The sequence below is a fragment of the Pseudomonas sp. NPDC077649 genome, from assembly GCF_044542855.1.
GTDB lineage: Bacteria > Pseudomonadota > Gammaproteobacteria > Pseudomonadales > Pseudomonadaceae > Aquipseudomonas.
In genome coordinates this window covers 223186-279007 of sequence record NZ_JBITVF010000002.1, presented here as the reverse complement: position 1 = coordinate 279007, position 55822 = coordinate 223186, and the positions used below count along the sequence as shown (strand labels likewise).

Genomic DNA, 55822 nt, shown 5'->3' with positions numbered 1-55822 from the left:
TAGCGCGGCCCCGAAGGGGTGAGCGAAGCGAATAACCTGGGACGCAGTCCCTGGTGAGAGTCCGCCGAAAACGAAAAAGCCCCGGTATGAACCGAGGCTTTAAATTTGGCTCCGCGACCTGGACTCGAACCAGGGACCCAATGATTAACAGTCATTTGCTCTACCGACTGAGCTATCGCGGAACAACGGCGCGTATGTTACTGATTAAAAAAGAGAAGTCAACACTTTGCAGTGACTTCTAGGTGGCCAGGATTCGGGGCGTTCAGCGTTGGTGTCGTGGGAAGGGGCTTTAGTCGCGACAGATCGCGGCTACGACTGCATGGATGCAGGAGGTAGAGTGACGCAGGACGCCAAAGCCGAAAGCCGCTCCTACGGTTGCGTTGTTGTGCGGCGCATAAAAAACGCCGGCTTCGAGCCGGCGTTTATGTTTATCGCAGAGGCTTACAGCACGGCATGAATCGCGCGGGTGACGCTGTCCAGGTTGCCTTTGTTCAGCGCGGCGACGCAGATGCGGCCGGTGCCGACGGCGTAGATGCCGAACTCGTTCTTCAGCCGCTCGACCTGCTCCACGGTGAGGCCGGAGTAGGAGAACATGCCGCGTTGCTCGGCGACGAAGCCGAAGTCGCGCTTGGCGCCCAGGGCGGCCAGTTGCTCGACCATGGCCAGGCGCATGCCGCGGATGCGCTCACGCATTTCGCCCAGCTCGGCCTCCCACATGGCGCGCAGCTCGGGGCTGTTGAGCACGCTGGCGACCACGGTGGCGCCGTGGGTCGGCGGGTTGGAGTAGTTGGTGCGGATCACGCGCTTGAGCTGCGACAGTACGCGCCCGGCTTCTTCCTGGCTGCTGGTGACGATGGACAGCGCGCCGACGCGCTCGCCGTACAGCGAGAAGGACTTGGAGAAGGAGCTGGAAACGAAGAACTCCAGGCCGGATTCGGCGAACAGGCGTACCGCTTCGGCGTCCTGTTCGATGCCGTCGCCGAAGCCCTGGTAGGCGATGTCGAGGAAGGGCACGTGCTCGCGCTCGCGCAGCACTTCCAGCACGGCCTTCCAGTCGTCCAGCTGCAGGTCGACGCCGGTGGGGTTGTGGCAGCAGGCGTGCAGCACGACGATGGAGCGCGCCGGCAGGTTGCGCAGGTCTTCGAGCAGGCCGCCGCGGTTGACGCCGTTGCTGAAGGCGTCGTAGTAGCGGTAGTTCTGCACCGGGAAGCCGGCGGATTCGAACAGCGCGCGGTGGTTTTCCCAGCTCGGGTCGCTGATGGCTACGACCGAGTCGGGCAGCAGGCGCTTGAGGAAGTCGGCGCCGATCTTCAGCGCGCCGGTGCCGCCGAGGGCCTGGGTGGTGATCACGCGGCCGCCTTCGACCAGGGCGGAATTGGCGCCGAACAGCAGTTTCTGCACCGCCTGGTCGTAGGCGGCGATGCCTTCGATCGGCAGGTAGCCGCGCGGTGCGTGGGCCTCGATGCGCGCCTTCTCGGCCTCGGCTACGGCGCGAAGCAGCGGAATTCGCCCCTCCTCGTTGTAGTAGACGCCCACGCCGAGGTTGACCTTGGTGGTGCGGGTGTCAGCGTTGAACGCTTCGTTGAGGCCCAGGATGGGATCGCGCGGAGCCATTTCGACGGCGGAGAAGAGACTCATGATGGATGCGGCAGCTCGAAGGTGAGGGTGGGAGGCCAGGCGACCCCGAAAACTCGCGCTAGGGGGTCGCGTAAACGGGGCGCTAGTATAGCGACCCTGAGTCTAGGGGGCGACAGCGCAAACGCCTGAATTAAGGGCTTTCGCCAGGTAATTCGAGCGGGTTTGTCCATCGCCCGCAGTTAGCAGCTTTGACGTAGTCTGTCAGGGCGCGTCACAGCCGTTTGTCGAGGTCAGTCATGACGGAATTTCAACTGGTAACCCGTTTCAAGCCGGCCGGCGATCAGCCGGAGGCGATCCGGCAGATGGTCGAAGGCCTGGAGGCGGGCCTGTCGCACCAGACCCTGCTCGGCGTGACCGGTTCGGGCAAGACCTTTTCCATCGCCAACGTGATCGCTCAGGTGCAGCGCCCGACCCTGGTGCTGGCGCCGAACAAGACCCTGGCCGCGCAGCTGTACGGCGAGTTCAAGGCGTTCTTCCCGCACAATGCGGTGGAGTATTTCGTCTCCTATTACGACTACTACCAGCCGGAAGCCTATGTGCCGTCGTCCGACACCTTCATCGAGAAGGATGCCTCGATCAACGACCATATCGAGCAGATGCGCCTGTCGGCGACCAAGGCGCTGATCGAGCGGCCGGACGTGATAGTGGTCTGCACCGTCTCCTCGATCTACGGCCTGGGCAGCCCCGAGGAGTACCTGAAGATGGTGCTGCACCTCGACCGCGGCGACAAAATGGATCAGCGCGACCTGCTGCGCCGCCTGGCTGAGCTGCAGTACACGCGCAACGACCTGGATTTCGCCCGTGCCAGTTTCCGCGTGCGTGGCGACGTGATCGATGTGTTCCCCGCCGAATCCGAGCTGGAGGCGATCCGCGTCGAGCTGTTCGACGACGAGGTGGAAAGCATCAGCGCCTTCGACCCGCTGACCGGCGAGGTGATCAAGAAGCTGCCGCGCTTCACCTTCTACCCCAAGAGCCACTACGTCACCCCGCGCGAGACGCTGCTCGGCGCGGTGGAGAATATCAAGGTCGAGCTCAAGCAGCGCCTCGACTACCTGCGCGGTGCGGGCAAGCTGGTGGAGGCGCAGCGCCTGGAGCAGCGTACCCGCTTCGACCTGGAGATGATCCTCGAGCTGGGCTACTGCAACGGCATCGAGAACTACTCGCGCTACCTCTCCGGGCGCGGTCCCGGCGAGCCGCCGCCGACCCTGTACGACTACCTGCCGGACGAGGCGCTGCTGGTGATCGACGAGTCCCACGTCTCGGTGCCGCAAGTCGGCGCCATGTACAAGGGCGACCGTTCGCGCAAGGAAACCCTGGTGGAGTACGGCTTCCGCCTGCCGTCGGCGCTGGACAACCGGCCGATGCGCTTCGAGGAGTGGGAGGCCGCCAGCCCGCAGACCATCTTCGTCTCGGCCACGCCAGGGCCCTACGAGGCCGAGCATGCTGGGCGCGTGGTCGAGCAGGTGGTGCGCCCCACCGGTCTGGTCGACCCCGAGGTGGAGGTGCGCCCGGCGCGCACCCAGGTCGACGACCTGCTGTCGGAGATCCGCCTGCGCGTGGCGGTCGAGGAGCGGGTGCTGGTCACCACCCTGACCAAGCGCATGGCCGAGGACCTCACCGACTACCTGGGCGATCACGACGTCAAGGTGCGCTACCTGCACTCGGACATCGATACCGTGGAGCGGGTGGAGATCATCCGCGACCTGCGTCTCGGCGCCTTCGACGTGCTGGTCGGCATCAACCTGCTGCGCGAGGGCCTGGACATGCCCGAGGTGGCGCTGGTGGCGATTCTCGATGCGGACAAGGAGGGCTTCCTGCGCAGCGAGCGTTCGCTGATCCAGACCATCGGCCGCGCCGCGCGCAACCTCAACGGCAAGGCGATCCTCTATGCCGATCGCATCACCGGCTCGATGGAGCGTGCCATCGGTGAGACCGAGCGGCGCCGCGACAAGCAGATCGCCTTCAACGCCGCCCATGGCATCGTGCCCAAGGGGGTGAAGAAGGACGTCCAGGACATTCTCGAAGGCGCCACCGTGCCCGGCGCGCGCAGCAACAAGCGCAAGGGCATGGCCAAGGCGGCGGAGGAGAGCGCTCGTTACGAGAGCGAACTGCGTTCGCCGAGCGAGATCGCCAAGCGCATCCGCCAGCTGGAGGAGAAGATGTACCAGCTGGCCCGCGACCTGGAATTCGAGGCCGCGGCGCAGCTGCGCGACGAGATCCACAAGCTGCGCGAGCGCCTGTTGCAGGTGTAGCCCGGATGCAATCCGGGGCGGATGTTAAGGCGGGAGATTTCCCCGGATTGCATCCGGGCTACGTGAGCCGTTAGCGCCGGCCAAAGATGATCAGCATCACCCCGCCCAGGGTGATCGCGCAGGCCAGCAGCGCCAGCAGGCTCAACTGTTCGCCCAGCAACAGGTAACCCAGCAGCAGCGCCACCACCGGGTTGACGAAGGCGAAGGTGGCCACCAGGCTCGGGCGCACCTCGCGCAGCAGCCAGAAGTAGGCCGGGTACACGCCCAGGCTCACCGGCAGCACCAGGTAGGCCAGCCACAGCCAGGCCTGGCTAGAGGTGGCGGCCAGCTGCAGGCCTCGCCAGTCGCCGTGCCAGAGGCCGAACAGGCCGAGCAGCAGGGCGCCGATCAGCATCTGCAGGCTCAGCCCCAGCCAGCTGGAGCGAAACGCCGGGCGGCCGCGCAGCAGCCACACGCCGCAGGCCCAGATCAGCGTCGCCGCCACCACCAGGGCGCCGGCCAGCCATTGTTCGGCGCTGGCCGCGCTGCCCAGGGCGTTGTTCATCAGCAGCACGATGCCGCCGCAGGCCAGCGCCAGGCCGGCCAGCACCCAGAGCGGCGGGCGTTCGCCGAGCAGCCATTCCAGCGCCACGCTCCACAGCGGCAGGGTAGTGTAGAGCATCGCCAGCATGCCGGTGGGCAGGTACTGGTTGGCGTAGATCAGCGCGCCCTGGCCGACCGCGATCAGCGACAGGCCGCCGATCAGCACGCCGCCCCAGTCGCTGCGCTGCAGGCGCAGTTGCCCGCTCAGCGCCACCCACAGCAGCGCCAGGCCGCCGGCCAGGGCGAAGCGCAGGCAGCCGATGACGAAGGGCGGCAGCTCGCGCAGGAGGAAATGGTTGGCCAGGTAGGTGGTGCCCCAGCCGATGTAGATGGTGGCGAAGGCACCGATCAGCAGCAGGGCGCGGGAGGTTCTGAGCATGCAATACCGCAACGAAAAAACGCGCCGCAGTGGGCGCGTATGGTCAGTGGGCGGCGCCACCTGTGGCGCCGGCCGGCAGGCGGCGGGTCAGCAGCATGGCGAGCATGCTCAGGCCCAGGGCGATGCCGATGAAATGAAAGGCGTCATTGTAGGCCATGATCGCCGCCTGCTGGTGGGCGATTTCGCTGAGCTTGGCCAGCGCCGCCTGCTCGCTGCCGAGCGTCTGGGTCAGCAGTTGCAGGCGTTCGTCCAGCTGCGTATTGGTCGGCACCAGGGCTTCGCGCAGGTAGTCGAAATAGACCTTGGCGCGGGCATCCAGCAGGGTCGCGAGCAGGGCGATGCCGATGGCGCCGCCGAGGTTGCGCAGGATGTTGAACAGGCTCGAGGCCGAGCCGGCGTCCTGTGGCAGCACGTAGGCGGTGGCGATCAGCGACAGGGTCACCATCACCAGCGGCTGGCCGAGCGCGCGGATGAGCTGGATGTGCTGGAACTGTTCGCCGGCGAAGTTCGGCTCGAGCACGCCCGAGGCGAAACTGGCCGCACCGAACAGGGCGAAGCCCAGGGCGCACAGCCATTTCGGCGAGATGAATGTCATCAGCTTGGGCACCAGCGGAATCAGCAGCAGCTGCGGCAGGCCCATCCACATGATCACCTCGCCGATCTGCAGCGCGTTGTAGCCCTGGATCTGCGCCAGGTACAGCGGCAGCACGTAGATCGAACCGTACAGGCCCACGCCCAGGCCGAGACTGGCGATGCTGGCCAGGGCGAAGTTGCGCTCGCGCAGCACGCCGAGGTTGATCAGCGGGTTGGGTTTCGACAACTGCAGGATGACGAACAGCGCCAGGCTGATCAGGGCGATGCTGCCCAGGCCCTGGATCAGGCTCGACTCCAGCCAGTCCTTGCGGTGGCCTTCCTCGAGAAACACCTGCAGGCAGCCCAGGCCCAGGCCGAGGGTGAGGATCCCGGCGTAGTCGGTGGTGCGCAGCAGCGGCCAGTGCGGCGCCTTCTTCTCCAGGCCGTAGAGCAGCCCGGCGATCATCAGCAGGCCCGGCGGCACGTTGATGTAGAAGATGTACTGCCAGCCCCAGTTCTCGGTCAGCCAGCCGCCCAGTGTGGGGCCGATGGACGGGGCGAAGGTGGCGGTGATGGCGAACAGCGCCATGCCCTTGGCGCGGTGGTGCTCCGGCAGCTTGATCAGGGTCAGGGTGAAGGCCAGCGGGATCAGTGCGCCGCCGGTGAAGCCCTGCAGGGCGCGGAAGACGATCATGCTCTCCAGGTTCCAGGCCATCGAGCACAGCAGCGAGGAGGCGAGAAAGCCGAGCGACACCCACAGCGCCAGGCGCCGCGCCGAGAGCAGCTGCACCAGCCAGGCGGTCAGCGGAATCATGATGATCTCGGCGACCAGGTAGGAGGTGGAGATCCACGAGCCTTCCTCGAGGGTGGCAGCCAGCGCGCCCTGGATGTCCTTGAGCGAGGCGTTGGTGATCTGGATATCCAGCACCGCCATGAAGGCGCCGAGCATGGCGCTCATCACCGCGATCCAGTCGCGCCGGCTGGGCTCCGCCGTCGGGCGCAGCAGGGCATCAGCCGCCATGCTGGGCGTCGTCGCGGATGTCGACATGCACCTCGACCGACATGCCGGGGCGGATCAGCCCCTGCAGCGGGTGGTCGGCGGCGAAGGTCAGCTTGACCGGGATGCGCTGCACCACCTTGGTGAAGTTGCCGGTGGCGTTGTCCGGCGGCAGCAGGCTGAACTGCGCGCCGGAGGCGGCGAACAGGCTGTCGATGCGGCCCTCGATGGGGGTGTCGGGGTAGCTGTCGAACACCAGCTCGGCGCGCTGGCCGGGGCGCATGCGGCCGATCTGGGTTTCCTTGAAGTTGGCCTGCACCCAGATGTCGCGATCCGGCACCAGCGACAGCAGGTAGCTGCCGCTCTGCACCACCTGGCCTTCGCGCGCCGCACGCTGGCCGACGAAGCCGCCGATGGGCGCGTGGATCCGGGTGCGGGCGAGATCCAGCTCGGCCTGCTCCAGGTCGGCGCGGGCGGCGAGGATCAGCGCGTCGAGGCGTTTCACCTCGGCCTCCAGCGCCGCGGTCTGCTGGCGCTGCGCCTGCAGGTCGGCGGTGGCCTTGGCCCGCTGCGAGCGCGCCACGCGCTGGTCGGCGGCCAGGGTGGTGACCCGCTCCTCGGAGACGTAGCCGGGCTTGCGCAGGGCCTGGGCACGGCCGAGATCGAGCTGGGCGCGTTCCAGGGTGGCCTGGCTGGCGGCCACTTCAGCCTGGCTGGCGGCGATCAGGCTGCTCTGCTGCGCCAGCTTGCTGCGTGCCTGGTCGAGTTGCGCCTGGTAGTTGGCCAGGGCGGCGCGGGCGCGCTGGCGGGCCAGGCGGAAATCGCTGTCCTCCAGCACCGCCAGCAGCGCGCCGGCCTCGACGTGCTGGTTGTCGCGCACCAGCACCCGCTCGATGCGCGCGTTCAGCTGGCTCGATACCCGGGTGATCTCGCCCTGCACGTAGGCGTTGTCGGTGCTCTGCAGGTGGCGGCCGACCAGCAGCCAGTGGCCGAACAGGGCGGCGGCCAACAGGCCGAGCAGGGTGGTGAAGAGCAGGAGGCGGCGTTGCAGGGGAGCGGGCATGCGAGGCTCGGCTTGGCTGAAAAGTGTAAGCAAATTTAACGATGTTCAGTTTTCGCTAGTAGCCGGTAGACTTGGCAAACTTTGTTGCTTGTGGGGAACAATCATGGGGCTGGACGACGCGCTGATCTTCACCCGCGTGGTGGAGTGCCACAGCTTCACCCAGGCGGCCAGCAGCCTGGGCATGCAGAAATCCACGGTGAGTCGGCGCATCGCCCTGCTTGAGGAGCGCCTCGGCGTGCGCCTGCTCAACCGCACCACGCGCAAGCTGCGCCTGACCGAGGTGGGCCAGGCCTACTACGAGCGTTGCCGGCAGATCATGCTCGACTTCGCCGAGGCCGAGCAGGCGGTGATGCAGCTGCAGCGCGAGCCCTCGGGGCTGCTGCGGATCAGCGCGCCGATCGAGTTCGGCCAGCTGTTTCTCGGCCGCGTGCTCGGCGAGTTCATGCGCCAGTACCCGCAGATCAGCGCCGAGGTGGAACTCAGCTCGCGCCTGGTCGATCCGCTGGAGGAGGGCGTGGACATCGCCATCCAGGTCGGCCAGCCGCAGGACTCCACGCTGATCGCGCGCAAGCTGTTCGAGAGCGGCCGGCGCCTGTGCGCCAGCCCGGCCTACCTGGCGGCGCACGGCACACCGCGCAGCGTCGCCGAGCTGGAGGGTCATCGCGCCATCCTCCTGCAGCACGACGCGCCGCGTTACTGGCCGCTGCTCGGCGAGAGCGTGCCCTGCCAGCGGGTGCTGACCTGCAACAACATCACCTTCGCCCGCGAGGCGGCGCTGGCCGGCGCCGGCATCGCCGGCCTGCCGCTGATGATCAGCGACGAGGCGGTGCGCGCCGGTCGTCTGGTCGAGCTGCTGAGCCAGGCGCGCCTGCCGCTGGGCGAGGTCTATGCGGTCTATCCTTCGCGGCGGTTCCAGGCGATGAAGGTCAAGGCCTTCCTCGATTTCCTCATGGCCAGCCTGCCGCTCAGCGGCGGTGGCCTGCTGGAGCCCGGCGCCCCCGGCCTGTTAACATCGCCGGCTTGATTGAACCCACGCTTCGACTGTCCGAGAGCCTTCATGACCACCGTTCGTACCCGTATCGCGCCATCGCCGACCGGCGATCCCCACGTCGGCACCGCCTATATCGCGCTGTTCAACCTGTGCTTCGCCCGTCAGCACGGCGGTCAGTTCATCCTGCGCATCGAGGACACCGATCAGCTGCGCTCGACCCGCGAGTCCGAACAGCAGATCTTCGACGCCCTGCGCTGGCTGGGCATCGAGTGGGACGAGGGCCCGGACGTCGGCGGCCCGCACGGCCCGTACCGGCAGAGCGAGCGCGGCGCGATCTACAAGCAGTACTCGGACGAGCTGGTCGGCAAAGGCCATGCCTTCCCCTGCTTCTGCAGCGCCGAGCGCCTCGACGAGGTACGCGCGCAGCAGATGGCCAACAAGGAAACCCCGCGCTACGACGGTCACTGCATGCACCTCGATCCGGCCGAGGCGCAGCGCCGCATCGCCGCCGGCGAGTCGCACGTGGTGCGCATGAAGGTGCCGAGCGAGGGCGTCTGCGTGGTGCCGGACATGCTGCGTGGCGACGTCGAGATTCCCTGGGATCGCATGGACATGCAGGTGCTGATGAAGGCCGATGGCCTGCCCACCTACTTCCTGGCCAACGTGGTCGACGACCACCTGATGGGCATCACCCACGTGTTGCGCGGCGAGGAATGGCTGCCGTCGGCGCCCAAGCTGATCAAGCTCTACGAATACTTCGGCTGGGAGCAACCGGCGCTGTGCTATATGCCGCTGCTCAGAAATCCCGACAAGAGCAAGCTGTCCAAGCGCAAGAACCCCACCAGCATCACCTTCTACGAACGCATGGGCTACCTGCCGCAGGCCATGCTCAACTACCTCGGCCGCATGGGCTGGTCGATGCCGGACGAGCGCGAGAAGTTCTCCCTGAACGAGATGATCGAGCACTTCGACATCAACCGCGTGTCGCTGGGCGGGCCGATCTTCGACCTGGAAAAACTCTCCTGGCTCAACGGCCAGTGGCTGCGCGAGCTGCCGGTGGAGACCTTCGCCGCCGAAGTGCAGAAGTGGGCGCTCAATCCCGAGTACCTGATGCAGATTGCGCCGCACGTGCAGGGCAGGGTGGAAACCTTCAGCCAGATCGCGCCCTTGGCCGGCTTCTTCTTCTCCGGCGGCCTGAACCTGGACGCCAAGCTGTTCGAGCACAAGAAGCTCTCGCCCGACCAGGTGCGCCAGCTGATGCAGCTGATCCTGTGGAAGCTCGAAGCCCTGCGCCAGTGGGAGAAGGAGCGCATCACCGGCTGCATCCAGGCGGTGGTCGAGCACCTGGAGCTGAAGCTGCGCGACGCCATGCCGCTGATGTTCGCCGCCATCACCGGCCAGGCCAGCTCGGTGTCGGTGCTCGATGCCATGGAAATCCTCGGTCCGGACCTGACCCGCTTCCGTCTGCGCCAGGCGCTGGAGCTGCTCGGCGGTACTTCGAAGAAGGAAGCCAAGGAGTGGGAGAAGCTGCTGGCGAGCATCGCCTGAGCTGGGGTGTGCCGCGCGCACCGCGGCACTCTCGGTTGTGGTGGTGCGCACGGCGCACCCTACGGGACGTCGCGCGACCCTAAGTAGTTGTTCTATTGGCAAAAACTTTTGGCTGGCAGGAAAAATGTTGTTGACAGCCATTCGGGGCGCTCTTAACATGCGCCCCGTCCTCGAGATGGGGCTATAGCTCAGCTGGGAGAGCGCTTGCATGGCATGCAAGAGGTCAACGGTTCGATCCCGTTTAGCTCCACCAATCTCGACTCCTCCGGGAGTGCCAGAATCGGTGTAGATCGATTCACGATCAGGGTCTTGCGTCCCCTTCGTCTAGTGGCCTAGGACACCGCCCTTTCACGGCGGTAACAGGGGTTCGAGTCCCCTAGGGGACGCCACTTATTCCAGCCGCAACGCTCAGGCGTTGCAGCCAGACCGCAAGGTTTCGGGGCTATAGCTCAGCTGGGAGAGCGCTTGCATGGCATGCAAGAGGTCAACGGTTCGATCCCGTTTAGCTCCACCAAACACCGACAAGGCCAGCCAGGTGCTGGCCTTGTCGTTCGAAGGTTACGTCCCCTTCGTCTAGTGGCCTAGGACACCGCCCTTTCACGGCGGTAACAGGGGTTCGAGTCCCCTAGGGGACGCCATTTTCCAGTCGCAGCGCGCAAGCGTTGCGAGCCGACCGCAAGGTTTCGGGGCTATAGCTCAGCTGGGAGAGCGCTTGCATGGCATGCAAGAGGTCAACGGTTCGATCCCGTTTAGCTCCACCAATCACACGCAAGGCCAGCCTAGTGCTGGCCTTGTCGTTCGAAGGTTCCGTCCCCTTCGTCTAGTGGCCTAGGACACCGCCCTTTCACGGCGGTAACAGGGGTTCGAGTCCCCTAGGGGACGCCATTTTCCTTTCCGCATTTGCGGGTTTCGAGGGTTGCTTCTCCGGAGGCAGCCCTTTTTTGTGTTCGCCCTCCCTGGTGGCCGCCCTGCGGGCCGCCACTCCTCTGGGCCGCCCTGCGGGCCGTGCTTGCGGTGCTGGAACTCCCAGGCTTTTCCCGTTCCCGACTGTTTTCGCGCGTTTTGCCGACCAATGGCATGTCCCCAGGCTTGCGCTTGAATATGATGGTCGTAATATTGTGTCCATCATGTCAAGGGGCCATCATGAGCGAGCGCAAGAGCAGAACCCGTGAACGCATTCTCGCCGCCGCCGGGCGCGTGCTGGCCGAGCGCGGCCCGGGCGATCCGGCGGTGGCCGAAGTGATGGCCGCGGCGGGGCTGACGGTGGGCGGTTTCTATGCCCATTTCGCCAGCAAGGAGGCGCTGATGCTGGAGGCTTTCCGTCAGTTGCTCGGGCGGCGCCGGGCGCGCCTCGCCGAGATCGACGCCAGCCTCGGCGGGCGCGAGCGGCGCGTGCTGTTAGCGGCCTTCTACTTGTCGCGCAAGCACCGCGATGCGCAGGACGAGCGTTGCCCCTTGCCCAGTTCGCTGGGCGAGATCGAGCGCTTGCCCGAGGGCTTTCGGCAGGCGCTGGCCGAGCATGTCGAGCTGATGACGGCCTTGATGAGCGAGACGCCGGAGGAGGCCGACGCAGCGTTGGCCGATCTGGCGCTGATGGTGGGCGGTCTGGCGGTGGCGCGGGCATTGGGCCCGGGCGAGTTGTCCGACCGGGTGTTGCGGGCCGCCAAGGCGGCGGTGAACTGAGGAGAAGCCAGATGAAACAGATGACCTGGGTACGTGGCGTCAATGCGACGCTGGGATGGGTGGCTCCGCAATTGCTGGCGAGCCGCCTGCGCGAACGCTTCATGACCCCGCGCAACCTGCCGCCGCGCGACTGGGAGTTGCCGCTGCTGGCCAGCGCCGAGCGCATCACCCTGCGTTTCGGCCTGTCGGCGTTGCGCTGGGGTAGCGGGCCGGCGGTGCTGCTGATGCACGGCTGGGAAGGGCGGCCGACCCAGTTCGCCGTGCTGATCCGCGGTCTGGTCGACGCCGGCTATGCCGTGGTGGCGCTGGATGGCCCGGCCCATGGCCATTCGCCGGGGCAGGAGGCCAACGTGGTGCTGTTCGCCCGCGCGCTGTTGGAGGCGGCCAGCGAACTGCCGCCGCTGCACGCGGTGATCGGTCATTCCATGGGCGGTGCCAGCGCCCTGCTGGCGACGCAGATGGGCCTGCGCAGCGCGGCGCTGGTCAGCATCGCCGCGCCGAGCCGGATTCTCACCGTGCTGCGCGGTTTCGCCCGGTACATGGGGCTGCCGGCGGTGGCGCGCTCGCGCTTTATCCGTCTGGTGGAGGAGAAGGCCGGCATGCCGGCGGCGCATCTCGATGTGCAGCGCTATCAACTGGAGCTGCCGGGGCTGATCGTGCATGCCGAGGACGATCCGCTGGTGCCGGTGAGCGAGGCCGAGCTGATCCACCGGGCCTGGTTCGACAGTCAGCTATTGCGCCTGCCAGCGGGCGGTCATCAGCGACTGCTTGGCGATCCGCGGCTGCTGCAGGCGGTGCTCGCGCTGCTGAGCGAGGTGCGTCAGGCGCCGTCGAGGGCGCTGGCCTCGTAGCCGACCACGCGGTTGCGCCCGCCGGCCTTGGCCCGGTACAGCGCACGGTCGGCCAGGTCCAGCCAGCGTTCGCCGCAGCCGGTGTCGTCGGGGATGCCGGCGTGCAGGCCGATGCTCAGGCTCAGGGCAATGGACTGGTCCTGGTACGGGCAGGGCTGGCGGGCCAGGTCGTCGCGCAGTTGCTCGGCCAGGTCGAGGGCGCCGGCCAGGTCGGTGTTGTCGAGCAGGGCGACGAACTCCTCGCCGCCGAAGCGCGCCAGCAGGTCGCTGCTGCGCAGGCGCTGCTGAATGCGCTGGGCCGCATGGCGCAGGCAGGCGTCGCCGGCGAGGTGGCCATGGCGGTCGTTGACCTGCTTGAAGTGATCCAAGTCGAGCATGAGGATGGCCAGCGGCTGCCGGCTGCGTTCGGCGCGGGCGCAGGCGCGTTCCAGTTCCTCGCTCAGGGTCTGGCGGTTGAACAGCCCGGTCAGGCCGTCGCGGCGATTCAGCTCGGCCAGGCGCAGGTTGGCGTTGGACAGCTGTTGCAGGGTTTCCTGCAGCGCCGCGGTGCGCTCCTGCACGCGCTGCTCCAGGCCGTCGCTGATCTGCGTCTGCAGCTGCAGACGAGTGGCCTGTTCGTGGCGCAGCTGGCGCTCCTGGGCGATCAGCCGGGCCTGGGCCTGGCGTTCGGCGTTCTGCGCCTGGCGGATGCGCGCGGCCAGAGCCACGGAGAACACCGTCATCTCGATCAGGCCGCCGATCTGCTGGGCGTGCAGGGTCAGCAGCGAGTAGGGCAACAGGCCGGTGCCGGTGAGGATGCTGGCCAGGCTGGCGGCGATCAGCACGCACCAGCCCAGGGCGAACAGGCGGGCGGCGGCGTAGCCGGCGCGCCAGCGCAGCAGGGTGATGACGAAGGCGATCGGGGCGCAGGCCGCCACCAGGGCGAAGCTGCCGATCAGCGCGACCTGGTAGGGGCCGACCAGAGCCAGGCCGATCACTGCCAGGCAGCAGGCCAGTAGCGCGGCGACCACCCAGCGGTACAGCGGCGAGCCGTTGTTCAGCTCGAGCACGCTGTAGGTGAAGAAGATGCCGAACAGGGTGGCCAGCGCCGAGCTGAGCGGGAAGCTCAGCTGGTGCCAGGCCAGGGCCTGGGGCCACAGCCACTGCAGGGCGAAGCCGAGCTGGATGAACTGGTAGAGGCTGAAGCTGGCGACGAACAGGCTGTACCAGAGGTAGCTGCGGTCGCGGGTGATGCAGAAGATCGACAGGTTGTAGATCAGCATCGCCGTCAGGGCGCCGAAGAACAGTCCCTGCAGCAGCAGGCTGCGTTGCTCCAGGTGGTCGAAGGCTTCGCGGGTCATCAGGCTGGCGCTGAGGTTGGCCGAGCCGTCGGTCTGCATGCGCAGCCACAGCCGGCGCGTTTCGCCGGGCGCCAGGTCCAGCGGCAGGGCCAGCTGGCGGTGTTCGATCCAGCGCCAGGCGAAGGGGCGCTGGTCGCCGGCGCGGTACACCCGGTCTTCATCCAGGCCGTAGGCGTCCAGTTGGTCCAGCAGCGGGTTGCCCACCAGCAGTATCCAGCCGAGCGAGCGCGCATGCGGGTTGTGCAGATCCAGACGCAGCCAGTAGGCGCTGCCGCCGTAGCCGAAGCTGGCGTCGCGGCGGCCGACCACCTGCCACGCCGAGTCGGGCAGGGCGCGCACCTGGGTGAAGTCGGCCAGGCCCTGCGGGTCTTGCCAGACCTGCATGTACGGGCCGGGCAGCACGCGGGCCTGGCCGCTCGGCAGCGGCAGGCTGTCCGCCCAGCCCAGGGCGGGTAGCAGGAGCAGCATCAGCAGGCGCAGGACGGCAGTCAATTGCTCGATTCTCGGGCTCGCGGGCGAGGTTGACGCATTATGGCGTGCTGGCATGACGCTATGAAAGCTCGGCGCTGCAGCGAGCGGGTAGGCGGCGTATCATTCGGGGCTTGGATGGCGTGACGGCGGGTGGCGATGCCGCTGCCCAGCGCGACAGGATTCGGGAGAGCAACGATGAAACTGTGGATGGACGAGATGCCGTGTCTGGCCGCTGCCGGCGGCCCCTGCGGCCCGATCGGCGGCGCGGAGGTACGAGCATGAGCTGGGACCTGCCCACCCCCTTCGTCATCGACCTGCAGGTGGCGGCCGAGGACATCGACGGCCTCGGCCATGCCAACAATGCGGTCTACGTCAGCTGGCTGGAGCGCTGCGCCTGGCGTCATTCGCAGTTCCTCGGCCTGGATCTGGCCGAGTATCGCCGGCTGGATCGCGCCATGGCGGTGCTGCGTCACGAGATCGACTACCTGGCCAGCGCCTACGAAGGCCAGCAGCTGCAGATGGCCACCTGGATCGTCGAGTCCGACCAGCGCCTGAAGATGGATCGGCGTTTCCAGCTGCTGCGCCCCGAGGATGGCGTGACTCTGCTGCGGGCCAAGACCACCTTCGTCTGCATCGAGCTGTCCAGCGGGCGGCCCAAGCGCATGCCGGCGGAGTTCGTCGAGGGCTACGGCCAGGCGCTGCTGGAGCGCTATCCGCTGGAGCTGTAGCACCGCGCTAGTTGAGCAGCGGGGCGAGGAACGCCTGGCCCGGCTCGACTATCACGGCGAATTGGCGGGTCTCGCCCGAGCCGAGCAGCACCGACTGCGCCGGCCCCGGCCCGCGCCCGGCGCAGTAGCCGGCCGGGGAAATGGCCACGGCGAGGCTCAGCTCGCCGCTGGGCAGATCGAGGCTGGTGCGCTCGCCCGGGCCCAGTTTCGCCACCACCTGCCGATTGACGTAGAGCTCCACGTCGCAGGCATTCGGCGCGTTGTTGTCGCGGCTGAAGATCAGCCGCCCCGGGCCGTCTGGCGCCGGGTTCGGCGGTACCACCTGCACGCCCCGCGGCAGGGCGTCGGCAGCCTGGGCGAGGCTGCCGACCAGGCACAAGGCCAGTAGCGAGTGACGTAGCATGCTGGATCTCCTTTGCGTTTCCTGCAGTGTGGACCATCTTGCGCCGCGCGCGCGGCGCCTTAAACTGTGCGCCCGTTTTCTCCGGACACTCCCATGCAAATCGCCCTGGCACCCATGGAGGGGCTGGTCGACGAGATCCTGCGCGACGTGCTGACCCGTATCGGCGGCATCGACTGGTGCGTCACCGAGTTCATTCGCGTCAGCGAGCGCCTGCTGCCGGCTGCCACCTACCGCAAGCTCGCCCCCGAGCTGTTCGCCGGCGCCCGCACCCGCGCCGGCACGCCGATGCGCGTGCAGTTTCTCGGCTCCGACCCGCAGTGCCTGGCCGACAACGCGGCCTTCGCCTGCACCCTCGGCGCACCGGTGATCGACCTGAATTTCGGCTGCCCGGCCAAGACGGTGAACAAGTCGCGCGGCGGCGCGGTATTGCTCAAGGAGCCGGAGCTGCTCCACACCATCGTCCGCGAGGTACGGCGCACGGTGCCGGCGGCCATCCCGGTGACGGCGAAGATGCGCCTGGGCTTCACCGACAAGGAGGGCGCCCTGGACTGCGCGCGCGCCCTGGCCGAGGGCGGCGCCAGCCAGATCGTGGTGCACGCGCGGACCAAGGTCGAAGGCTACAAGCCGCCGGCGCACTGGGAGTGGGTGGCGCGGGTGCAGGAGGCGGTGGCGGTGCCGGTATTCGCCAACGGCGAGGTGTGGACGCTGGACGACTGGCGGCGCTGCCGCGAGATCAGCGGGGTGGACGACATCATGTTGGGGCGCGGGCTGGTGTCGCGCCCCGGTCTGGCCCGGCAGATCGCCGCGGTACGGGCCGGCGAGCAGCCGCAGGAGATGAGCTGGGACGAGCTGCAGCCGCTGCTGCTGGACTTCTGGCAGCAGGCCCGGCGCAAGCTGGCGCCGCGCTATGCGCCTGGGCGCCTGAAGCAGTGGCTGGCCATGCTCACGCGCAGCTATCCGGAGGCGGTGGCGCTGTTCGCCGAGGTACGCCGCGAGCAGGATTGCGCGCGCATCGATCGGTTGCTCGGCGCGGCGACGGAGCCGGCCTAGGGGCACCGCGCCTGCGTGACGAGCAATTTGCGCGAAGCGCGCTGCGCATGGCGCACCCCAGGGGATCGGCGTGGCGCCCTCGATCTGTAAACGAATTTTTCAGGCGCTTGAAAATTCTCCGGGCGACCTTAGTTAAGGGCTTGCGGGATGCCGAAGTCGGGTTCCGCACTGTGATCCCTTGCTGAATCATTCAGGAGAATTGTCATGAGCAACGTACTGTCCCTGGCCCCCCTGTTCCGCCAGTCCATCGGTTTCGACCGGTTCAACGATCTGTTCGAGTCCGCCCTGCGCAGCAACGACGGCGGCAGCTCCTATCCGCCCTACAACGTCGAGAAGCATGGCGAGGACCACTACCGTATCGTGGTCGCGGCCGCCGGTTTCCAGGACGAGGATCTCGAGCTGCAGGTCGAGCGCGGCGTATTGACCGTCAGTGGCGGCAAGCGCGAGCGCGGCGCGGAGAACGTCAGTTACCTGTATCAGGGCATCGCCCAGCGCGCGTTCAAGCTGTCCTTCCGCCTGGCCGACCACATCGAGGTCAAGGGCGCCAACCTGGTCAACGGCCTGCTCAACATCGAGCTGGAGCGCATCGTGCCGGAAGAGGCCAAGGCCAAGCGCATCCCCATCGGCAATCAGCGTCCGGCGCTGGAAAGCTGAACCGCGGCCGAGCCCCGCTGAAGAAGGCGCCCACCCGGGCGCCTTCTTCGTTTCTGCGCCATGTCGGTCGCGAGCGCTGCCGGGCTAAGGCTGTCGGGCCGGCCCTCGGCCGAGCAGGGCGCGGAAGGCTTCCTGCGGCAGCGGCTTGCTGAACAGGTAGCCCTGGTACAGGTGGCAACCCTGGCGCTGCAGGAAATCCAGTTGCTCCTGCTGCTCGACTCCCTCGGCGATCAGCGCCAGGCCCAGGCTGCGCGCCATGGCGACGATGGCGCGGATGATCTCGGCGTCGTTGGGGTCGTGGGTGGCGTCGCGGACGAACGACTGGTCGATCTTCAGCATGTCCACCGGCAGGCGCTTGAGGTAGGTCAGCGAGCTGTAGCCGGTGCCGAAGTCGTCCATGGCGAAGCTGACGCCGTGCTTCTTCAGGCGCAGCATCTTGCCCACGGTGTCGTCGATGTTCTGGATGACGATGCCTTCGGTGATCTCCAGCTTGAGCATGGCGTTGGGTAGCTGGCTGTCGCGCAGGCAGCCGGCCACGCGCTCGACGAAGTCGTGCTGACGGAACTGCCGCGGGCTGATGTTGACGCACAGGCTGAAGCGCTCGGCATCGATCAGGCCGTCGGCCAGCAGGCGGGCGCAGAGGTGGCAGGCCTCGGCCAGCACCCAGCCGCCGACTTCGAGGATCAGCCCGCTTTCCTCCAGCACCTGGATGAACTGCGCCGGCGACTGCGCCCCGAGCTGCGGGTGCTGCCAGCGCAGCAGGGCTTCGGCGCCGACCACCTGGCCGTCGCGGGCATCGACCTGCGGCTGAAAGTGCAGCTCGAACTCGCCGCGGGCCAGGGCCAGGCGCAGATCGTTCTCCAGGCGCAGACGGGCGCTGGCGGCCTCCTGCATGGTGCTGCGAAACAGCTGGATGGCGTTGCGACCGGAGTCCTTGGCGCGGTACAGGGCGATGTCGGCGCGCTTGAGCAGGTCGGCCGGGGTGTCGCCGTGATCGGGAATCAGGGCGACGCCGATGCTCGGCGTGACCTGCAGCTGGTGGCCGTCCAGCAGCATCGGCTCGGCCAGCAGGCGGCGCAGCTTCTCCGCCACCTGGCGCACCTGGCGGGTGACTTCCGAGCGCTTGCCCTCCAGGCCGGAGAGCAGCACCACGAACTCGTCGCCGCCCAGGCGCGCCACGGTGTCTTCCAGGCGCACGCTGGCTTCCAGGCGCGCGGTGACCAGGCGCAGCACGGCATCGCCGACCGGGTGGCCGAGCGAGTCGTTGATGTGCTTGAAGTGGTCGAGGTCGATGAACAGCAGTGCGCCGCGCAGCTCGTGGCGCTTGAGCAGGGCGATCTGCTGGGTCAGGCGATCCATCAGCAGGGCGCGATTGGGCAGGTTGGTCAGGGCGTCGTGGTAGGCCAGATGCTGCACCTGCGCCTGCGCCAGCTTCAGTTCGCTGATGTCGCGTGCGGTCAGTAGCAGGCAGGCGACGCCGTTGAGCTCAATGGGTTGCACCGAGACCTCGACCAGGCGCACGCCGCCGTCGCGGTGCTGACCGTGCATCTCCATGTGCAGCACCTGGCCATTCTGCGCCAGGTGTTCGAGCATCTGCAGGCGTTCCTCGGGGTAGGCCCAGACGCTCAGCTCGAAGGCGGTGCGGCCGACCACCTCGTCCGGGGTGTAGCCGGTGAGGCGGGTGAAGCCCTCGTTGACCTCGATGTAGCGCGCGGTGTCGCGCTCGGTGATGGTGATGGCGTCCGGGCTGGAGTGGAAGGCCTTGGCGAATTTCTCCTCGGAGGCGCGCAGGCGCTGCTCGCGCAGTACCCGCTCGCTGATGTCGACCAGGGTGCCGACCATGCGCAGCGGCTGGCCGCCCGCGTCGCGGTGCAGTTTGGCGGTGCTTTCCAGGTAGTGCAGCGCGCCGTTGGGGTGGCGCACCCGGTAGGTCACCTGATAATTGGCGCTGCGCCCCTCGCGCAGGGCGACGTAGGCCAGACGCATGGCCTGGCGGTCTTCCAGCGGCACGCAGCGGAAGAACTCGCGAAAGTCGTCGTCGAAGGGGCAGGCGTCGAGGCCGTGCAGGGCGGCGGCGCGGGCGCTGCCGAACAGGCGGTTGCTGGGGATGTGCCAGTCCCAGGTACCCAGGTCGGCCGACTCCAGCGCCAGCTTGAGGCGCTCCTGGCTTTCCTGCAGGGCCAGCTCCTGGGCGCGCTGGGCGGTGATGTTGCGCACCGTCAGCACCAGACAGCGCTGGCCGTCGAGCTCGATCTCGCCGCCGAACAGCAGGTTGATGCTGGCGCTGCCGTCGCGGCTGAACAGACGTACTTCGAGGTTGTTCAGGCGCCCGGCCTGCAGGGCGTCGAGCATGCGCTGGCGGTCACCGGGGTCGGCCCAGATGCCCAGCTCCAGCGAGGTGCGGCCGAGCGCCTCGGCGCTGCTCCAGCCGAACTGCTGCTCGAAGCTGGGGTTGACCTCGATAAAGCGGCCAGTCGCCCGATCGGTAATCGCCACGGCGTCGGGGGTGTGCATGAAGGCCTTGGCGAACTTTTCCTCGCTGTTGCGCAGGGCGGTTTCGGCGCGCATGCGTTCGCTGGTGTCGAGGAAGGTGCAGAGCAGCAAGCGTTCGCCCTGCAGCTCGATGTACTGACTCGACAGCACGCCGTCGAGGATGCGCCCGGCGCGGGTGCGCAGCTGCACTTCCTGGATCAGCGGCTCGCGGCTCAGCGGCGCCTGCCGGCGCAGGTAATCGCGCTGCTCGGCATGCACCCAGAGGTCGAGGTCGAGGGTGCTGCGGCCGAGAATCTCCGCGGCGGGCCAGCCAAAGGCGTGGGTGAAGTGCTGGTTGGTCTCGAGGATCTCGCTGGTGTCATAGCGCACCAGCAGCATGATGTCCGGGCTGAGGCGGAACAGGCTGGCGAAGCGTTCTTCCGAGGCACGCAGGGCCTCGGCGCGCGCCTGTTGCGAGCTGATGTCGCGGATCACGCCGAACATGCGCCGGCGGCCGTCGGCATCGCGCGACAGGCTGCCGCTGATCTCCAGCCAGTGCAGGCTGCCGTCCGGCCAGCGGATGCGGTGGCGCAGGGCGCGGCCCCCGTCGTCGCCGGCGAGGATGGCGTGGAATTGCTGCAGCACCGCGCCGCGTTCTTCCTCGGGAATCAGCTCGATGTAGTCGACGCTGCGGGTCAGCGGGCGGGCGGGGTCGAGGCCGAACAGCGCCTGGGCGCCGCGCGACCAGTTGACCCGGCCGCTGTCGATATCCCAGAACCAGGCGCCCAGCTGCGCGCCGTTCAGCGCCGCCAGCAGGCGTGGGGCGTCCTGCCAGGTCTGTTCGAATTCGGCGGGGTCCATCGCCGGGATATGCGGTAGGGGCGGGGTCTGGTCAGTGGATCTGGCCATGGCCGGGCCATCCTCCAGTGGGCGTGATGCGCGTGACGGACGTTCGGGTCATGCGTGTGCCTTTTTTATCGTTATGCCGCCACGTTAGCCGCAGCTTGGCCAGCTATGCAAGGCTGTGGCTGTCGCGCTGGGCGTCGAGCAGGGCCATGAAGGCTTTCGCAGCGTTCGACAGGGTGCGCTCGGTGTGCAGGATGTAGCCGAGCTGGCGCGACAGCTGGATGCCCGGCAGGGCCAGCGGCACCACCTGGTCGTCGAGCATGGTGCGCGGCAACACGCTCCAGGCCAGGCCGATGGAGACCATCATCTTGATGGTCTCCAGGTAGTTGGTGCTCATGGCGATGTTCGGTGTCAGGCCCTGGGCCTCGAACAGGCGCTGCACGATATGGTGGGTGAAGGTGTTGCCGCCGGGGAACACCGCCGGGTGCCGCGCCACGTCCGGCAGGCCGATGGCGGCGCTGCGCGCCAGCGGGTGTTCGGGGGCGGCGACGAAATCCAGCGGATCGTTCCACACCGGCACCGCGCGCACCGGTTCGCGGGTTTCCGGGGCCAGGGTGATCACCGCCAGTTCGGCGCGGCCGTGGAGGATCTCCTCGTAGGCCACTTCGGAGTCGAGGAACTGGATATCCAGCGCCACCTGCGGATGGGCACGGGTGAAGGCGCGCAACAGGGCGGGGAGGCGGTGCAGGCCGATATGGTGGCTGGTGGCCAGGGTCAGGCGGCCGCTGACCTCGCCGGCCAGGTTGGTCAGCGCGCGGCGGGTGTCGTCCAGCACGTTGAGGATCTGGTAGGCGCGCGGCAGCAGGGCGCGTCCTGCCTCGGTCAGGCCGATCTCGCGGCCGAGGCGGTCGAACAGGCGTACGCCAAGCTGTTGCTCGAGGCCGGCAATGCGTTTGCTCACCGCCGGCTGGGTCAGGTGCAGGCGCTCGCCGGCTTCGGAAAAACTGCCGGTTTCGGCGATGGCGAGAAAGGCGTTGAGGTTGGCCAGATCCATAGAAACAGCTCCAAACGGTGGGCCGCGAACGGCAAGCCGAGCCGCTGGGTCTTGGCTGGCGGCCTGTCGCTTGAAGCTTGCGGCTTTTGGGGATTCCTTTGTGGAATCCTTGGGATAAAAAATATGAATTTGAGTTATTCGTCCCGGGATCATAGCATTCTCCCCATAAGCCGCAGGGCCATTTGCCCGGGCATAGAAAGGGCACCTCCAAAAACGTAGGCGAGGCAGTCAGCGCAAGGCGCAACGACCTCCGGGAGTAACAGCCGCAGGCTGGCCCGAAGGGTGAGCGCCAGCGAATCAAACAGGCGAAGAAGCGGCGTTTACGAGTTGTAAATGAGCATTCTGATCGGACTCGCGCACGAGCCTGTTTTTAACGCGGCGATGACAACGCAGGTAGTTTTTGGAGGTGCCCGCAAGACGCTGATGAGGGATAGCTGATGGCCGGCAAAACGCTCTACGACAAGCTTTGGGAAATGCACGAGGTCAAGCGCCGCGACGACGGCTCTTCCTTGATCTACATCGACCGCCACATTCTCCACGAAGTGACCTCGCCACAGGCCTTCGAGGGTCTGCGCCTGGCCGGGCGCAAGCCGTGGCGCATCGACGCCAACATCGCCACCCCGGACCACAACGTGCCGACCACCCAGGCCGAGCGCCGGGGCGGCCTCGAAGCCATCGCCGACGAAGTCTCGCGTATCCAGGTGCAGACCCTGGACGAGAACTGCGACGACTTCGGCATCCTCGAGTTCAAGATGAACGACGTGCGTCAGGGCATCGTCCACGTGGTCGGCCCGGAGCAGGGCGCCACCTTGCCGGGCATGACCGTGGTCTGCGGCGACTCGCACACCTCCACCCATGGCGCCTTTGGCGCGCTGGCCCACGGCATCGGCACCTCCGAGGTCGAGCACGTGCTCGCCACCCAGTGCCTGGTGGCCAAGAAGATGAAGAACATGCAGGTGCGCGTCGAAGGCAAATTGCCGTTCGGCGTCACCGCCAAGGACATCGTTCTGGCGGTGATCGGCAAGATCGGCACCGCTGGCGGCAACGGTCATGCCCTGGAGTTCGCCGGCAGCGCGATCCGCGACCTGTCCCTGGAAGGGCGCATGACCATCTGCAACATGTCCATCGAAGCCGGTGCCCGCGTCGGCCTGGTGGCGGTGGACGAGAAGACCATCGCCTACGTCGAGGGTCGTCCGTTCGCGCCCAAGGGCGCCGACTGGGACAAGGCCGTGGCGCAGTGGCGAACCCTGGTCTCCGACGATGACGCGGTGTTCGATACCCTGGTCGAGCTGCGCGCGGAAGAGATCAAGCCGCAGGTCTCCTGGGGCACCTCGCCGGAAATGGTCCTGGCCGTCGACCAGAAGGTGCCGGATCCGGCCGTCGAGAGCGACCCGGTGAAGAAGGACTCGATCACCCGCGCCCTGAAATATATGGGCCTGACCGCAAACCAGGCGATCACCGATATCCAGCTCGATCGTGTGTTCATCGGCTCCTGCACCAACTCGCGCATCGAAGACCTGCGTGCCGCCGCCGAGGTGGCCAAGGGCCGCAAGGTCGCCGCCACCGTCAAGCAGGCGCTGGTGGTGCCGGGCTCCGGCCTGGTCAAGGCACAGGCCGAGGCCGAGGGGCTGGACAAGATCTTTATCGAGGCCGGTTTCGAATGGCGCGAGCCGGGCTGCTCCATGTGCCTGGCGATGAATCCGGACAAGCTGGGCAGCGGCGAGCATTGCGCGTCCACCTCCAACCGCAACTTCGAGGGCCGCCAGGGCGCCGGTGGGCGTACCCACCTGGTCAGCCCGGCCATGGCCGCCGCCGCCGCGGTGACCGGCCGCTTTATCGACGTGCGCGAATTGATCCAGGCCTGAGGAATAGAGAGATGAAAGCCTTTACCCAACACACCGGCCTGGTCGCTCCTTTGGATCGTGCCAATGTCGATACCGACCAGATCATTCCCAAGCAGTTCTTGAAGTCGATCAAGCGCACCGGCTTCGGCCCCAACCTGTTCGACGAGTGGCGCTACCTGGATGTCGGCCAGCCGAACCAGGACAACTCCAAGCGCCCGATCAACAAGGATTTCGTGCTCAATTTTCCGCGCTACCAGGGCGCCAGCGTGCTGCTGGCCCGCGAGAACTTCGGCTGCGGCTCGAGCCGCGAGCACGCGCCTTGGGCGCTGGAGGAATATGGTTTCCGCGCGATCATTGCGCCGAGCTTCGCCGATATCTTCTTCAACAACAGCTTCAAGAACGGCCTGCTGCCGATCATCCTCAAGGAGGATGAGGTCGATGCGCTGTTCCAGCAGTGCGAAGCCAGCGAGGGCTACCAGCTGACCGTCGACCTGGCGGCGCAGACCGTGACCCGCCCCGATGGCGTGCAGTACGCCTTCGAAGTCGATGCCTTCCGCAAGCACTGCCTGCTCAACGGCCTGGACGACATCGGCCTGACCCTGCAGGATCAGGAGGCGATCAGGGCCTTCGAAGCCAAACACCAGCAGAGGAGCCCCTGGCTGTTCGGCGCGATCAAGTAATGCATGAAGGTAGGGTGGATGGCGCTTTATCCATCCACCGTGCTGGGTTTCGGTGGATGAAAACAGCGTCATCCACCCTACGGATAGATTGAGGAATGCAATGAGCAAGCAGATTCTGGTTCTCCCCGGCGACGGTATCGGCCCGGAAATCATGGCCGAAGCGGTCAAGGTGCTGAACCTGGCCAACGACAAGTACGCCCTGGGTTTCGAGCTGAGCTTCGATGACCTGGGCGGCGCCGCCATCGACCGCTACGGCGTGCCGCTGGCCGACGAGACCCTGGCGCGCGCCAAGGCGGCCGATGCTGTGCTGCTCGGCGCCGTCGGTGGGCCGAAGTGGGACACCATCGATCCGGCCATCCGCCCGGAGCGCGGCCTGCTGAAGATCCGTTCGCAACTGGGCCTGTTCGGCAACCTGCGTCCGGCCATCCTCTACCCGCAACTGGCCGAGGCCTCCAGCCTCAAGCCTGAGGTTGTGGCAGGGTTGGATATCCTCATCGTGCGTGAGCTGACCGGCGGCATCTACTTCGGCCAGCCGCGCGAGAGCAAGGTGCTGGAAAGCGGCGAGCGCATGGCGTATGACACCCTGCCGTACAGCGAGAGCGAGATCCGCCGCATCGCCAAGGTCGGTTTCGACATGGCCATGGTGCGTAACAAGAAGCTGTGCTCGGTGGACAAGGCCAACGTGCTGGCCTCCAGCCAGCTGTGGCGTGCGGTGGTCGAGGAAGTGGCCAAGGATTACCCGGACGTCGAGCTCTCCCACATGTACGTGGATAACGCCGCCATGCAGCTGGTGCGTGCGCCCAAGCAGTTCGACGTGATGGTCACCGACAACATGTTTGGTGACATTTTGTCCGATGAGGCTTCGATGCTCACCGGCTCCATCGGCATGCTGCCGTCGGCATCCCTGGATGCCAACAACAAGGGCATGTACGAGCCGTGCCACGGCTCTGCGCCGGACATCGCCGGCAAGGGCATCGCCAACCCGCTGGCCACCATTCTCTCGGTGTCCATGATGCTGCGTTACAGCTTCGGCCAGGCCGCTGCCGCCGACGCCATCGAAAAAGCCGTGAGCCTGGTGCTGGATCAGGGCCTGCGCACGGGGGACATCTGGTCCGAAGGCAAGACCCGCGTCGGTACCTCGGCCATGGGTGATGCGGTAGTCGAAGCGCTGCGTAGTCTGTAATCTTCCAGTCCCGCCGGGGTGGTTCCGGCGGGCTGCTTATATAGGTGTAGTCGTTATGAAACGTGTAGGTCTGATCGGTTGGCGTGGCATGGTCGGTTCCGTGCTTATGCAGCGCATGCTGGAAGAGCGGGACTTCGACCTGATCGAGCCGGTGTTCTTCACCACCTCCAATGTCGGCGGCCAGGGGCCGGCGATTGGCAAGGACATTGCCCCGCTGAAGGACGCCTACAGCATCGACGACCTGAAAGGCCTGGACGTGATCCTGACCTGCCAGGGCGGCGACTACACCAACGAAGTCTTCCCCAAGCTGCGCGAAGCCGGCTGGCAGGGTTACTGGATCGACGCGGCTTCCAGCCTGCGGATGGACGACAGCGCGGTGATCGTGCTCGATCCGGTCAACCGCAAGGTGATCGACCAGGCGCTGGACGCCGGCAGCAAGAACTATATCGGCGGCAACTGCACCGTCAGCCTGATGCTGATGGCCCTGGGTGGCCTGTATGAGGCCGGCCTGGTCGAGTGGATGAGCGCCATGACCTACCAGGCTGCTTCCGGTGCCGGCGCGCAGAACATGCGCGAGCTGATCAAGCAGATGGGCGCGATCAACGGCGCCGTCGCCGATGAGCTGGCCGATCCGGCCAGCGCCATCCTCGACATCGACCGCAAGGTGGCCGAGGCCATGCGCGGCGAAGCCTTCCCGGTGGACAACTTCGGCGTGCCGCTGGCCGGCAGCCTGATCCCCTACATCGACAAGGAGTTGCCCAACGGTCAGAGCCGCGAAGAGTGGAAGGCCCAGGCCGAGACCAACAAGATCCTCGGCCGCTTCAAGAACCCGATCCCGGTCGACGGCATCTGCGTGCGCATCGGCGCCATGCGCTGCCACAGCCAGGCGCTGACCATCAAGCTGAACAAGGATGTGCCGATGGGCGATATCGAAGGCCTGATCAGCCAGCACAATCCCTGGGTCAAGCTGGTGCCGAACAGCCGCGAAGCCAGCATTCGCGACCTCGGCCCGACCGCGGTCACCGGCACCCTGAGCGTGCCGGTCGGTCGTCTGCGCAAGCTCAACATGGGCTCGCAGTACCTGGGCGCCTTCACCGTCGGCGACCAACTGCTGTGGGGCGCGGCCGAGCCGCTGCGGCGCATGCTGCGCATCCTGCTGGAGCGCTAAAGCCGCGCTGGCTGCAAGCTGCAAGTAACAGCCAGAAAAGCCCCGCTGCCTCGGCAGCGGGGCTTTTTGCTTCTGGCGCATCTTGGGGCACACGTCTGCGCGCCGGCGGATCCGGCCGATTGCCTGGGCGAGAGGGCGCGGTTACAGTGCGGCTCCTCCCCGCGTCGCAGGTCCACCCCATGAGCCAGTCCTTCAATATCGCCCTGGTCGGCGCCACCGGTAGCATCGGCGAGGCGCTGGTCGAACTGCTCGAAGAACGCGATTTTCCGGTCAAGGAACTGCATCTGCTGGCCAGCAGCGAGTCGGCCGGGCAGAGCCTGTCCTTTCGTGGGCGCCAGGTGCGGGTCAGGTCGCTCGATGCCTTCGATTTCGCCCAGGTGCAGCTGGCCTTCTTCGCCGCCGGCGCCGATGTCTCGCGGGCCCAGCACGAGCGGGTGCTGGCCGCGGGCTGCTCGCTGATCGACCTGAGCGCCGCCTTGCCGCTGAGTCAGGCGCCTTGCGTGCTACCCGAAGCCGGCCTGGACGGCTTGCCAGCGCGGCATGCCCCCTGGCTGCTCAGTTCGCCGACGCCTTGCGCGGTGGCGACCGCGCTGGTGCTGACGGCGTTGCGCCCGCTGCTGCAGCCGCGCCAGGTGCAGCTGACCGCCATGCTGGCGGCGTCCACCCTCGGTCGCAGCGGAGTGCAGGAGTTGGCGCGGCAGACCGCCGAGTTGCTCAATGGCCGCCCGCTGGAGCCCAAGGGCCTGGACCGGCAGGTCGCGTTCAACCTGCTGGCACAGGTCGGGGCGCTGGACGAGCAGGGCCATGCCGAACTGGAGAATCGCCTGGCGAGCGAGCTGCAGCAGTTGCTCGGCGTGCCGGATCTGCCGGTATCGGCGACCTGCGCCCTGGCGCCGGTATTCTTTGGCGACAGCCTGGCGCTCGGCGTGCAGGTCGATGGCGAGGTGGATGTGGCTGCCGTGTCGCGCTTGCTGGAAGCCGCGCCGGGGATCGAGCTGGTGGAGGCGGGCGACTATCCGACGGCGGTGGGCGATGCGGTTGGCCAGGATCAGGTCTATGTCGGGCGCGTGCGCAGCGGCGTCAGTGATCCGCGCCAACTCAATTTGTGGATTGCGTCTGATAATGTAAGAAAAGGCGCTGCCCTGAATGCTGTGCAAATAGCCGAGTTGTTGATAAAACACTATCTGTAAAAGATACTTACCTAGAAATTTGAAGAATCTTTCTAGCTTGGCAATACTGGCTGAGTTGATTGCTGAATGGGGAGCCGCTCCTTGGGGCGGATGCAGGCAGCAGTTATCAAGACCCTCTCGCATGCCGAGAAAAAAGATAAAACAAGGGATAACGCTATGGTTCGGGTTCGCAAACTAGTGCTGGCAATTGCAGCGGCTTCGGCCCTGTCTTCCGGTATGGCGCATGCGCTGGGGTTGGGTGAAGTTACCCTGCAGTCCTCGCTGAATCAGCCGCTGGTAGCGGAAATCGAATTGCTGGAGGTGCGCGATCTGGCCTCCAACGAGGTGATTCCCAACCTGGCGTCCCCCGAAGAGTTCGTCAAGGCCGGCGTCGATCGCCAATACTTTCTCACCGACCTGAAATTCACCCCGGTACTCAAGCCCAATGGCAAGAGTGTGATTCGCGTCACTTCGAGCAAAGCGGTACGCGAACCTTATCTGAACTTCCTGGTGGAAGTGCTCTGGCCGAATGGTCGGTTGCTGCGCGAATACACCCTGCTGCTCGATCCGCCGCTGTACTCCCCGCAAACCGCGGTGGCCGCCGCGCCGCAACTGCCGATCGCCGCGCCGGCACCAGCGCCGCGTCCCGCCGTTGCGCCGGCGCCCGTCAGTGCCGCGCCGGCACCGGCCCCGCGTCCGGCTGCACCGGCACCGGCCTCGCGGGCCATCTCCGGTAACGAATACAAGACCACCGCCAACGACACCCTGTGGGAAATCGCCCAGCGCGTGGGCGGCGGCTCGGTCAACCAGACCATGCTGGCCATCCAGGATCTCAACCCGGATGCCTTTATCGGCGGCAACATCAACCGCATGAAGAGCGGCCAGGTACTGCGCCTGCCCGATGAGCAGCAGATCCGCAGCCGCAGCAATGCCGAGGCCGTGGCCCAGGTCGCCGAACAGAACGCCGCCTGGCGCGAAGGGCGCGCCGTCGCCTCGCGTCAGCTGGATGCCACCCGCCGCACTACTGCCGGCGCAGCGCCAGCGACCGCACAAAGCGGCGACAGCCTGAAACTGGTGGCGGCCGAGGCCGGCAAGGCCACCAGCGGCAGCGACAGCGGTTCGGTCGACAGCAAGGCGCTGACCGACAAGCTGGCCGTGACCCAGGAGAGCCTCGACTCGAGTCGTCGCGAGAACGCCGAACTGCAAAGCCGCGTCGGCGATCTGCAGAGCCAGCTGGACAAGCTGCAGCGTCTGATCGAACTCAAGGACAGCCAGTTGGCCAAGCTGCAGGCCGATATAGCGGCGGGTGCTGCCGCACCGGCAGCGCCGGTCGCAGCGGAGGAGGCGGCCAAGCCGGCTGCCGAACCGGCGCCGCCGGCCACGGAGGCGGCGACCCCGCCTGTGTCGCCGCCCGAAGGGGCGGCCCCCGACTACAACTACAGCGAGGAGCCGGCTGCGCCTGTCGAAGACAGCGCCGCCGCGGCACCAGAACAGCCGGCCAGTGAGCCGGCTGCTGTCGTTGCACCGGCTGCTCCGGCCAAGGCGGTCGAACCGGCTGAGCCGGCCAAGCCTGCCGCTCCTGCACCGGCCCCTGCACCGGCTCCGGCGCCGGCCCCGCAAAGCTTTATCGACGACCTGCTGGCCAACCCCATGACCCTGGGCCTGGCCGGTGGTGGCGCATTGCTGCTGCTGCTGGTCGGTCTGATGGCGCTGTCGCGGCGCAATGCCATGAAGGAAGCCGAGCTGCACGAAGAGCTGGCCGACGAAATGGCACAGGACGGCAGTTTCGCCGTCGACCTCGACATGCCGGAGGACAGCTTCGCCGGTCTCGGCGATGAGGCCAAGCCGGCTGCGCCGGCCGCAGCCGGCGAAGAGCGGGTGACCGCGCAAACCGGCGATGCCCTGGGCGAAGCCGATATCTATATCGCCTACGGCCGTTTCAACCAGGCCGCCGAGTTGCTGCAGAACGCCATCAACGACGAGCCGCAGCGTAGCGACCTGCGTCTGAAGCTGATGGAAGTCTATGCCGAGCTGGGCGACCGCGAAGGCTTCGCCCGTCAGGACAACGAACTGCGCGAGATCGGCGGCGTCAATGCCGAGGCCGAGCAGCTGAAAGCCAAGTACCCGGCCATAGCCGCCTTCGTCGGCGCCGGCAGCGTTGCCGCGGCGAACGCCGCTGACGACCTGGGCGACTTCAGCCTCGACGACCTGAGCCTGGACGAGCCGAGCAGCGAAGCGCCGGTTGTCGCCGGCGGCGATCTGGACGATGCCTTCGATCTGAGCCTGGACGAACTGGAGGCGGACTTGGATCGCGACATGCAGGCCGCGCAGGGGGACGCTGGCAGTCTGTCGCTGGATGACGACCTGGACTTCGGTCTGGTCGACGAGCCGGCGACGGCAGCGGCCAGTGACGATCTGGATTTCGATCTGGCCTTGGGCGACGACAAGGTCGAGCTGTCGCAGCCTGGCGACGACCTCGGCGAGTTCAGCCTGGATCTGGACGAGTCCGCCCCGGCGACTGCCGACGAGGCCGACGATTTCCTCCTCAGCCTCGACGAAGACAGCGTGCCGGCAGCTGCCGAGCCCGCCGACGAGCTGGCCGATCTGAGCCTGGATCTGCCGGAAGAAAGCGCCGACGCCGATCTTGAACTGCCGGCGGATTTCGATCTGTCCCTCGGCGAGGAGCTGCAGGCGCAGCCCGAGGTCGAGGCGGACAGCTTCGCCGCGCAACTGGATGAGGTGACCGCCGAGCTGGATCAGTTGGCCGGTAGCCTGGAACAGCCGGAAGAGGAGCTGCTGCAGCCGGTCGACAGCCTGGCCGGCGAGCTGGATGGCGACGACGACTTCGATTTCCTCTCCGGCACCGATGAAACCGCGACCAAGCTGGATCTGGCGCGCGCCTATATCGACATGGGCGACACCGAAGGCGCTCGCGACATCCTCGACGAAGTGGTCGCCGAGGGCAGCGAGACCCAGCAACAGGAAGCCCGTGAGATGATTGCCAAGCTGGTTTGATGGATTACATGTCTGACGCAGTACCTGCCGCGGCCGCCGAAATGGCGGCCGCTGGCTTTTCCAGAATCGCCCTAGGTCTCGAGTACAAGGGCACGCGCTATCGCGGTTTCCAGCGCCAGAGCGGCAAGGTGGCATCGATCCAGGGCAACCTGGAACAGGCGCTGTCCAAGGTTGCCGGCGGCGAACCGGTGAGCATCCTCTGCGCCGGACGCACCGATGCCTCGGTGCACGCCAGCGGCCAGGTGGTGCATTTCGACACGGCCGTCGAGCGCCCGCTGCACGCCTGGATCATGGGCGCCAATATGAACCTGCCCAAGGACATCAGCGTGACCTGGGCGCAGGTGATGCCGGCGCATTTTCATGCGCGCTTTTCGGCCATGGCGCGGCGCTACCGCTACGTGATCTACAACGACCCGATTCGCCCGGCGCATATGGCCGAGGAAGTCACCTGGAACCATCGGCCGCTGGATGTTCGGCGCATGCAGGAGGCCGCCCGGGTGCTGGTCGGCACTCACGATTTCAGCGCTTTCCGCGCCACCCAGTGTCAGGCCAAGTCGCCGATCAAGACGGTGCATCACCTGCAGGTGATCGAGCACGGCCGCTTCATCGTTCTCGATATCCGCGCCAACGCCTTCCTTCATCACATGGTGCGCAACATCGCCGGTGTGCTGATGGCCATCGGCGCAGGCGAGCGGCCGGTGGAGTGGGCGCGCGAGGTACTGGAACGCGGCGAGCGTCGCACCGGCGGGGTGACCGCGCATCCCTACGGCCTGTATCTGGTGCAGGTGGAGTATCCGGACGAGTTCCAGTTGCCGCAGCGTTACCTCGGCCCGCATTTCCTGTCCGCCCTGGCGGACGTGCGGCAGGTCTAGGCCTTTGCTACCATCCAGCGCTTTGCAGCAGGGGAGTACGCCCGTGTCAGTCGTGCGCAGCAAGATCTGCGGCATCACCCGCATCGAGGACGCCCTGGCGGCGGTGGCGGCAGGGGCCGATGCCATCGGCCTGGTGTTCTATGCAAAAAGCCCGCGGGCGGTCAGCGTCGAGCAGGCGGCTGCGATCCTGCAGGCGTTGCCGCCGTTCGTCACCAGCGTCGGTCTGTTCGTCGATATGCCGCGCGCCGAGTTGCAGGCGTTGTTGCAGCGCCTGCCGCTGGATCTGCTGCAGTTTCACGGCGACGAGTCGCCGGCCGACTGCGAGGGACATGGTCGTCCCTACATCAAGGCCCTGCGCGTGCGCCCCGGCGAAGATGTGGCGGCGGCGATGGCGCCCTATGCCGGTGCGCGCGGCATCCTGCTGGACACCTTCGTCGAGGGCGTGCCCGGCGGCACCGGTGCCACCTTCGACTGGTCGCTGATACCGCGCCAGGCCGCCAAGCCGATCATCCTCGCCGGTGGCCTGGAGGCGGGCAACGTCGCGGCGGCGATCCGTCAGGTGCGGCCCTATGCGGTGGATGTCAGCGGCGGCGTCGAGGCGAGCAAAGGCATAAAGGATGCAGGCAAGATTCGCGCGTTCGTGCAGGCAGTGCGCGACGCCGGATGTGACGACGCCTGAGGCGCGGCCGTCCATTAGCCTGTCACGCCGCCAATGGCGGTGGAAACGAATTGCTGGCGGTGGGCGCCCACAGGTGAGCCGCCCCACCCGAACCAACGGTTATGGAGAAATGACAGCATGAGCAACTGGTTGGTAGACAAACTCATCCCCTCGATCATGCGTTCCGAGGTGAAAAAGAGCTCGGTGCCCGAGGGGCTGTGGCACAAATGTCCGTCCTGCGAAGCCGTGCTCTATCGTCCCGAGCTGGAAAAGACCCTCGACGTCTGCCCCAAGTGCAACCACCACATGCGCATCGGCGCGCGCGCCCGTCTCGACCTGTTCCTCGATGCCGATGGTCGCGAGGAAATCGGCGCCGAGCTGGAGCCGGTGGACCGCCTGAAGTTCCGCGACAGCAAGAAGTACAAGGATCGCCTGGCCGCCGCGCAGAAGCAGACCGGCGAGAAGGATGCGCTGATCGCCATGCGCGGAACCCTCGAAGGCATGCCGATCGCCGTGTGCGCCTTCGAATTTTCCTTCATGGGCGGCTCCATGGGCGCCATCGTCGGCGAGCGTTTCGTCCAGGCTGCCAACGTTGCGTTGGAGCAGCGTTGCCCGCTGGTGTGCTTCTCCGCCTCCGGCGGTGCGCGCATGCAGGAGGCGCTGATCTCGCTGATGCAGATGGCCAAGACCTCGGCCGCCCTGGCGCGCCTGCGCGAAGAGGGCCTGCCGTTCATCTCCGTGCTGACCGACCCGGTCTACGGCGGCGTCTCCGCCAGCCTGGCCATGCTCGGCGACGTGATCGTGGCCGAGCCCAAGGCGCTGATCGGCTTCGCCGGCCCGCGGGTGATCGAGCAGACCGTGCGCGAGAAGCTGCCGGAAGGCTTCCAGCGCAGCGAATTCCTGTTGGAGCACGGCGCCATCGACATGATCATCCCGCGTGCCGAGCTGCGTCCGCGACTGGCGCGCCTGCTCGCGCAGCTGATGAATCGCCCCTCTCCGGTTGCCCTGCCGGCCACTGCATGACCGAGCGTAGCCTGGGCGACTGGCTCGCCTACCTCGAGCAGCTGCATCCCTCGGCCATCGACATGGGCCTGGAGCGCTCGCGCGAGGTGGCGCAGCGCCTCGGCCTGGGCAAGCCGGCGCCGCTGGTGATCACCGTGACCGGCACCAACGGCAAGGGCTCCACCTGCGCCTTCGTCGCCAGCCTGCTGCGTGCGCAGGGACGCCGGGTCGGCGTCTACAGTTCGCCGCATCTGTTGCGTTACAACGAGCGGGTGGTCATCGATGGCCGTGAGGCCAGCGACACCGAGCTGTGCCAGGCCTTCGCCGCGGTCGAGGCGGCGCGCGGCGACACCTCCCTGACCTATTTCGAAATGGGTACCCTGGCGGCCTTCTGGCTGTTCGAGCGCGCGGCGCTGGATGCCGTGGTGCTGGAGGTCGGCCTGGGCGGCCGGCTGGATGCGGTGAATCTGGTGGATGCCGACCTGGCGCTGGTCACCAGCATCGGTCTGGATCATGCCGACTGGCTGGGCGACACACGCGAGTCGGTAGCCTACGAGAAGGCCGGCATCCTGCGCGCCGGCAAGCCCGCGCTGTGCGGCGATCTCGACCCACCGCAGCCGCTGCTCGATCAGGTGGCGCGGCTGGATGCGCCGTTCTTTTTGCGCGGCCGCGATTACGACCTGAGTATCGGCGCGCAGGCCTGGTCCTGGTACGGCCTCGACGCGCGTGGGCAGGTGCTGCGCCTGGAACAGCTGCCGCTGCTCGATCTGCCGATGGAAAATGCCGCCCTGGCGCTGCAGGCTTATGCCTTGCTGGAGCTGCCCTGGGATGCCGCGCAGATCGCCCAGGCGCTGGCGGCGACGCGGGTTACCGGGCGTCTGGACCGACGCACGCTGGATTGGCGAGGCAAGTCACTCACACTGTTGCTCGATGTTGGGCATAATCCCCATGCCGCCGAATACTTGGCGCAGCGTCTGCAAGCCCGGCCGCCGACTGGGCGCCGTTGGGCGGTGTTCGGTCTGTTGGCCGACAAGGACCTGCCCGGGGTGGTGGCGCCGCTGCTCGATCAGGTTGCCGGCTGGGCCGTGGCGCCGCTGGCTACGCCGCGTTCGCGCCCGGCCGCCGAGCTGGCCGCGCAGTTGCAGGCCCGAGGGGCGGCGGTGACGCTGCACGCGGACGTGCGCGCCGCGCTGGAGGCCCAGTGCGAGCAGGCGGCGCCCGGCGACGAGATTCTGCTGTTCGGATCGTTTTTCTGCGTGGCCGAGGCCCTGGACTGGCTGGCCCGCCCAGCTTGAAAGGGGAGTAGGGGGATGGCATTGCTGGACAAGGGGCTCAAGCAGCGCATGGTCGGCGCGCTGGTGCTGGTGGCGCTGGCGGTGATTTTCCTGCCGATGCTGCTGTCGCGCGAGGACGAGATGCGCCGGGTGGTGGTGGACGCCCCGGCGATGCCGCAGGCGCCGGTGATGCCTGAAATCGTCGTGCAGCCGGCCGAGGTGGTCGAACCCGAAGCCTTGCCGCAGGAGCCGATTCCGCCCGAGGAGGTGCCGCCGCAGCCGCTCGAGACGCCGCCGCAGCCCGAGGTGCAGCCGGCAGTGCCGGCACCCGCGCCGCGCCAGCCCGAAGCGGCCAAGGCCGAGACGCTCGCCAGCGCGCCGGCCAAGCCCGCCAGTCGGCTGGACGCCAACAGCCTGCCGATCAGCTGGTCGGTGCAGCTGGCCAGCCTGTCCAGCCGCAGCGGCGCGGAAAACCTGCAGAAGACTCTGCGCAGCCAGGGCTACAACGCCTATATCCGCACCTTCGACGGCATGAACCGGGTGTTCGTCGGCCCGCTGATCGAGCGCGCCGAGGCCGAGCGTCTGCGCGACCAGCTCAATCGGCAGCACAAGCTCAGCGGTTTCGTCGTGCGTTTCCAGCCCGAGGCGGGTTGAGAACAGGACTTTGCATCGCCCGGTTACCCGATGCGCCGGGCTCTGCTAAAATGCTTCGCCTTTTCCGCTGGTAGGCCGCACCGTGGTATTCACCTGGGTCGATTGGGCGATCATCGCCGTCATCGCCGTCTCGAGTTTGATCAGCCTCAAGCGTGGCTTCGTCAAGGAAGCCCTGTCGCTGCTGACCTGGATCATCGCGGGTATCGTCGCCTGGATGTTCGGCGGCGCGCTGGCCCAGCACCTCGTCGAATTCATCGAAACTCCGTCCGCACGGGTGATCGCCGCCTGTGCCATTCTGTTCGTCGCCACTTTGCTGGTAGGCGCCCTGGTCAATTTCCTCATCGGCGAGCTGATTCGCGTGACCGGCTTGTCCGGCACCGACCGTTTTCTCGGCATGGTGTTCGGCGCCGCCCGTGGCGGTCTGTTGGTGGTGCTGCTGGTCGGGCTGATCAGCCTGGCGCCGGTGGAGCAGGACACGTGGTGGCAGCAGTCGCAACTGGTGCCGCATTTTCTGATGGTCGCCGACTGGTCGAAGAACCTCATTCTGGGGTGGTCCGGTCAGTGGTTTTCCGGTGGGATCGGCTCACCCAGCTGATCCGCCATAAAAGAGCGCCTGCCCTGGCCCAAACCGCCGTGGCAGTCGCTGAAGTTAGCCTGAACTATCTAGCAGGGGTCGTGGCACATGTGTGGCATCGTCGGTATCGTCGGCAAGTCGAACGTCAATCAGGCGCTGTATGACGCGCTCACCGTCCTTCAGCATCGCGGCCAGGACGCTGCCGGCATCGTCACCAGCCATGATGGCCGGCTGTTCCTGCGTAAGGACAACGGCCTGGTGCGCGACGTGTTCCAGCAGCGCCACATGCAGCGCCTGGTCGGCCACATGGGCATCGGCCACGTGCGCTACCCCACCGCCGGCAGCTCCAGCTCGGCCGAGGCGCAGCCGTTCTACGTCAACTCGCCCTACGGCATCACCCTGGCGCACAACGGCAACCTGACCAACGTCGAGCAGTTGGCCAAGGAAATCTACGAGTCCGACCTGCGTCACGTGAACACCAACTCCGACTCGGAAGTGCTGCTCAACGTGTTCGCCCATGAGCTGGCCCAGCGCGGCAAGCTGCAGCCGACCGAGGAAGACGTGTTCGCTGCGGTCAGCCACGTGCACGAGCGCTGCCTGGGCGGCTACGCGGTGGTGGCGATGATCACCGGCTACGGCATCGTCGGTTTCCGCGATCCCAACGGCATTCGCCCGATCGTCTTCGGCCAGCGCCACACCGACGAAGGCGTCGAATACATGATCGCCTCCGAGAGCGTGTCGCTGGACGTGCTCGGCTTCACCCTGATCCGCGACCTGGCGCCGGGCGAAGCGGTGTACATCACCGAGGAAGGCAAGCTGTTCACCCGTCAGTGCGCGCAGAACCCGAAATACGCGCCGTGCATCTTCGAGCACGTCTACCTGGCGCGCCCGGATTCGATCATGGATGGCATATCGGTGTACAAGGCGCGCCTGCGGATGGGCGAGAAACTGGCCGACAAGATCCTCCGCGAGCGTCCGCAGCACGACATCGACGTGGTCATCCCGATTCCCGACACAAGCCGCACCGCCGCTCTGGAACTGGCCAACCGACTGGGCGTGAAGTTCCGCGAAGGCTTCGTCAAGAACCGCTACATCGGCCGTACCTTCATCATGCCCGGCCAGGCGGCGCGCAAGAAATCCGTGCGGCAGAAGCTCAACGCCATCGAACTGGAGTTCCGCGGCAAGAACGTGATGCTGGTGGACGACTCCATCGTCCGCGGCACCACCTGCAAGCAGATCATCCAGATGGCCCGCGAAGCCGGGGCGAAGAACGTCTACTTCTGCTCGGCGGCGCCGGCGGTGCGTTATCCGAACGTGTACGGCATCGATATGCCCAGCGCCCACGAGCTGATCGCCCACGGCCGCAGCACCGAGGAGGTCTGCGAGCTGATCGGCGCCGACTGGCTGGTCTACCAGGACCTGCCGGACCTGATCGAGGCGGTCAGCGGCAGCAAGAAGATCAAGATCGACAACTTCGACTGCGCGGTGTTCGACGGCAAGTACGTCACCGGCGATGTCGACGAGGCCTACCTGGACAAGATCGAGCAGGCGCGCAACGACGCCAGCAAGGTCAAGTCGCAGGCGGTCAGCGCCATCATCGATCTGTACAACAATTGACCCGGGCGGGCAGGGCCGGTCCCTGTCCGTTTCGTTGGGGGGCGCACGGCGCACCCCGACCCGTAGCCCGGATGCAATCCGGTGGATATCACAGAGGATTTCCCGGATTGCATCCGGGCTAGATTGCGTGAGGTAGCGATATGACACTGGAATGGGAAGCCGGCAGGCTCGATAGCGATCTCGACGGCGTGGGCTTCGACACCCTGGCGGTGCGCGCCGGCCAGCGCCGCTCGCCCGAGGGCGAGCACGGCGAGGCGCTGTTCCTCACCTCCAGCTACGTGTTCCGCACCGCCGCCGACGCCGCCGCGCGCTTTGGCGGCGAAGTGCCGGGCAACGTCTATTCGCGCTACACCAACCCCACGGTGCGCACCTTCGAGGAGCGCATCGCCGCCCTGGAAGGCGCCGAACAGGCGGTGGCCACCGCCTCGGGCATGTCGGCGATCCTCGCCATCGTCATGAGCCTGTGCAGCGGCGGCGACCATGTGCTGGTCTCGCGCAGCGTGTTCGGCTCGACCATCAGTCTGTTCGAGAAGTACCTCAAGCGCTTCGGCGTCGAGGTCGACTACGTGCCGCTGGCCGACCTGGATGCCTGGCAGGCGGCGTTCAAGGCCAACACCAAGCTGCTGTTCGTCGAGTCGCCCTCCAACCCGCTGGCCGAGCTGGTGGATATCGCCGCCCTGGCCGAGATCGCCCACGCCCGTGGCGCGCTGCTGGCGGTGGACAACTGCTTCTGCACCCCGGCGCTGCAGCAGCCGCTGGCGCTGGGCGCCGATATCGTCATGCACTCGGCGACCAAGTACATCGACGGCCAGGGCCGTGGCCTCGGTGGCGTGGTGGCCGGCCGCGCCGAGCAGATGAAGGAAGTGGTGGGCTTTCTGCGTACCGCCGGCCCGACCTTGAGTCCGTTCAATGCCTGGTTGTTCCTCAAGGGCCTGGAAACCCTGCGCATCCGCATGCAGACGCAGAGCGACAGCGCCCTGCAGCTGGCGCAGTGGCTGGAGCAGCAACCGCAGGTCGAGCGGGTCTACTACGCCGGTCTGCCCAGCCATCCGCAGCACGAGCTGGCGAAAAAGCAGCAGAGCGCCTTCGGTGCGGTGCTCAGCTTCGAGGTGGCGGGCGGTCGCGACGCCGCCTGGAAGGTGATCGACGCCACTCGGGTGATCTCCATCACCACCAACCTGGGCGACACCAAGACCACCATTGCCCACCCGGCGACCACTTCGCACGGCCGCCTGACCCCGCAGGAGCGGGCCAATGCCGGCATTCGCGACAGCCTGATCCGCGTCGCCGTGGGCCTGGAAGACCTGGCCGACCTCAAGGCCGATCTGGCGCGCGGCCTGGCCGCGCTCTGAGCATGCTGGAGTGGGGCAGCGGCGCCGCGCCGAGTAATGGCCGGGTCGCCCTGGTCAGCGGCGCGGCCCGCGGCATCGGCCTGGGCATCGCAGCCTGGCTGATCACCGAGGGCTGGCAGGTGGTGCTGGCCGACGTCGACCGCGAGCGTGGCGCGAAGGTGGCACGCGCCCTGGGCGACAACGCCTGGTTCGTCGCCATGGACGTGGCCAAGGAGGATCAGGTCAGCGTCGGCGTGGCCGAGGTGCTCGGCCAGTTCGGCCGCCTCGACGCGCTGGTGTGCAACGCCGCCATCGCCGACCCGCACAACCCGCCGCTGGAGGCGCTCGACCTCAGGCGCTGGAATCGCCTGCTGGCGGTCAACCTGACCGGCGCCATGCTCCTGGCCAAGCATTGCGCGCCTTACCTGCGCGGGCATCGCGGCGCCATCGTCAATATCGCCTCGACCCGCGCCAGCCAGTCCGAGGCCAACTGCGAGGCCTATGCGGCGAGCAAGGGTGGGTTGGTCGCGCTGACTCATGCGCTGGCCGTCAGCCTCGGCCCGGAGGTGCGGGTCAACTGCGTCAGCCCCGGCTGGATCGATGCCCGCGACCCCTCGCAGCAACGCCTGGAGCCGCTGTCGGTGTTCGATCACGCGCAGCACCCGGTCGGCCGGGTCGGTACTGTGGAGGATGTCGCCGCCCAGGTCGCCTGGCTGCTGTCCGATGCCGCCGGCTTCGTCACCGGCCAGGAGTTCGTGGTCGACGGTGGCATGAGCCGCAAGATGATCTACCAGGACTGAACACCCTGTAGGAGCGAGCTCTGCTCGCGAACATGCTGGTCTTAGACGCTTCGCGAGCGGAGCTCGCATCCTGCCGATTCGACAGAAACGAAAAAGGCTCCCGAGGGAGCCTTTTTCATGCGCGGCCGAATTACATATTGGGGTAGTTCGGGCCGCCGGTGCCTTCCGGGGCAACCCAGTTGATGTTCTGCGCCGGGTCCTTGATGTCGCAGGTCTTGCAGTGCACACAGTTCTGCGCGTTGATCTGGAACTTCTTCTCGCCGTCTTCCTGCGTCACCACCTCGTACACGCCGGCCGGGCAGTAGCGCTGCGCCGGTTCGTCGTACAGCGGCAGGTTCTTCGCCAGCGGAATGCTCGGGTCGCTGAGCTTCAGGTGGCAGGGCTGCTCTTCTTCATGGTTGGTATTGGAGAGGAACACCGAGGAGAGCTTGTCGAAGCTCAGTTTGCCGTCCGGTTTCGGGTAGGCGATCTTCGCGCACGCGGCGGCCGGCTTCAGGCAGGCGTAGTCCGGCTTGTTGTCGTGCAGGGTGAAGGGCGCCTTGCCGCCGAAGATGTTCTGGTCCAGCCAGTTGATACCGCCGCCGATGATGGCGCCGTACTTGTGGATGGCCGCGCCGAAGTTGCGGCTGCGGAACAATTCGTCGTACAGCCAGCTGGCCTTGAAGCCCTCGACGTAGCCGTTCAGCTCGTCACCGCCTTCGCCGCCTCCGAGCAGGGCCTGGGCCACGGCGTCCGCCGCGAGCATGCCGGACTTCATCGCGGTGTGGCTGCCCTTGATCTTGGCGAAGTTCAGGGTGCCGAGGTCGCAGCCGATCAGCGCGCCGCCGGGGAAGACCATCTTCGGCAGCGAATTCAGGCCGCCCTTGCAGATGGCGCGGGCGCCGTAGGCCACGCGCTTGCCGCCTTCCAGGTACTGGGCGATCACCGGGTGGTGCTTGTAGCGCTGGAACTCGTCGAACGGCGACAGGTGCGGGTTGGCGTAGGACAGATCGATGATCAGGCCGACCACCACCTGGTTGTTCTCCAGGTGATAGAGGAAGGAGCCGCCGGTGTTCTCGGTGCCCATGATGTCCATCGGCCAGCCGGCGGTGTGCACCACCAGGCCCTGCTCGTGCTTGGCCGGGTCGATGTCCCAGATTTCTTTGATGCCGATGCCGTAGTGCTGGGCGTCGGCTTCGCTATCGAGCTTGTACTTGTTGATCAGCTGCTTGCCGATATGGCCGCGGCAGCCTTCGGCGAACAGGGTGTACTTGCCGCGCAGTTCCATGCCCGGGGTGTAGTAGCCTTCCTTGGGGTTGCCTTCGCGGTCGACGCCCAGATCGCCGGTGACGATGCCGCGCACCACGCCGTTGTCGTCGATCAGCGCTTCCTGAGCGGCGAAGCCGGGATAGACTTCCACGCCGAGGTTTTCCGCCTGCTGGGCCAGCCAGCGGCACAGATTGCCCAGGGAAATGATGTAGTTGCCTTCGTTGTGCATGGTTTTCGGCACAAAGAAGTCGGGAATTCGGGTAGCCTTGTCGGCGTCGCGCAGCAGGTAGATGTCGTCGCGCTTGACCGGGGTATTGAGCGGGGCGCCTAGTTCCTTCCAGTCGGGGAACAGTTCGTTCAGGGCGCGCGGCTCGAAGACCGCACCGGAGAGGATATGCGCGCCGACTTCGGAGCCTTTCTCGACCACGCAGACGCTGATCTCCTGGCCCGCTTCGGCGGCTTTCTGCTTCAGTCGGCAGGCGGCGGACAGTCCGGACGGGCCGGCGCCGACGATGACGACGTCGAACTCCATAAATTCGCGTTCCACAGGCAATCTCCTACTCAAGGCTCTTCGATGTTTTATGTTGGAGGGCGCGGCTCGGTCCCTAAGCGATGCGGGCGCATTATATCTACACCCTCCCAACGGGCCAATACAAACGTTTGTTTGAATTTTCTGTAGGCCTGTTAGAATCCTACTACATCGCGGATGACCGGCCGGTTCGCTGTATTGACCGAGCCAGGCCGCGGGGTCAAGATACGGGCGGTTTTGCGCTCGCCGTCTGGGCTGAAAGGTCGGTTCCGGCCGATTTTGCATCACCGGCCAGGTTCGCCTTGGCGACATTCTTATTCACCGGAGAGTAACGAGGAATCCATGAAGGTTCTTGTAGCTGTCAAACGAGTGGTTGACTACAACGTCAAGGTTCGCGTCAAGGCGGACAACAGCGGCGTCGACCTCGCCAACGTCAAGATGTCGATGAACCCCTTCTGCGAGATCGCTGTGGAGGAAGCCGTACGTCTGAAGGAGAAGGGCGTGGCGAGCGAGATCGTCGTCGTCTCCATCGGCCCGGCCACCGCTCAGGAGCAGCTGCGTACGGCGCTGGCCCTCGGTGCCGACCGCGCCATCCTGGTCGAGTCCAACGACGAGCTGAACTCCCTGGCCGTGGCCAAACTGCTCAAGGCCGTGGTCGACAAGGAGCAGCCGCAGCTGGTGATCATGGGCAAGCAGGCCATCGACAGCGACAACAACCAGACCGGCCAGATGCTCGGCGCCCTGACTGGCTTCGGCCAAGGCACCTTCGCCTCCAAGGTCGAGGTGGCTGGCGACAAGGTCAACGTCACCCGTGAAATCGACGGCGGCCTGCAGACCGTCGCGCTGAACCTGCCGGCGATCGTCACCACCGACCTGCGCCTGAACGAGCCGCGCTATGCGTCGCTGCCGAACATCATGAAGGCCAAGAAGAAGCCGCTGGAAACCGTTACCCCGGACGCCCTGGGCGTTTCCACCGCCTCCACCGTCAAGACCCTGAAAGTCGAAGCGCCGGCTGCTCGCAGCGCTGGCATCAAGGTCAAGTCCGTGGCTGAACTGGTCGAGAAACTGAAGAACGAGGCGAAGGTAATCTAAATGACTATCCTGGTTATCGCTGAACACACCAATGCCGCCCTGGCTGCCGCGACCCTGAACACCGTTGCCGCTGCCGCGAAGATCGGTGGCGACATCCACGTACTGGTTGCCGGTAGCGCCTGTGGCGCTGCTGCCGAAGCTGCTGCCAAGATCGCTGGCGTAGCCAAGGTGCTGGTGGCCGACAACGCCGCCTATGCCAACCAGCTGCCGGAAAACGTCGCACCGCTGGTAGCCGAGTTGGGCAAGGGCTACAGCCACATCCTGGCTGCCGCCACCAGCAACGGCAAGAACATCCTGCCGCGCGTCGCCGCTGCCCTGGACGTCGACCAGATCTCCGAGATCATCGCCGTCGAGAGCGCCGACACCTTCAAGCGTCCGATCTATGCCGGTAACGCCATCGCCACCGTGCAGTCCTCGGCTGCCATCAAGGTGATCACCGTGCGTAGCACCGGTTTCGACGCCGTCGCTGCCGAAGGCGGCAGTGCTGCCGTTGAGGCCGTTTCCGGTCCGGCCGATGCCGGCAAGTCTGCCTTCGTCGGCGAAGAACTGGCCAAGTCCGATCGTCCGGAACTGACCGCTGCCAAGATCGTCGTGTCCGGCGGCCGTGGCATGGGCAATGGCGACAACTTCAAGCACCTGTACGCCCTGGCCGACAAGCTGGGCGCCGCCGTCGGTGCCTCGCGCGCCGCGGTCGACGCCGGCTTCGTGCCGAACGACATGCAGGTCGGCCAGACCGGCAAGATCGTCGCGCCGCAGCTGTACATCGCCGTCGGTATCTCCGGCGCGATCCAGCACCTGGCCGGCATGAAGGACTCCAAGGTGATCGTCGCGATCAACAAGGACGAAGAGGCGCCGATCTTCCAGGTGGCCGACTACGGCCTGGTCGCCGACCTGTTCGAAGCCGTACCGGAGCTGGAAAAGCTGGTCTAAGCCGCTTTCTCCGCTGCGAAAAGAACCCGCTCCTTGGAGCGGGTTTTTTATTGGCGATCGGTCAAATGCAAGGGGCTCTGCAGGGGCGAGTGACTCACGGCGGCGTCAGCCCCTCCAGAAAACGCCGGTAGAGCAGGGCGCTTTCCTGCGGTCGCTCCAGCATCGGCGCATGGCCGACGTCCGGCATCACCACCACGCTGGGCTGGCGCAACAACGGCCGCATCACCTCGATGCTGGACACATGCAGCACGCGGTCCTGCTCGCCCCACAGCAGCAAGGTCGGGGCCTGGATTTTCGGCAGTTCCGGCTCCAGCGGGATATAGCGCTCGACCAGTTGCTGGAATACCCGCTCGTAATGCTCGCGGTTGGCCATCGACCGTTCGGCCAGGTGGCGCCGGAGCGAGTCGGGCAGGTAGGGCGGCTCGACGAAGACGAACTGCAGCAGGCGCTGGAAGTCTTGCGGCTGCCTTACCACCAGCGGGTTGGGTGCGCCGCGTTCGAGCAGTTCGAAGAGTTCGCTCTTGCTCGGCGCCTCGACCCCGGCGTTGTCGAACAGCGCCAGCGAGCGCACCCGCTGCGGGTAGCGCGCGGCAAAGAGGGCGGCGATATGCCCACCCATGGAGTTGCCCAGCAGATGGGCGCGATCGATATCCAGCGCGTCGAGGATGCTCGCCAGGCGTTCGGCCTGGGTGCCGACGTCGTAGCTGCCGACGGGGCGGTCGCTGTCGCCGAAGCCGGGCAGGTCGAGGGCGATCACCCGATAGCGATTCGTCAGCTGGCGGGAAAAGCGCAGCCAGTTATCCTTGTCCGCGGCGAAGCCGTGGATCAGCACCAGGGTTTCGCCCTTTGCCGGCCCTCCCTGGTAGTAATGGATGTTAAGATCGCCGGCACGCAGCTGTTTGTGGCTCAGCCCGGCGCGCTGCTGCTCGATCAGGCGCAGGCTGGCCAGCTGGGTCGCCGGAAAGAAGTAGAGCGTCGCGGCGGTAGCGGCGAGCAGCAGTATCAGGCCGAACAGCAGTTTTTTCATGGCGCGTCCTTATCGCGAATTATTATGGCGGCGCCATTAAGCTAGCATGAACATGGATGGTTTCCCGGGCTTGCCCACCTTCCTTGTCGATCACCGCATGAACCGAGAGTAGCCAATGCCCAAGCGTTGTCTGTTTAAGTCCCTGCTGCTGTGGTGCGCCCTGGCGCTGATGCCGGCAGCCGCCCTGGCGGTGGGCAAGTGCGAGCGACTGGTGGCGACCGGCAATCCCGAGTATCCGCCCTACCTGTGGCGCGATCCGCAGAATCCGCAGCAGCTGATCGGCGCCAACGCCGACCTGCTCAAGCACCTGGCCAAGGAGCTCGGTCTGGTGGTGGACGTGATCCACACCGGCCCCTGGTCGCGGGCGCAGGACGAGGTGCGCAGCGGGCGGGTCGACCTGATCGCCGGCGCCTTCCTCACCCTGCCACGTCTGGAGCGCATGGACTACGTGCATCCGGCGTTCTTCTTCACCCCCAGCGTGGTCTGGGTGCGCAAGGGCGAAGGTTTCCCCTACGGCAGCTGGGTCGACCTGCAGGGGCGCACCGGCGACACCCTGGTGGGCAACAGCTTCGGCCAGCAGTTCGATACCTACGCCAAGCAGCACCTGACCCTGGAGGGTGTGTCCAGCCTGACCCAGGCGTTCCAGAAGCTGCTGCTCGGGCGCACCGACTACGTGCTCTACGAGCGCTACCCGGGCCTGGCGTTGGCCGAAACCCTGGGCATGGACGACGACCTGGAGGTGCTGGAACCGCCGATCTCCAGCGAAGGTCTGTTCCTCACCCTGTCGCATAACTCGGCGTGCAACGAGCCCTGGCTGCGCGGACAGCTGGCGCGGAAAATGACAGAATTGGTCGCCGCCGGCCTGCCCGAGCAGTTGTTGCAACGCAACCTGGAGCTGTGGAAGGCCCAGCAGATGCAGCCCGACCCGGTCGGCGACGTCAATCAGTAGGAAACTCTCGTGATCAATCGACCCCATTGCGCGCTGCTGCTGGCGCTGGGCCTGACGGCCTGCGCCAACGATCCGGCGCCCACCGAACAACTGCGTCTGACCGAACAGGCGCTGGCCCAAGCCAAGGCCCTGGGCGTGGCCCGCGAGCAATCGGCGCCGTTGAGCCAGGCCGAAGACAAGCTGGCCCAGGCACAGGCCGCGCTGCAGGACGGTCGCCACAAGCAGGCCCGGCTGCTGGCCGAGCAGGCCGAACTGGACGCCCGCCTGGCCGAGGCCGAGCACCTCAATGGCAAGGGGCGCGAGCAACTGGCCGAGCTGAACCAGCGCATCGGTCGTCTACGCCAGCAACTGGGGGCCATGTGATGAGCCGCTCGATGCCTATCGCCGCCCTGCTGCTGGCGGCCACCTTGCTGGGCAGTTGCGCGGCCCAGCAGCCGGCCAGCGACCAGGCCCTGGAAGCGGCGCGCACCAGCTTCCAGACGGTCAAGGAAGATCCCAACGTCCTGCGTGCGGCGCCCAAGGACGTGATTCGCGCGGGCGAATCGCTGGCGCGGGCCGAGCGGCTGTCCAGCTACTGGGGCAGCGGCGCGGACGTGCGTCACTATGCCTACCTCAGCCAGCGTTATGCCGAGATCGCCCGTCAGCACAGCGAGATCGCCCTCAACCAGGAGCGCGTGGCCAAACTCGAGCTGGAGCGTGAGCGCCTGCAGCTCACCCTGCGCGAGGCCAAGCTGCTCAGCGTGCAGCAGCACAACGGCTGGCTGGAGGAACAGATGGTCAGCCTCGCCGCCAGCGAAACCGAGCGCGGTCTGGTGATGACCCTGGGCGACATGCTGTTCGACGCCGGGCGCGCCGAACTGCAGCCGGCGGCCAACCGCACCGTGCTCAAGCTGGTGCAGTTCCTGCAGATCAACCCGCAGCGGCGGGTGCGTATCGAGGGCTATACCGACAACACCGGCAGCGCCGAGGAGAACCTCGAACTGTCGCGCGCGCGGGCGCAGAGCGTGGCCGATCTGCTGGTGGACCTGGGCATCGACGCCAAGCGCCTGCAGGTGGTCGGCTACGGCGTCGACTTCCCGGTGGCGGAGAATGCCTCGGCGCGCGGGCGGGCGCAGAACCGTCGGGTGGAGATCGTCTTCTCCGACGAGCGCGGCCAGCTCGGCGCCGAACGCTAGATCCACCCGGCTGCACACGAACCCCGGCCTGGCCGGGGTTTTTCGTTCCTGCGCCTGTCTGGCCGCAATCGCCTGGGCATAAGGCATACAGCTGCCGTACGAATACTGTATGGCCGACACTGTTCTGAACTGTGCCAGTACACTTTCGGGTAAATCGGCTACTGTTGTGGTTCAGCGACCCGAAGGAGACGGCCATGACCAATCTGTTGCTCTATCAGCGCATCGCCCAGCAACTGGCCGAGGACATTCGTCGTGGCGTCTACCAGCCGGGCGAGCGGGTGCCTTCGGTGCGCAAGATGAGCGCGCAGCTCAACGTCAGTCACGCCACCGTGCTGCAGGCCTACGCCAATCTGGAGGATCAGGGGCTGATCCGCGCGCGGCCGCAGTCCGGCTTCTACGTGCATCAGACCCCGGCGCTGACCGCGCCCACCCCGGATATCGCGCGGGTCGAACGCCCCGGCCTGGTCACCCGCAGCAGCATCATCAACCAGGTGCTCACCGAGTCGCGCCGCGAAGGGGTGTTCCCCCTGGGCGCCGCGGTGCCCCACGTCGACTACCTGCCGGTGCGCGCGTTGCACCAGCAACTGGCCAAGGTCACCCGCTTCCACAGCCCGCGCGCCTTCAGCTACATGTTCAGCCCGGGTTTCGAGCCGCTGCGCCGGCAGGTGGCGATCCGCATGCGCGATGCCGGGGTGGTGGTCGACCCGTCCGAGGTGGTGATCACCCACGGCTGCGTCGACGCCCTGCAGATGAGCCTGCGCGTGCTGACCCAGCCGGGCGACCTGATCGCCGCCGAGTCGCCGACCTACTACGGCCTGCTGCAGCTGGCCGACCTGCTCGGCCTCAAGGTGATCGAGATTCCCAGTGACCCGACCACCGGCATCAGCCTGGAGGCCTTGCAGCTGGCGGCCAACCAGTGGCCGATCAAGGCGCTGGTGCTCACCGCGCGGCTGTCCAACCCGCTCGGCGGCACCGTTCCCGAGGAACGCCAGCGTCAGTTGCTGCGCCTGGCCGGCGACTACGACATCCAGATCATCGAGGACGATATCTACGGCGAGCTGATGTTCGAGCAAGGGCCGACCAAGGCGCTCAAGTCGCACGATCGCGACAGCCGGGTGATCTACTGCTCGAGCTTCTCCAAGACCCTGTCGCCCGGCGTGCGCATCGGCTGGATAGTCGCCGGCAAGTACCAGGACGAGATCCAGCGCCTGCAGACCTTCACCACCCACTCGGCGTGCAGCGTGACGCAGATGGCGGTGGCCGCCTACCTGGAGAACGGCGGCTACGACCGCCACCTGCGTTTCATCCGCCAGGAGTACCGCAAGAACCTCAGCGCCTTCCAGCTGGCGGTGCAGCAGTATTTCCCCGACGGTACGCAGATGACCCGGCCCAAGGGCGGCTTCATCCTCTGGGTCAGCCTGCCGGTTCGGGTCAATACCAAGGACCTGCACGTGCGCGCGCTGCAGCAGGGCATTTCCATCGCCCCCGGGCTGATCTTCAGCAACACCGAGCAGTTCAACCATTGCGTGCGGCTGAACTGCGGCATCCCGTGGAACCGCGAGGCCGAGCGCGCGCTGATGACCCTGGGCATGCTGGCCAGCCAGCTGTGCCAGGAGGTGAGCGGCGGCTTGTCGCTGGAGCGGGCGGGTGGCATAGCGGTTTAACCCGAATCGGGCAGGGGCTGCGTCTACCTGAGCGAAGGTTCCATGCCATTGCTCAGGAGCTGCACCATGTCCGCTTATTCCGTACTGCTCGTTCGTCCGCTCGCCGCCGGTTTCGCCGCCGGTGTGTTGCTCGCCCTGGCCGCCTGCAGCGCCTCGGGCCCGGAAGCCGAGGCGCAGGGCAAGCCCGCCGCGCCGGCCGCCGCGCTGCACGACAGCCTGGCGGCGCCAGTCGCCGCCGAGGCGCGTGCCGAGCTGACGCGCAAGCGCGAGCGCCTGCTGCCCAACCATGTCGCCCCTGTCCCCAGCCCCATGCTCGATACCCTGCCGCCGGGCTACCGCGACGTGGCGCGCGAGCAGTACCAGACCTACGCGGACAACCCGGTATTCGCCGTGGCGGAGACGCCGGTGTCGACCTTCAGCATCGACGTGGACACCGGCAGCTACGCCAACGTGCGGCGTTTCCTCAACGGCGGGCAACTGCCGCCGAAGGATGCGGTGCGTCTGGAAGAGTTGGTCAACTACTTCCCCTACGCCTATCCGTTGCCTCAGGGCGACGCGCCTTTTGGCGTCAGCACCGAGTTGGCGGTGACGCCCTGGAATCCCGAGACCCGCCTGCTGCGTATCGCCATCAAGGCGTCGGACCGCAGCGTGGATGAGCTGCCGCCGGCCAACCTGGTGTTTCTCGTCGATGTCTCCGGCTCGATGCAGCGCCGCGAGGGCCTGCCGCTGGTGCAGGGTACGCTCAAGCTGCTGGTCGAGCAGCTGCGCCCGCAGGATCGCGTGTCGCTGGTCACCTATGCCGGCGCCAGTCAGGTGGTGCTGGACTCCACGCCCGGCAGCGACAAGGCGGCCATTCGCGCGGCGATCGACCAGCTGACCGCGGGCGGCTCCACTGCCGGTGAGTCGGGCATTCAGCTGGCCTATCGGCAGGCGGGCAAGCACCTGATCGACGGCGGCATCAATCGCATCCTGCTGGCCACCGACGGCGACTTCAACGTCGGCATCAGCGACTTCGACAGCCTCAAGCAACTGGCCGCGGACAAGCGCAAGAGCGGCGTGTCGCTGACCACCCTGGGCTTTGGCGTGGACAACTACAACGAGCGCCTGATGGAGCAGCTGGCCGATGCCGGCAACGGCAACTACGCCTATATCGACAACCTGCGCGAGGCGCGCAAGGTGCTGGTCGACCAGCTCGGTTCGACCCTCGCCACTGTGGCCAGCGACGTCAAGCTGCAGCTGGAGTTCAACCCGGCCGAGGTCAGCGAATACCGCCTGCTGGGCTACGAGAACCGTACGCTCGAGCGCGAGGATTTCAGCAACGACAAGGTCGATGCCGGCGAGATCGGCGCCGGGCATACGGTCACCGCGCTGTACGAGATCGTGCCGGCTGGTGGCAAGGGCTGGCTGGAGCCGCTGCGTTATCAGGCCAGTGCCCAGCCCGCGAGTAAGAGCGGCGAGCTGGCCTGGCTGCGCATTCGCTACAAGGCGCCGGGGGAAGCGAGCAGTCGCCTGCTGGAACGACCCATTGCGCGCGACGAGGCGAAACCGGTTGCGGCCGCCAGCGAGGATCTGCGTTTTGCCGCGGCCGTGGCCGCCTTCGCCCAGCAGCTCAAGGACGGCCGCTACACCGGCGACTTCGATCTGGCGCAGAGCATCGCGCTGGCCCGCTCGGGCAAGGGCGAGGACCGTTTCGGCCTGCGCGGCGAGTTCATCCAGCTGGCCGAAATCGCCCAGAGCCTGCAAACTGCCGGCTCCATTTCCAGCCCTGTACGAGCGCTGCAGTGAACGCACCCCTCACGGACGACGACGCCGCCCTGTTGCGGCGTTACCGCCACGGCGACGCCGCGGCCTTCAACGCGCTGTACCAGCGCCATCGCTTGGGCCTGTTCCGCTTCCTGCTCGGCCTGTGCGGCGACCACGCCCTGGCCGAGGAAGTGTTCCAGGAAACCTGGATGAGCCTGGTGCGCAGCCAGAGCGAACAGCGCGAGGCGGTGTTGTTCAAGACCTGGCTGTACCAGATCGCCCGCAACCGGCTGATCGACCACTGGCGCAAGACTGGCAGGCACCAGGCCGGCCACGACGCGTACGATGAAGGCCAGCACGCCCAGGCGGACCCGCAGCCGGGCCCGGAGCAGCAGCTCGGCCTGAGCCGCGACAGCCAGCGCCTACAGGCCGCGCTGGCGGACCTGCCGGCCGACCAGCGCGAGGTGTTCCTGCTGCGCGCCCATGGCGACCTGGAGCTGAGCGAGATCGCCGAGCTGACCCGCACGCCGGCCGAGACGGTCAAGAGCCGCCTGCGCTACGCCCTGCAGAAACTACGCCGGCTGCTGGCTACCGAGGAGTTGTCCGCATGACCCACGATCGAGAAACACTGGACCACGAACAGGCGCTGCTGGCGCATTTTCGTGCCCATGGCGAAGGCGAACCCTCGGCCGAGCTGGACGCACGCATCCTGGCGGCGGCAAGCGCGGCCGCCCGTGAGGCGAAGCAGGCCGAAGCCGTCAGCGACAAGGCTGGCTGGCCGCAGCGTTTGCACCAGTGGCTGTTCGGTAGCGGCCGGCAGCGCTGGTCGGTGGCGGTGGCCGGACTGGCCTGCGTCGGCATCGGCGTCAGCCTGACCTGGCGCACCCTGGAGCAGGTCCCGGAGGCCTTCGATACCGTGCCCCCCGGCGTGGCCATGAGCCCAGCTGCGCCAGCCTCCGCGCCGATGGCGGCCAAGCGTGCTGCCGAGGGCGAGTCGGTGGCGCGCATGGCCGCTCCTCAGGAACGGATGAAAGCCGAGGTCATGGCACGCTCGGCGCCACCTGCCGCGATGGCCGACGCGCCGATGGCCAGTACCGCGGCCATAGCGCCCATGGCCGAGTTGGTGAGCCAGAGCGAGCCGCGCGAGGCCTTGCTGCGCCTGCTGGAGCTGCGGCGTACGGGCAAGCAGGCCGAGGCAAAGCGTGTGCTGGAGCAGTTGCAGGCCGATTATCCGCAACTGGATATCGAAGCCGAGCTGAGCCATCTGGCTGCCGAGCCGCCTCAGGAATGAAGGGCGAGGTAAAAGTCGTGTAAGCCGGCTTGCCAGCCAGGCACCGGCAGGGGAGCATGAGCGCATCGTCGACCGAGTTACCCTTGTCCCATGATGCGTAAGTCCCTTCCGTTGCTGCTGTGCCTGGCTTGGCTGAGCGCCTGCGAGCGTACGGCGGAGCCTGTGGCGCAGCAGCCCGAGCCTGTTCCGGCGCCGCTTGCCGCGCCGGTCGAGGCGCCTGCAGTCGAGGTTGCCAAGCCTAAGCCCGTCGAGCCGGCGTCGCCGGCCGAAGCCGCCGAAGTCAAACCAGCCGCGCCTGGCAAACCTCAGGCCGCCGCCAAGCCCAAGCCGGCCGCCGCGCCACAGCCCAAGCCCGAACCCGAGCCGAAACCGGCGCTGGATCTGAGCGTGCCGCAGGAGCTGTTCGAGCAAGCGCTGGAGAGCGAAACCCGCGAGGAGCTATCGCCACTGCTACCGCCCCTGTTCGGCGACAAGCCCGAGACTGTCAGCCCCTTCCAGCTCAGCGGTCGGCTGATCAGCAACGAGCGGGTGGACGACTACTGGGAGTCCATCGAAGGCGCCGAGTTGCAGTTCGAGTTCAAGCAGTAGCGCGGCCGATGCGCGGCGCCCCCTAGCGCTTGCCAGGCGTTCGAACGTTTAGAAACGGTAAGCCTGGCGCGCGATGGCCGCATGCAGCTCGTCATCCAGCGGCTGGAAGCTCGCCGTGCCGGGCAGGCGCACGTAGAGCGGCCCATCGACCCGGCTCGGGTCGTAGCCGGCCTGCTTGAGGTCGGTCTTCTTGTACTTGAAAGTGCCGGTGGTCTCCACCTCGCCGAGCAGGCGCACGAACAGCGGCGCGGCGTAGGCCGGCAGTTCGCGATCCAGGTGCGCGGCCAGTGCGGCGCCGTCCAGCTCAAAGCCAGGCGCCAGGCGCAGCGCGGCCATGCCGCAGCGGCCATTGGTACCGGGAATCTCCACACCGTAGACCACCGCGTCCGCCACCCCGGCGAAGGCGCCGAGCACGTTTTCCACCTCGGTGGTGGAAACGTTCTCGCCCTTCCAGCGGAAGGTGTCGCCGAGGCGGTCGACGAACTGCGCGTGCTTGCAGCCGATGTCGCGCATCAGGTCGCCGGTGTTGAACCAGGCGTCGCCCTTCTTGAACACGTCGCGCAGGATCGCCGCCTCGCTCTTGGCCGGGTCGGTGTAGCCGTCGAACGGCCACTTGGCGCTGATCTCGCTGATCAGCAGGCCGGCTTCGCCTTTGTCGGCCTTCTGCAGAAAGCCCTTCTTGCCGCGCAGCGGCCGGTCGTTCTCCAGGTCGTAGCGGACGATGGCATAGGTGGCCGGGGTGTAGCCGACGGTGTTGTCGAAGTTAAAGACGTTGGTGAAGCCGATATTGCCCTCGCTGGAGGCGTAGAACTCGGTGATCTGCTCGACGCCGAAGCGCTGCTTGAACTCGGCCCAGATCGACGGGCGCAGGCCGTTACCGATCATGCAGCGCAGGCTGTTGTTCTTTTCGATGTCTGTTTCCGGCTGATTGAGCAGGTAGCGGCACAGCTCGCCGATATAGCCGAAGCAGGTAGCCTGGTAACGCGCCACGTCGCTCCAGAAGGCACTGGCGGAGAACTTGCGGCGCAGGGCGATGGCCGCGCCGCCGGCCAGGGCCGCGCTCCAGCACACGGTGACGGCGTTGTTGTGGTAACAGGGCAGGGTGAGGTAGAGCACGTCGCGCTCGTTCAGGGTCAGGCCGGAGTGGCCGAAGCCGCCGTAGGCCTTGATCCACTTGCCGTGGCTCATGATCGAGGCCTTGGGCAGGCCGGTGGTGCCAGAGGTGTAGATCAGAAAGCAGGGATCCTTCATCCGCACCAGGGCGCTGTCCGGCGGGTTGCCTTCGGCCTGGCCGCGTGCCAGCTGCATTGGGTTGCGCCAGCCGTCCGGCGCCTGCCCGGCGTCCTCCAGGCAATCCTGGTCGGCCACCCAGTAGCGCGGCGCATCGGGGTTGTCGAGCTGCCCGGCGACCTCGGTGAAGGCCGCCTGCAGCTCGGCGCTGACCACCAGGAAGCCCGGCTCGACCAGGTTCAGGCTATGGGCCAGCACCTTGCCGCGCTGGGTGGTGTTGACCAGCGCGCCGACCGCGCCGAGCTTGCTCAGGGCGGCGAGGATAGCCAGCAGCTCCAGGCGGTTCTCCAGCATCACCGCAACCACGCTGCCGTGACCCACGCCCTCGGCCTTGAAGGCCCAGGCCAGGCGATTGGCCCAGGTGTTGAACTGGCGGTAGCTGAGCCGGCGTTGCTCGTCCAGCAGCGCCGGACGCTCGGGATGCAGCTGCGCGGCGCGCTGCAGCGCCCAGGCCAGCGACAGCTTCTTCTCGCGGTTGCGGATGCCGGCGTAGTACAGGCCGCGCAGCATGCGCGGCACGCGGGGCAGGTGCTGCGGCAGGTGGGCGAGGAAGCGAAAGGGCGAAATCAGATCGGCTTGGCTCATGGGGCTCGCACTTGAACTGTTATGAATTGGAGGCGAGTTCTGACTCTAGTCAGCCTGGCGCGCACCAGCCATGGCTCTGGTGCGTCCAGCGGCGGGCAGATCGGCAAATAGCCGAGGCTTTCGGTGAGCAAGTCGGCTGTCCGTAGCTCGGATGAAATCCGGGGGTGGCTGGCGCATTCTTCCCGGATTTCATCCGGGCTACGAAACCGAAACGACGTTCCCTTTCCCACAGCCCTTCACCCATTAATGGGAGAGGGGAGCAGAGTAGCGGCGATGCACCCAGTGGGGGCGTTCAATCAACGAACAGGTCGGGTACCAGGCTGCCGCCAGCGGGATCGAAACGGTACTGCTCGAAGTCGGTGACGCCTCGTTCGCGCAGGATGTCCTCGTCGATCAGCAGGCGCCCGCTGATGCTGCGGCCCTCGCTACTCAGGATGGCGTGGGCGGCATCGGCCATGATGGCCGGGGTGCGCGCGCGCTTGAAGGCGTCGCGGCTGCCCAGTTCGAACTCGATGGCCGCGGTGGCGATCATGGTCTTGGGCCACAGCGAGTTGACGCTGATGCCGTACTTCTTGAATTCCTCGTTCATGCCTAGGGTGAGCATGCTCATGCCGTACTTGGTGACGGTGTAGGGGCCGTGCTGGGCGAACCACTTGGCGTCGAGGTTGAGCGGTGGCGACAGGTTGAGGATATGCCCGCCGGGGCTTTTTTTCAGGTAGGGCAGCGCTGCCTGGCTGCACACCATCACCGCGCGGGTATTGATCTGGTACATCAGGTCGAAGCGCTTGGGTTCGAGCTTCTCCACGCCCACCAGCTTGATCGCCCCGGCGTTGTTGACCAGCGCGTCGATGCCGCCGAAATGCTCAGCGGCACGGGCCATGGCGGCGGCCACGGCTTGTTCGTCGCGTACGTCCAGTTGCAGGGCCAGGGCCTGGCCGCCAGCGGCCTCGACCTCGGCGGCGACGCTATGGATGGTGCCTGCCAGCTTCGGGTGTGGCTCGGCGCTCTTGGCCGCGATGACGATATTGGCGCCATCGGCGGCGGCCTTGAGGGCGATCTCGCGGCCGATGCCGCGGCTGGCGCCGGTGATAAGCAGGGTCTTGCCGGAAAGTGACATGGGCGTTCCTCTTGTTGTTGTAGTCGTAGGGTGGATGGATGAAGCGCCATCCACCCTGCATCAGGCTTCTGCTGCTTCGATCTCCACCAGCAACTGGCGGTTCTTGACCTGGTCGCCCTGGCTCACGCCGACGCGGCGGACGATGCCGTCGACGCCGGCCTTGAGTGGGTGTTCCATCTTCATCGCTTCCAGTACCACCAGCAGTTGCCCCTTGCTCACGCTGGCGCCCTCGGCGATCAGTACGTCGACGATGGCGCCATCCATCGGGGCCTTCACCGCGCCGCTGCTGGCGGCGTTCTGGCCACCGGCCGGCTCGTGGGTGACGTCCTGTAGCTCCAGGTTGCCGTGTTCACCGTACAGCCACAGACGCTCGCCGTCGCTGTGATAGGCCTGGCGGCGGCGCACGCCGTCCAGTTCCAGGCTCAGCCAGCGGCCGTCGCTGGCCAGCAGGCGCACAGGCAGCTGTTCCTCGCCCCGACGCACGCGCAGCTGCGCCTGCGGGCCGCTGGCGATCACGTCCAGTTCCACGGCGTGCTTGTGTTCGCCCTGCTTGAGGACGAAGCGCCAGGGTGCGCTGCCGGCGCTGCGCCAGCCGGCGAGGCCGGGCTGGTGCGCGCGGGCGTCGGCCGAGGCCTGGTAGAGCAGGGCGGCGGCCACGGCCAGCTCGGCCAGGCTGGCGGTGTGCGGCTGCAGGCTGGGATCGCCTGCGAAATGTTCGGCGATAAAGGCGGTGGTGGCGTTGCCGGCGGCGAACTCCGGGTGCTTGAGCAGGTTGGCGAGAAAGCGCTGGTTGCCGTTCACCCCCAGCAGCACGCAGTTCTCCACGGCGCGCAGCAGCTTGCGCCGCGCTTCGTCGCGGGTGGCGCCATAGGCGATGACCTTGGCCAGCATCGGGTCGTAGAAGGGCGTTACGGCCTGGCCTTCGACCAGGCCGTGATCGATGCGCACGCCGCTCAGCAATTCCGGCTCCCAGCGCAGCACCTGGCCGGTTTGCGGCAGGAAGCCGGCGGCCGAATCCTCGGCGTACAGGCGTACTTCCATGGCGTGGCCGGTGAGGCGAATGTCATCCTGCTGCAGCGGCAGGGGCTGGCCCTCGGCCACGCGAATCTGCCAGGCCACCAGATCCTGCCCGGTGATCAGTTCGGTGACCGGGTGTTCCACCTGCAGGCGGGTGTTCA

46 protein-coding genes and 7 tRNA genes (1 of these 53 cut by a window edge) are annotated in these 55822 nt (G+C 66.8%); 39 read left to right on the top strand and 14 right to left on the bottom strand.

The genetic code is table 11. From position 1 onward, the window contains the following. Positions 1-106: 106 nt before the first annotated feature. Positions 107-182 (bottom strand) — tRNA-Asn (locus ACIGFL_RS08380). Between the two features lie 259 nt (positions 183-441). Next, entirely contained in the window at positions 442-1638 is a 1197-nt protein-coding gene (locus ACIGFL_RS08375; protein WP_397496841.1) for an amino acid aminotransferase, read from the bottom strand. A 236-nt stretch (positions 1639-1874) separates the two neighbouring features. On the opposite strand from ACIGFL_RS08375, the gene uvrB reads away from it, so the two are divergent. Further along, the gene (gene uvrB / locus ACIGFL_RS08370) at positions 1875-3890 is read left to right on the top strand and encodes an excinuclease ABC subunit UvrB (RefSeq protein ID WP_122108489.1); all 2016 of its coding nucleotides are present in this window, start codon (positions 1875-1877) and stop codon (positions 3888-3890) included. Positions 3891-3960: 70 nt separating this feature from the next. On the opposite strand, the gene ACIGFL_RS08365 is transcribed toward uvrB, so the two are convergent. Genes ACIGFL_RS08365 through ACIGFL_RS08355 form a run of 3 tightly spaced genes read right to left on the bottom strand, consistent with a single transcriptional unit; the run spans position 3961 to position 7484 of the window. Next, positions 3961-4851 (bottom strand): EamA family transporter, encoded by an 891-nt coding sequence (locus tag ACIGFL_RS08365; RefSeq protein WP_397496840.1) that lies wholly within the window; start codon positions 4849-4851, stop codon positions 3961-3963. A gap of 43 nt (positions 4852-4894) precedes the next feature. Next, positions 4895-6385, bottom strand: coding sequence for an MDR family MFS transporter (locus ACIGFL_RS08360; RefSeq protein WP_397497103.1), 1491 nt, complete (start codon positions 6383-6385; stop codon positions 4895-4897). Between the two features lie 49 nt (positions 6386-6434). After that, the gene (locus tag ACIGFL_RS08355; protein ID WP_397496839.1) at positions 6435-7484 is read right to left on the bottom strand and encodes an HlyD family secretion protein; all 1050 of its coding nucleotides are present in this window, start codon (positions 7482-7484) and stop codon (positions 6435-6437) included. Between the two features lie 103 nt (positions 7485-7587). On the opposite strand from ACIGFL_RS08355, the gene ACIGFL_RS08350 reads away from it, so the two are divergent. The 10 genes from ACIGFL_RS08350 to ACIGFL_RS08305 all read left to right on the top strand — a co-directional run bounded on the left by ACIGFL_RS08350 (position 7588) and on the right by ACIGFL_RS08305 (position 12557). Beyond that, positions 7588-8508 carry a LysR family transcriptional regulator gene (locus ACIGFL_RS08350; RefSeq protein ID WP_122108485.1) on the top strand — a complete coding sequence of 307 codons (921 nt, stop codon included), beginning with the start codon at positions 7588-7590 and terminating at the stop codon, positions 8506-8508. A gap of 33 nt (positions 8509-8541) precedes the next feature. Then, positions 8542-10023 carry a glutamate--tRNA ligase gene (gltX, locus tag ACIGFL_RS08345; protein ID WP_122108484.1) on the top strand — a complete coding sequence of 494 codons (1482 nt, stop codon included), beginning with the start codon at positions 8542-8544 and terminating at the stop codon, positions 10021-10023. Between the two features lie 177 nt (positions 10024-10200). Then, a tRNA-Ala gene (locus ACIGFL_RS08340) sits at positions 10201-10276 on the top strand. Between the two features lie 60 nt (positions 10277-10336). Then, positions 10337-10412 (top strand) — tRNA-Glu (locus ACIGFL_RS08335). A 49-nt stretch (positions 10413-10461) separates the two neighbouring features. Beyond that, positions 10462-10537 (top strand) — tRNA-Ala (locus ACIGFL_RS08330). A 48-nt stretch (positions 10538-10585) separates the two neighbouring features. After that, positions 10586-10661, top strand: a tRNA-Glu gene (locus tag ACIGFL_RS08325). 47 nt (positions 10662-10708) lie between these two features. Next, positions 10709-10784 (top strand) — tRNA-Ala (locus ACIGFL_RS08320). A gap of 48 nt (positions 10785-10832) precedes the next feature. Continuing rightward, a tRNA-Glu gene (locus ACIGFL_RS08315) sits at positions 10833-10908 on the top strand. Between the two features lie 258 nt (positions 10909-11166). Further along, on the top strand, positions 11167-11706 hold the full coding sequence (locus ACIGFL_RS08310) for a TetR/AcrR family transcriptional regulator (RefSeq protein ID WP_397488467.1): 540 nt from the start codon (positions 11167-11169) through the stop codon (positions 11704-11706). 11 nt (positions 11707-11717) lie between these two features. Beyond that, a complete protein-coding gene (locus tag ACIGFL_RS08305; RefSeq protein WP_397496838.1) occupies positions 11718-12557 on the top strand; it encodes an alpha/beta hydrolase family protein in 840 nt (279 codons plus the stop codon). On the opposite strand, the gene ACIGFL_RS08300 is transcribed toward ACIGFL_RS08305, so the two are convergent. Next, complete coding sequence (locus ACIGFL_RS08300; RefSeq protein WP_397496837.1) at positions 12527-14443, bottom strand: diguanylate cyclase; 1917 nt, start codon at positions 14441-14443, stop codon at positions 12527-12529. The two genes, ACIGFL_RS08305 and ACIGFL_RS08300, sit on opposite strands and share 31 nt — an antisense overlap. A gap of 203 nt (positions 14444-14646) precedes the next feature. Here ACIGFL_RS08300 and ACIGFL_RS08295 point away from each other — a divergent pair, with 203 nt between their 5' ends. Then, complete coding sequence (locus ACIGFL_RS08295; protein ID WP_021445404.1) at positions 14647-15096, top strand: thioesterase family protein; 450 nt, start codon at positions 14647-14649, stop codon at positions 15094-15096. Between the two features lie 7 nt (positions 15097-15103). Here ACIGFL_RS08295 and ACIGFL_RS08290 read toward each other — a convergent pair whose 3' ends face one another. Continuing rightward, positions 15104-15499, bottom strand: a complete 396-nt coding sequence (locus ACIGFL_RS08290) for a hypothetical protein (protein WP_397496836.1) — start codon at positions 15497-15499, stop codon at positions 15104-15106. A gap of 93 nt (positions 15500-15592) precedes the next feature. Between ACIGFL_RS08290 and ACIGFL_RS08285 the strand changes: the two genes are divergently transcribed. After that, positions 15593-16549 (top strand): tRNA dihydrouridine synthase, encoded by a 957-nt coding sequence (locus ACIGFL_RS08285; protein WP_397496835.1) that lies wholly within the window; start codon positions 15593-15595, stop codon positions 16547-16549. Between the two features lie 204 nt (positions 16550-16753). Then, positions 16754-17203 carry an Hsp20 family protein gene (locus ACIGFL_RS08280; RefSeq protein ID WP_021445401.1) on the top strand — a complete coding sequence of 150 codons (450 nt, stop codon included), beginning with the start codon at positions 16754-16756 and terminating at the stop codon, positions 17201-17203. A gap of 84 nt (positions 17204-17287) precedes the next feature. Here the strand turns inward: ACIGFL_RS08280 and ACIGFL_RS08275 are convergent, their stop codons facing one another. Next, entirely contained in the window at positions 17288-20584 is a 3297-nt protein-coding gene (locus ACIGFL_RS08275; protein ID WP_397496834.1) for an EAL domain-containing protein, read from the bottom strand. Between the two features lie 103 nt (positions 20585-20687). Continuing rightward, entirely contained in the window at positions 20688-21575 is an 888-nt protein-coding gene (locus ACIGFL_RS08270; RefSeq protein ID WP_021445399.1) for a LysR family transcriptional regulator, read from the bottom strand. A gap of 437 nt (positions 21576-22012) precedes the next feature. On the opposite strand from ACIGFL_RS08270, the gene leuC reads away from it, so the two are divergent. The 15 genes from leuC to ACIGFL_RS08195 all read left to right on the top strand — a co-directional run bounded on the left by leuC (position 22013) and on the right by ACIGFL_RS08195 (position 39416). After that, positions 22013-23440: a 3-isopropylmalate dehydratase large subunit gene (gene leuC, locus ACIGFL_RS08265; RefSeq protein WP_122108477.1), complete on the top strand. Its 1428-nt coding sequence runs from the start codon at positions 22013-22015 to the stop codon at positions 23438-23440. Between the two features lie 11 nt (positions 23441-23451). Further along, complete coding sequence (gene leuD, locus ACIGFL_RS08260) at positions 23452-24099, top strand: 3-isopropylmalate dehydratase small subunit (RefSeq protein WP_397496833.1); 648 nt, start codon at positions 23452-23454, stop codon at positions 24097-24099. A 100-nt stretch (positions 24100-24199) separates the two neighbouring features. Further along, entirely contained in the window at positions 24200-25282 is a 1083-nt protein-coding gene (leuB, locus tag ACIGFL_RS08255) for a 3-isopropylmalate dehydrogenase (protein WP_397496832.1), read from the top strand. Between the two features lie 55 nt (positions 25283-25337). Next, on the top strand, positions 25338-26450 hold the full coding sequence (asd, locus tag ACIGFL_RS08250; RefSeq protein WP_021445394.1) for an aspartate-semialdehyde dehydrogenase: 1113 nt from the start codon (positions 25338-25340) through the stop codon (positions 26448-26450). Between the two features lie 179 nt (positions 26451-26629). After that, a complete protein-coding gene (locus ACIGFL_RS08245; RefSeq protein ID WP_397496831.1) occupies positions 26630-27640 on the top strand; it encodes an aspartate-semialdehyde dehydrogenase in 1011 nt (336 codons plus the stop codon). Positions 27641-27796: 156 nt separating this feature from the next. Continuing rightward, complete coding sequence (locus ACIGFL_RS08240; protein WP_397496830.1) at positions 27797-30634, top strand: FimV/HubP family polar landmark protein; 2838 nt, start codon at positions 27797-27799, stop codon at positions 30632-30634. Between the two features lie 8 nt (positions 30635-30642). Beyond that, positions 30643-31506: a tRNA pseudouridine(38-40) synthase TruA gene (gene truA, locus ACIGFL_RS08235; RefSeq protein WP_397496829.1), complete on the top strand. Its 864-nt coding sequence runs from the start codon at positions 30643-30645 to the stop codon at positions 31504-31506. Between the two features lie 43 nt (positions 31507-31549). After that, positions 31550-32185 carry a phosphoribosylanthranilate isomerase gene (locus ACIGFL_RS08230; protein WP_397496828.1) on the top strand — a complete coding sequence of 212 codons (636 nt, stop codon included), beginning with the start codon at positions 31550-31552 and terminating at the stop codon, positions 32183-32185. Between the two features lie 117 nt (positions 32186-32302). Then, complete coding sequence (gene accD, locus ACIGFL_RS08225; protein ID WP_021443882.1) at positions 32303-33187, top strand: acetyl-CoA carboxylase, carboxyltransferase subunit beta; 885 nt, start codon at positions 32303-32305, stop codon at positions 33185-33187. Then, positions 33184-34461 carry a bifunctional tetrahydrofolate synthase/dihydrofolate synthase gene (gene folC / locus ACIGFL_RS08220; protein ID WP_397496827.1) on the top strand — a complete coding sequence of 426 codons (1278 nt, stop codon included), beginning with the start codon at positions 33184-33186 and terminating at the stop codon, positions 34459-34461. Before accD ends, folC begins: the two co-directional genes overlap by 4 nt. A 15-nt stretch (positions 34462-34476) precedes the next feature. Continuing rightward, complete coding sequence (locus tag ACIGFL_RS08215) at positions 34477-35094, top strand: SPOR domain-containing protein (protein WP_397496826.1); 618 nt, start codon at positions 34477-34479, stop codon at positions 35092-35094. An 82-nt stretch (positions 35095-35176) separates the two neighbouring features. Then, positions 35177-35689: a CvpA family protein gene (locus ACIGFL_RS08210; RefSeq protein WP_021444698.1), complete on the top strand. Its 513-nt coding sequence runs from the start codon at positions 35177-35179 to the stop codon at positions 35687-35689. An 87-nt stretch (positions 35690-35776) separates the two neighbouring features. Next, positions 35777-37285 carry an amidophosphoribosyltransferase gene (gene purF / locus ACIGFL_RS08205; RefSeq protein WP_021444697.1) on the top strand — a complete coding sequence of 503 codons (1509 nt, stop codon included), beginning with the start codon at positions 35777-35779 and terminating at the stop codon, positions 37283-37285. Positions 37286-37425: 140 nt separating this feature from the next. Then, a complete protein-coding gene (locus ACIGFL_RS08200; RefSeq protein WP_397496825.1) occupies positions 37426-38637 on the top strand; it encodes an O-succinylhomoserine sulfhydrylase in 1212 nt (403 codons plus the stop codon). A gap of 2 nt (positions 38638-38639) precedes the next feature. Continuing rightward, complete coding sequence (locus ACIGFL_RS08195) at positions 38640-39416, top strand: SDR family oxidoreductase (RefSeq protein WP_397496824.1); 777 nt, start codon at positions 38640-38642, stop codon at positions 39414-39416. A 130-nt stretch (positions 39417-39546) separates the two neighbouring features. Here ACIGFL_RS08195 and ACIGFL_RS08190 read toward each other — a convergent pair whose 3' ends face one another. After that, entirely contained in the window at positions 39547-41211 is a 1665-nt protein-coding gene (locus ACIGFL_RS08190) for an electron transfer flavoprotein-ubiquinone oxidoreductase (RefSeq protein ID WP_397496823.1), read from the bottom strand. Between the two features lie 324 nt (positions 41212-41535). On the opposite strand from ACIGFL_RS08190, the gene ACIGFL_RS08185 reads away from it, so the two are divergent. Both ACIGFL_RS08185 and ACIGFL_RS08180 read left to right on the top strand, forming a co-directional pair. Continuing rightward, on the top strand, positions 41536-42285 hold the full coding sequence (locus tag ACIGFL_RS08185; RefSeq protein ID WP_012018936.1) for an electron transfer flavoprotein subunit beta/FixA family protein: 750 nt from the start codon (positions 41536-41538) through the stop codon (positions 42283-42285). Next, entirely contained in the window at positions 42286-43215 is a 930-nt protein-coding gene (locus ACIGFL_RS08180) for an electron transfer flavoprotein subunit alpha/FixB family protein (protein ID WP_021444692.1), read from the top strand. A gap of 94 nt (positions 43216-43309) precedes the next feature. Here the strand turns inward: ACIGFL_RS08180 and ACIGFL_RS08175 are convergent, their stop codons facing one another. Beyond that, positions 43310-44242 (bottom strand): alpha/beta fold hydrolase, encoded by a 933-nt coding sequence (locus ACIGFL_RS08175; RefSeq protein ID WP_397496822.1) that lies wholly within the window; start codon positions 44240-44242, stop codon positions 43310-43312. 115 nt (positions 44243-44357) lie between these two features. On the opposite strand from ACIGFL_RS08175, the gene ACIGFL_RS08170 reads away from it, so the two are divergent. From ACIGFL_RS08170 to ACIGFL_RS08135, 8 genes are all read left to right on the top strand, one after another. Next, complete coding sequence (locus tag ACIGFL_RS08170; RefSeq protein WP_397496821.1) at positions 44358-45191, top strand: substrate-binding periplasmic protein; 834 nt, start codon at positions 44358-44360, stop codon at positions 45189-45191. A 9-nt stretch (positions 45192-45200) separates the two neighbouring features. After that, positions 45201-45554: a DUF4398 domain-containing protein gene (locus tag ACIGFL_RS08165; protein WP_397496820.1), complete on the top strand. Its 354-nt coding sequence runs from the start codon at positions 45201-45203 to the stop codon at positions 45552-45554. Continuing rightward, positions 45554-46366 (top strand): OmpA family protein, encoded by an 813-nt coding sequence (locus tag ACIGFL_RS08160; protein WP_397496819.1) that lies wholly within the window; start codon positions 45554-45556, stop codon positions 46364-46366. The genes ACIGFL_RS08165 and ACIGFL_RS08160 overlap by 1 nt, the downstream gene beginning before the upstream one ends. A gap of 194 nt (positions 46367-46560) precedes the next feature. Further along, the gene (locus tag ACIGFL_RS08155; RefSeq protein ID WP_122107136.1) at positions 46561-48030 is read left to right on the top strand and encodes a PLP-dependent aminotransferase family protein; all 1470 of its coding nucleotides are present in this window, start codon (positions 46561-46563) and stop codon (positions 48028-48030) included. 66 nt (positions 48031-48096) lie between these two features. Further along, positions 48097-49815, top strand: a complete 1719-nt coding sequence (locus tag ACIGFL_RS08150; RefSeq protein ID WP_397496818.1) for a von Willebrand factor type A domain-containing protein — start codon at positions 48097-48099, stop codon at positions 49813-49815. Further along, entirely contained in the window at positions 49812-50384 is a 573-nt protein-coding gene (locus ACIGFL_RS08145; protein ID WP_397496817.1) for an RNA polymerase sigma factor, read from the top strand. The genes ACIGFL_RS08150 and ACIGFL_RS08145 overlap by 4 nt, the downstream gene beginning before the upstream one ends. After that, positions 50381-51064 carry a hypothetical protein gene (locus ACIGFL_RS08140; RefSeq protein ID WP_397496816.1) on the top strand — a complete coding sequence of 228 codons (684 nt, stop codon included), beginning with the start codon at positions 50381-50383 and terminating at the stop codon, positions 51062-51064. The genes ACIGFL_RS08145 and ACIGFL_RS08140 overlap by 4 nt, the downstream gene beginning before the upstream one ends. Before the next feature lie 93 nt (positions 51065-51157). Continuing rightward, positions 51158-51652: a hypothetical protein gene (locus tag ACIGFL_RS08135; protein WP_397496815.1), complete on the top strand. Its 495-nt coding sequence runs from the start codon at positions 51158-51160 to the stop codon at positions 51650-51652. 48 nt (positions 51653-51700) lie between these two features. On the opposite strand, the gene ACIGFL_RS08130 is transcribed toward ACIGFL_RS08135, so the two are convergent. From ACIGFL_RS08130 to ACIGFL_RS08120, 3 genes are all read right to left on the bottom strand, one after another. Beyond that, complete coding sequence (locus ACIGFL_RS08130; protein WP_397496814.1) at positions 51701-53527, bottom strand: long-chain-acyl-CoA synthetase; 1827 nt, start codon at positions 53525-53527, stop codon at positions 51701-51703. 292 nt (positions 53528-53819) lie between these two features. Then, complete coding sequence (locus ACIGFL_RS08125) at positions 53820-54644, bottom strand: SDR family oxidoreductase (protein ID WP_397496813.1); 825 nt, start codon at positions 54642-54644, stop codon at positions 53820-53822. A 60-nt stretch (positions 54645-54704) separates the two neighbouring features. Then, positions 54705-55822, bottom strand: the 3' portion of a protein-coding gene (locus ACIGFL_RS08120) for an acetyl-CoA carboxylase biotin carboxylase subunit (protein ID WP_397496812.1). It continues 871 nt past the right edge of the window; 1118 of the gene's 1989 nt are visible here — the last part of the coding sequence; its start codon lies off the right edge, out of view — the gene reads right to left on this strand; its stop codon occupies positions 54705-54707.

What these genes read in the sequence shown, in the direction of transcription:
- accD (WP_021443882.1), top strand. Translation starts at nt 32,303, where the DNA reads ATGAGCAACTGGTTGGTAGACAAACTCATCCCCTCGATCATGCGTTCC.
- truA (WP_397496829.1), top strand. Translation starts at nt 30,643, where the DNA reads ATGTCTGACGCAGTACCTGCCGCGGCCGCCGAAATGGCGGCCGCTGGC.
- ACIGFL_RS08350 (WP_122108485.1), top strand. Translation starts at nt 7,588, where the DNA reads ATGGGGCTGGACGACGCGCTGATCTTCACCCGCGTGGTGGAGTGCCAC.
- ACIGFL_RS08285 (WP_397496835.1), top strand. Translation starts at nt 15,593, where the DNA reads ATGCAAATCGCCCTGGCACCCATGGAGGGGCTGGTCGACGAGATCCTG.
- leuB (WP_397496832.1), top strand. Translation starts at nt 24,200, where the DNA reads ATGAGCAAGCAGATTCTGGTTCTCCCCGGCGACGGTATCGGCCCGGAA.
- ACIGFL_RS08150 (WP_397496818.1), top strand. Translation starts at nt 48,097, where the DNA reads ATGTCCGCTTATTCCGTACTGCTCGTTCGTCCGCTCGCCGCCGGTTTC.
- ACIGFL_RS08300 (WP_397496837.1), bottom strand. Translation starts at nt 14,443, where the DNA reads ATGCCAGCACGCCATAATGCGTCAACCTCGCCCGCGAGCCCGAGAATC.
- gltX (WP_122108484.1), top strand. Translation starts at nt 8,542, where the DNA reads ATGACCACCGTTCGTACCCGTATCGCGCCATCGCCGACCGGCGATCCC.
- folC (WP_397496827.1), top strand. Translation starts at nt 33,184, where the DNA reads ATGACCGAGCGTAGCCTGGGCGACTGGCTCGCCTACCTCGAGCAGCTG.
- ACIGFL_RS08215 (WP_397496826.1), top strand. Translation starts at nt 34,477, where the DNA reads ATGGCATTGCTGGACAAGGGGCTCAAGCAGCGCATGGTCGGCGCGCTG.
- ACIGFL_RS08200 (WP_397496825.1), top strand. Translation starts at nt 37,426, where the DNA reads ATGACACTGGAATGGGAAGCCGGCAGGCTCGATAGCGATCTCGACGGC.
- ACIGFL_RS08180 (WP_021444692.1), top strand. Translation starts at nt 42,286, where the DNA reads ATGACTATCCTGGTTATCGCTGAACACACCAATGCCGCCCTGGCTGCC.
- ACIGFL_RS08160 (WP_397496819.1), top strand. Translation starts at nt 45,554, where the DNA reads ATGAGCCGCTCGATGCCTATCGCCGCCCTGCTGCTGGCGGCCACCTTG.
- ACIGFL_RS08245 (WP_397496831.1), top strand. Translation starts at nt 26,630, where the DNA reads ATGAGCCAGTCCTTCAATATCGCCCTGGTCGGCGCCACCGGTAGCATC.
- asd (WP_021445394.1), top strand. Translation starts at nt 25,338, where the DNA reads ATGAAACGTGTAGGTCTGATCGGTTGGCGTGGCATGGTCGGTTCCGTG.
- ACIGFL_RS08125 (WP_397496813.1), bottom strand. Translation starts at nt 54,644, where the DNA reads ATGTCACTTTCCGGCAAGACCCTGCTTATCACCGGCGCCAGCCGCGGC.
- ACIGFL_RS08310 (WP_397488467.1), top strand. Translation starts at nt 11,167, where the DNA reads ATGAGCGAGCGCAAGAGCAGAACCCGTGAACGCATTCTCGCCGCCGCC.
- ACIGFL_RS08270 (WP_021445399.1), bottom strand. Translation starts at nt 21,575, where the DNA reads ATGGATCTGGCCAACCTCAACGCCTTTCTCGCCATCGCCGAAACCGGC.
- ACIGFL_RS08275 (WP_397496834.1), bottom strand. Translation starts at nt 20,584, where the DNA reads ATGGCCAGATCCACTGACCAGACCCCGCCCCTACCGCATATCCCGGCG.
- ACIGFL_RS08155 (WP_122107136.1), top strand. Translation starts at nt 46,561, where the DNA reads ATGACCAATCTGTTGCTCTATCAGCGCATCGCCCAGCAACTGGCCGAG.
- ACIGFL_RS08195 (WP_397496824.1), top strand. Translation starts at nt 38,640, where the DNA reads ATGCTGGAGTGGGGCAGCGGCGCCGCGCCGAGTAATGGCCGGGTCGCC.
- ACIGFL_RS08185 (WP_012018936.1), top strand. Translation starts at nt 41,536, where the DNA reads ATGAAGGTTCTTGTAGCTGTCAAACGAGTGGTTGACTACAACGTCAAG.
- ACIGFL_RS08290 (WP_397496836.1), bottom strand. Translation starts at nt 15,499, where the DNA reads ATGCTACGTCACTCGCTACTGGCCTTGTGCCTGGTCGGCAGCCTCGCC.
- ACIGFL_RS08170 (WP_397496821.1), top strand. Translation starts at nt 44,358, where the DNA reads ATGCCCAAGCGTTGTCTGTTTAAGTCCCTGCTGCTGTGGTGCGCCCTG.
- uvrB (WP_122108489.1), top strand. Translation starts at nt 1,875, where the DNA reads ATGACGGAATTTCAACTGGTAACCCGTTTCAAGCCGGCCGGCGATCAG.
- ACIGFL_RS08280 (WP_021445401.1), top strand. Translation starts at nt 16,754, where the DNA reads ATGAGCAACGTACTGTCCCTGGCCCCCCTGTTCCGCCAGTCCATCGGT.
- ACIGFL_RS08130 (WP_397496814.1), bottom strand. Translation starts at nt 53,527, where the DNA reads ATGAGCCAAGCCGATCTGATTTCGCCCTTTCGCTTCCTCGCCCACCTG.
- leuC (WP_122108477.1), top strand. Translation starts at nt 22,013, where the DNA reads ATGGCCGGCAAAACGCTCTACGACAAGCTTTGGGAAATGCACGAGGTC.
- ACIGFL_RS08375 (WP_397496841.1), bottom strand. Translation starts at nt 1,638, where the DNA reads ATGAGTCTCTTCTCCGCCGTCGAAATGGCTCCGCGCGATCCCATCCTG.
- ACIGFL_RS08135 (WP_397496815.1), top strand. Translation starts at nt 51,158, where the DNA reads ATGCGTAAGTCCCTTCCGTTGCTGCTGTGCCTGGCTTGGCTGAGCGCC.
- ACIGFL_RS08140 (WP_397496816.1), top strand. Translation starts at nt 50,381, where the DNA reads ATGACCCACGATCGAGAAACACTGGACCACGAACAGGCGCTGCTGGCG.
- leuD (WP_397496833.1), top strand. Translation starts at nt 23,452, where the DNA reads ATGAAAGCCTTTACCCAACACACCGGCCTGGTCGCTCCTTTGGATCGT.
- purF (WP_021444697.1), top strand. Translation starts at nt 35,777, where the DNA reads ATGTGTGGCATCGTCGGTATCGTCGGCAAGTCGAACGTCAATCAGGCG.
- ACIGFL_RS08295 (WP_021445404.1), top strand. Translation starts at nt 14,647, where the DNA reads ATGAGCTGGGACCTGCCCACCCCCTTCGTCATCGACCTGCAGGTGGCG.
- ACIGFL_RS08240 (WP_397496830.1), top strand. Translation starts at nt 27,797, where the DNA reads ATGGTTCGGGTTCGCAAACTAGTGCTGGCAATTGCAGCGGCTTCGGCC.
- ACIGFL_RS08305 (WP_397496838.1), top strand. Translation starts at nt 11,718, where the DNA reads ATGAAACAGATGACCTGGGTACGTGGCGTCAATGCGACGCTGGGATGG.
- ACIGFL_RS08175 (WP_397496822.1), bottom strand. Translation starts at nt 44,242, where the DNA reads ATGAAAAAACTGCTGTTCGGCCTGATACTGCTGCTCGCCGCTACCGCC.
- ACIGFL_RS08355 (WP_397496839.1), bottom strand. Translation starts at nt 7,484, where the DNA reads ATGCCCGCTCCCCTGCAACGCCGCCTCCTGCTCTTCACCACCCTGCTC.
- ACIGFL_RS08365 (WP_397496840.1), bottom strand. Translation starts at nt 4,851, where the DNA reads ATGCTCAGAACCTCCCGCGCCCTGCTGCTGATCGGTGCCTTCGCCACC.